At 74.1% G+C, this 56,518-nt stretch carries 47 protein-coding genes (1 of these 47 cut by a window edge); 15 read left to right on the top strand and 32 right to left on the bottom strand.

The window, feature by feature from the left end; all coding sequences use genetic code 11:
- Positions 1-243: 243 nt before the first annotated feature.
- Positions 244-2,019 (bottom strand): serine/threonine-protein kinase, encoded by a 1,776-nt coding sequence (locus ACZ5WK_RS24990; protein WP_465550224.1) that lies wholly within the window; start codon positions 2,017-2,019, stop codon positions 244-246.
- A gap of 220 nt (positions 2,020-2,239) precedes the next feature.
- Entirely contained in the window at positions 2,240-3,139 is a 900-nt protein-coding gene (locus ACZ5WK_RS24995) for a menaquinone biosynthetic enzyme MqnA/MqnD family protein (protein WP_465550226.1), read from the bottom strand.
- A 323-nt stretch (positions 3,140-3,462) separates the two neighbouring features.
- Between ACZ5WK_RS24995 and ACZ5WK_RS25000 the strand changes: the two genes are divergently transcribed.
- On the top strand, positions 3,463-3,666 hold the full coding sequence (locus tag ACZ5WK_RS25000; protein ID WP_057227626.1) for a cold-shock protein: 204 nt from the start codon (positions 3,463-3,465) through the stop codon (positions 3,664-3,666).
- Between the two features lie 181 nt (positions 3,667-3,847).
- Here the strand turns inward: ACZ5WK_RS25000 and ACZ5WK_RS25005 are convergent, their stop codons facing one another.
- The gene (locus tag ACZ5WK_RS25005; RefSeq protein WP_465550228.1) at positions 3,848-4,138 is read right to left on the bottom strand and encodes a hypothetical protein; all 291 of its coding nucleotides are present in this window, start codon (positions 4,136-4,138) and stop codon (positions 3,848-3,850) included.
- 79 nt (positions 4,139-4,217) lie between these two features.
- Positions 4,218-4,538, bottom strand: a complete 321-nt coding sequence (locus tag ACZ5WK_RS25010; RefSeq protein ID WP_465550230.1) for a hypothetical protein — start codon at positions 4,536-4,538, stop codon at positions 4,218-4,220.
- Positions 4,539-4,604: 66 nt separating this feature from the next.
- Between ACZ5WK_RS25010 and ACZ5WK_RS25015 the strand changes: the two genes are divergently transcribed.
- On the top strand, positions 4,605-5,123 hold the full coding sequence (locus ACZ5WK_RS25015) for a GNAT family N-acetyltransferase (RefSeq protein WP_465550232.1): 519 nt from the start codon (positions 4,605-4,607) through the stop codon (positions 5,121-5,123).
- A 154-nt stretch (positions 5,124-5,277) separates the two neighbouring features.
- On the opposite strand, the gene ACZ5WK_RS25020 is transcribed toward ACZ5WK_RS25015, so the two are convergent.
- On the bottom strand, positions 5,278-6,642 hold the full coding sequence (locus ACZ5WK_RS25020) for a dicarboxylate/amino acid:cation symporter (RefSeq protein WP_465550234.1): 1,365 nt from the start codon (positions 6,640-6,642) through the stop codon (positions 5,278-5,280).
- Positions 6,643-7,090: 448 nt separating this feature from the next.
- Here ACZ5WK_RS25020 and ACZ5WK_RS25025 point away from each other — a divergent pair, with 448 nt between their 5' ends.
- On the top strand, positions 7,091-8,305 hold the full coding sequence (locus ACZ5WK_RS25025; RefSeq protein ID WP_465550236.1) for an MFS transporter: 1,215 nt from the start codon (positions 7,091-7,093) through the stop codon (positions 8,303-8,305).
- Between the two features lie 138 nt (positions 8,306-8,443).
- Here the strand turns inward: ACZ5WK_RS25025 and ACZ5WK_RS25030 are convergent, their stop codons facing one another.
- From ACZ5WK_RS25030 to ACZ5WK_RS25050, 5 genes are all read right to left on the bottom strand, one after another.
- A complete protein-coding gene (locus ACZ5WK_RS25030; protein ID WP_465550238.1) occupies positions 8,444-8,671 on the bottom strand; it encodes a hypothetical protein in 228 nt (75 codons plus the stop codon).
- Positions 8,672-8,887: 216 nt separating this feature from the next.
- Positions 8,888-10,135, bottom strand: coding sequence for a LacI family DNA-binding transcriptional regulator (locus ACZ5WK_RS25035; RefSeq protein WP_465550240.1), 1,248 nt, complete (start codon positions 10,133-10,135; stop codon positions 8,888-8,890).
- 14 nt (positions 10,136-10,149) lie between these two features.
- On the bottom strand, positions 10,150-10,491 hold the full coding sequence (locus ACZ5WK_RS25040) for a DUF4229 domain-containing protein (protein WP_396324445.1): 342 nt from the start codon (positions 10,489-10,491) through the stop codon (positions 10,150-10,152).
- Positions 10,492-10,608: 117 nt separating this feature from the next.
- Complete coding sequence (locus ACZ5WK_RS25045; RefSeq protein ID WP_465550242.1) at positions 10,609-11,136, bottom strand: GNAT family N-acetyltransferase; 528 nt, start codon at positions 11,134-11,136, stop codon at positions 10,609-10,611.
- 22 nt (positions 11,137-11,158) lie between these two features.
- Complete coding sequence (locus ACZ5WK_RS25050; RefSeq protein ID WP_465550244.1) at positions 11,159-12,562, bottom strand: MFS transporter; 1,404 nt, start codon at positions 12,560-12,562, stop codon at positions 11,159-11,161.
- Positions 12,563-12,686: 124 nt separating this feature from the next.
- On the opposite strand from ACZ5WK_RS25050, the gene ACZ5WK_RS25055 reads away from it, so the two are divergent.
- A complete protein-coding gene (locus tag ACZ5WK_RS25055) occupies positions 12,687-13,664 on the top strand; it encodes a GlxA family transcriptional regulator (RefSeq protein WP_465550246.1) in 978 nt (325 codons plus the stop codon).
- A 419-nt stretch (positions 13,665-14,083) separates the two neighbouring features.
- On the opposite strand, the gene ACZ5WK_RS25060 is transcribed toward ACZ5WK_RS25055, so the two are convergent.
- The gene (locus ACZ5WK_RS25060; protein WP_465550248.1) at positions 14,084-14,659 is read right to left on the bottom strand and encodes an ATP-binding protein; all 576 of its coding nucleotides are present in this window, start codon (positions 14,657-14,659) and stop codon (positions 14,084-14,086) included.
- Positions 14,660-15,206: 547 nt separating this feature from the next.
- On the opposite strand from ACZ5WK_RS25060, the gene ACZ5WK_RS25065 reads away from it, so the two are divergent.
- Positions 15,207-16,019 (top strand): sigma-70 family RNA polymerase sigma factor, encoded by an 813-nt coding sequence (locus tag ACZ5WK_RS25065; RefSeq protein WP_465550250.1) that lies wholly within the window; start codon positions 15,207-15,209, stop codon positions 16,017-16,019.
- On the top strand, positions 16,016-17,197 hold the full coding sequence (locus ACZ5WK_RS25070; RefSeq protein ID WP_465550252.1) for a zf-HC2 domain-containing protein: 1,182 nt from the start codon (positions 16,016-16,018) through the stop codon (positions 17,195-17,197). Before ACZ5WK_RS25065 ends, ACZ5WK_RS25070 begins: the two co-directional genes overlap by 4 nt.
- A gap of 107 nt (positions 17,198-17,304) precedes the next feature.
- Here the strand turns inward: ACZ5WK_RS25070 and purU are convergent, their stop codons facing one another.
- Both purU and ACZ5WK_RS25080 read right to left on the bottom strand, forming a co-directional pair.
- A complete protein-coding gene (gene purU, locus ACZ5WK_RS25075; protein ID WP_465550254.1) occupies positions 17,305-18,171 on the bottom strand; it encodes a formyltetrahydrofolate deformylase in 867 nt (288 codons plus the stop codon).
- A 253-nt stretch (positions 18,172-18,424) separates the two neighbouring features.
- Complete coding sequence (locus ACZ5WK_RS25080) at positions 18,425-18,868, bottom strand: SCO4402 family protein (RefSeq protein WP_465550256.1); 444 nt, start codon at positions 18,866-18,868, stop codon at positions 18,425-18,427.
- Positions 18,869-19,113: 245 nt separating this feature from the next.
- On the opposite strand from ACZ5WK_RS25080, the gene ACZ5WK_RS25085 reads away from it, so the two are divergent.
- Entirely contained in the window at positions 19,114-20,421 is a 1,308-nt protein-coding gene (locus ACZ5WK_RS25085; protein WP_465550258.1) for an ABC transporter substrate-binding protein, read from the top strand.
- Positions 20,422-20,589: 168 nt separating this feature from the next.
- Here the strand turns inward: ACZ5WK_RS25085 and ACZ5WK_RS25090 are convergent, their stop codons facing one another.
- Together ACZ5WK_RS25090 and ACZ5WK_RS25095 are read right to left on the bottom strand one after the other, a co-directional pair.
- Positions 20,590-21,771 (bottom strand): hypothetical protein, encoded by a 1,182-nt coding sequence (locus tag ACZ5WK_RS25090; RefSeq protein WP_465550260.1) that lies wholly within the window; start codon positions 21,769-21,771, stop codon positions 20,590-20,592.
- 185 nt (positions 21,772-21,956) lie between these two features.
- Entirely contained in the window at positions 21,957-23,333 is a 1,377-nt protein-coding gene (locus ACZ5WK_RS25095; protein WP_148643299.1) for a tetratricopeptide repeat protein, read from the bottom strand.
- Between the two features lie 324 nt (positions 23,334-23,657).
- Here ACZ5WK_RS25095 and ACZ5WK_RS25100 point away from each other — a divergent pair, with 324 nt between their 5' ends.
- The gene (locus tag ACZ5WK_RS25100) at positions 23,658-24,356 is read left to right on the top strand and encodes a bifunctional DNA primase/polymerase (protein WP_465550401.1); all 699 of its coding nucleotides are present in this window, start codon (positions 23,658-23,660) and stop codon (positions 24,354-24,356) included.
- Positions 24,357-24,902: 546 nt separating this feature from the next.
- On the opposite strand, the gene ACZ5WK_RS25105 is transcribed toward ACZ5WK_RS25100, so the two are convergent.
- Positions 24,903-25,595 (bottom strand): metal-dependent transcriptional regulator, encoded by a 693-nt coding sequence (locus ACZ5WK_RS25105; RefSeq protein ID WP_396324435.1) that lies wholly within the window; start codon positions 25,593-25,595, stop codon positions 24,903-24,905.
- A gap of 221 nt (positions 25,596-25,816) precedes the next feature.
- Between ACZ5WK_RS25105 and ACZ5WK_RS25110 the strand changes: the two genes are divergently transcribed.
- The 3 genes from ACZ5WK_RS25110 (at position 25,817) to ACZ5WK_RS25120 (ending at position 28,609) form a co-directional block, all read left to right on the top strand.
- On the top strand, positions 25,817-26,581 hold the full coding sequence (locus ACZ5WK_RS25110; RefSeq protein ID WP_465550263.1) for a sugar isomerase domain-containing protein: 765 nt from the start codon (positions 25,817-25,819) through the stop codon (positions 26,579-26,581).
- Between the two features lie 167 nt (positions 26,582-26,748).
- A complete protein-coding gene (locus ACZ5WK_RS25115; protein ID WP_465550265.1) occupies positions 26,749-27,660 on the top strand; it encodes a DUF4231 domain-containing protein in 912 nt (303 codons plus the stop codon).
- A gap of 61 nt (positions 27,661-27,721) precedes the next feature.
- On the top strand, positions 27,722-28,609 hold the full coding sequence (locus ACZ5WK_RS25120; RefSeq protein WP_396324460.1) for an alpha/beta fold hydrolase: 888 nt from the start codon (positions 27,722-27,724) through the stop codon (positions 28,607-28,609).
- Here ACZ5WK_RS25120 and ACZ5WK_RS25125 read toward each other — a convergent pair.
- From ACZ5WK_RS25125 to pdxH, 11 genes are all read right to left on the bottom strand, one after another.
- Complete coding sequence (locus ACZ5WK_RS25125) at positions 28,599-29,567, bottom strand: 2-hydroxyacid dehydrogenase (RefSeq protein WP_465550267.1); 969 nt, start codon at positions 29,565-29,567, stop codon at positions 28,599-28,601. The two genes, ACZ5WK_RS25120 and ACZ5WK_RS25125, sit on opposite strands and share 11 nt — an antisense overlap.
- A 43-nt stretch (positions 29,568-29,610) precedes the next feature.
- Positions 29,611-33,603, bottom strand: coding sequence for an FxSxx-COOH system tetratricopeptide repeat protein (gene fxsT / locus ACZ5WK_RS25130; RefSeq protein WP_465550269.1), 3,993 nt, complete (start codon positions 33,601-33,603; stop codon positions 29,611-29,613).
- Between the two features lie 141 nt (positions 33,604-33,744).
- The gene (locus tag ACZ5WK_RS25135) at positions 33,745-35,109 is read right to left on the bottom strand and encodes a TIR-like protein FxsC (protein WP_465550271.1); all 1,365 of its coding nucleotides are present in this window, start codon (positions 35,107-35,109) and stop codon (positions 33,745-33,747) included.
- A gap of 147 nt (positions 35,110-35,256) precedes the next feature.
- Positions 35,257-36,096 carry an AAC(3) family N-acetyltransferase gene (locus ACZ5WK_RS25140; RefSeq protein ID WP_465550273.1) on the bottom strand — a complete coding sequence of 280 codons (840 nt, stop codon included), beginning with the start codon at positions 36,094-36,096 and terminating at the stop codon, positions 35,257-35,259.
- A 319-nt stretch (positions 36,097-36,415) separates the two neighbouring features.
- Positions 36,416-37,174: an AAC(3) family N-acetyltransferase gene (locus ACZ5WK_RS25145; protein WP_465550275.1), complete on the bottom strand. Its 759-nt coding sequence runs from the start codon at positions 37,172-37,174 to the stop codon at positions 36,416-36,418.
- 391 nt (positions 37,175-37,565) lie between these two features.
- Entirely contained in the window at positions 37,566-40,010 is a 2,445-nt protein-coding gene (locus tag ACZ5WK_RS25150; protein ID WP_465550277.1) for an FxsB family cyclophane-forming radical SAM/SPASM peptide maturase, read from the bottom strand.
- Positions 40,011-40,051: 41 nt separating this feature from the next.
- Complete coding sequence (locus tag ACZ5WK_RS25155; protein ID WP_465550279.1) at positions 40,052-40,237, bottom strand: hypothetical protein; 186 nt, start codon at positions 40,235-40,237, stop codon at positions 40,052-40,054.
- A gap of 217 nt (positions 40,238-40,454) precedes the next feature.
- Positions 40,455-44,504: an FxSxx-COOH system tetratricopeptide repeat protein gene (fxsT, locus tag ACZ5WK_RS25160; protein WP_465550281.1), complete on the bottom strand. Its 4,050-nt coding sequence runs from the start codon at positions 44,502-44,504 to the stop codon at positions 40,455-40,457.
- A complete protein-coding gene (locus ACZ5WK_RS25165; RefSeq protein WP_465550283.1) occupies positions 44,501-45,895 on the bottom strand; it encodes a TIR-like protein FxsC in 1,395 nt (464 codons plus the stop codon). Before ACZ5WK_RS25165 ends, fxsT (ACZ5WK_RS25160) begins: the two co-directional genes overlap by 4 nt.
- Before the next feature lie 167 nt (positions 45,896-46,062).
- A complete protein-coding gene (locus ACZ5WK_RS25170; protein ID WP_465550285.1) occupies positions 46,063-46,242 on the bottom strand; it encodes a hypothetical protein in 180 nt (59 codons plus the stop codon).
- Between the two features lie 256 nt (positions 46,243-46,498).
- Positions 46,499-47,131: a pyridoxamine 5'-phosphate oxidase gene (gene pdxH / locus ACZ5WK_RS25175; protein WP_396324459.1), complete on the bottom strand. Its 633-nt coding sequence runs from the start codon at positions 47,129-47,131 to the stop codon at positions 46,499-46,501.
- A 417-nt stretch (positions 47,132-47,548) separates the two neighbouring features.
- Between pdxH and ACZ5WK_RS25180 the strand changes: the two genes are divergently transcribed.
- Together ACZ5WK_RS25180 and serC are read left to right on the top strand one after the other, a co-directional pair.
- A complete protein-coding gene (locus ACZ5WK_RS25180; protein ID WP_396324422.1) occupies positions 47,549-48,649 on the top strand; it encodes a citrate synthase 2 in 1,101 nt (366 codons plus the stop codon).
- Between the two features lie 133 nt (positions 48,650-48,782).
- The gene (gene serC / locus ACZ5WK_RS25185; protein ID WP_396324421.1) at positions 48,783-49,901 is read left to right on the top strand and encodes a phosphoserine transaminase; all 1,119 of its coding nucleotides are present in this window, start codon (positions 48,783-48,785) and stop codon (positions 49,899-49,901) included.
- Positions 49,902-50,055: 154 nt separating this feature from the next.
- Here serC and ACZ5WK_RS25190 read toward each other — a convergent pair whose 3' ends face one another.
- Complete coding sequence (locus tag ACZ5WK_RS25190; protein ID WP_465550287.1) at positions 50,056-50,853, bottom strand: SDR family oxidoreductase; 798 nt, start codon at positions 50,851-50,853, stop codon at positions 50,056-50,058.
- Between the two features lie 84 nt (positions 50,854-50,937).
- Here ACZ5WK_RS25190 and ACZ5WK_RS25195 point away from each other — a divergent pair, with 84 nt between their 5' ends.
- The gene (locus ACZ5WK_RS25195) at positions 50,938-51,558 is read left to right on the top strand and encodes a TetR/AcrR family transcriptional regulator (protein WP_465550289.1); all 621 of its coding nucleotides are present in this window, start codon (positions 50,938-50,940) and stop codon (positions 51,556-51,558) included.
- Between the two features lie 19 nt (positions 51,559-51,577).
- On the opposite strand, the gene thpR is transcribed toward ACZ5WK_RS25195, so the two are convergent.
- Positions 51,578-52,165, bottom strand: a complete 588-nt coding sequence (gene thpR, locus ACZ5WK_RS25200) for an RNA 2',3'-cyclic phosphodiesterase (RefSeq protein ID WP_465550291.1) — start codon at positions 52,163-52,165, stop codon at positions 51,578-51,580.
- A 44-nt stretch (positions 52,166-52,209) separates the two neighbouring features.
- Between thpR and ACZ5WK_RS25205 the strand changes: the two genes are divergently transcribed.
- Positions 52,210-52,728 carry a GNAT family N-acetyltransferase gene (locus ACZ5WK_RS25205; RefSeq protein WP_465550293.1) on the top strand — a complete coding sequence of 173 codons (519 nt, stop codon included), beginning with the start codon at positions 52,210-52,212 and terminating at the stop codon, positions 52,726-52,728.
- Positions 52,729-52,776: 48 nt separating this feature from the next.
- On the opposite strand, the gene ACZ5WK_RS25210 is transcribed toward ACZ5WK_RS25205, so the two are convergent.
- From ACZ5WK_RS25210 to ACZ5WK_RS25220, 3 genes are all read right to left on the bottom strand, one after another.
- Positions 52,777-54,333, bottom strand: coding sequence for an MFS transporter (locus ACZ5WK_RS25210; RefSeq protein WP_465550295.1), 1,557 nt, complete (start codon positions 54,331-54,333; stop codon positions 52,777-52,779).
- Positions 54,334-54,457: 124 nt separating this feature from the next.
- A complete protein-coding gene (locus ACZ5WK_RS25215; protein WP_396324415.1) occupies positions 54,458-54,892 on the bottom strand; it encodes a MarR family winged helix-turn-helix transcriptional regulator in 435 nt (144 codons plus the stop codon).
- Positions 54,893-54,977: 85 nt separating this feature from the next.
- A protein-coding gene (locus ACZ5WK_RS25220; protein WP_465550297.1) for a hypothetical protein crosses the window boundary here: on the bottom strand, positions 54,978-56,518 show its 3' portion. It continues 262 nt past the right edge of the window; the window shows 1,541 of its 1,803 coding nt (coding positions 263-1,803); the start codon falls outside the window, past its right edge; it ends in the stop codon at positions 54,978-54,980.

Consider the following 56,518-nt stretch of genomic DNA (forward strand, 5'->3'; position numbering starts at 1 on the left):
CCCAACGCGTGCAACGGCGCCGAGCGGTACAGCTCCAACGCCTCCTCCGGCGTGATCCGGCCACCACCGGCGGCCCGGTCGAGCACGGCCTGCAGGTCGGTGCTGGGCGCATCGAGGGTGGTCGCTGCGAGCTCGGACACCTGGCGGCCTTCTCTCTCTCGGGTACTGCTGCATGTTCCGGTGCTTCCGGAGGCTTCCGGATACGGCCGAACCAGCCTACGCCAGGGCATTGCGGCCGCCGTGTCAGCCCGCTCTCCGCATGGTCCCGGACGGGTTCCCGGCCGGCGGGTCGGCGGAGGTGAAGCGGACGGTGCCGTCCTGCTGCAGGATGAGCGTCTCCGTGTTGGAACCGCCGGTGCACGCGCCGGGGAACGAGGAGCGGACCAGCCGGGAGGTGAACACCAGCTTCTCCGGCGACGCGGAGTCGAGCCTCCAGGCGCCTTCGCAGGCGATGGAGAGCGGGCCGCTGGTGGCGTTGCGGCTGGTGGTGTTCTCCTGCCCGACCGCGGCCTGACCGATCACCAGCGTGGTGGTGCCGGCGGGGAGGCCCTTCTCGGTGGTCATCTCCCCGCTCCAGGTACCGAGGAAGCGTGCCGGGACGACACCGGGACCGGCGGACGGGGTGGTCGCGGGCCCGGAGGAGGCGGATGAGGAGGTGGCGGGCGTGCCCGTCGAGGGCGTACCCGTCGAGGCCGTGGGCGGCGGCTGGGTGACGCCGGTCGCGCCGGCCGGCGCAGAGGTGCTGGCGGTGGTGTCCGTGATCTCCGGGTCCGCGCTCCCCTGCCAGCTGAAGAGCCCGAGCTTGACGGCCACCAGGGCCAGTACGACCGCGGTCACTCCGGCGATCGCGACCGGCCACCGCATCCGCCGCTCCTGTTCCCGGGCCAGCTGCCGCCCGGGCGAGGACCCCGGTGCCCAGGTCGGTCTCGCCCCGGCTCCGGTCGGTACACCGGCGCCGGCCATCGGCGTCCACTCCGGCGGCGCCTCGACCGGCGTGCCCCCGCCGATCGTGGGGGTCCGCAGCGGCAAACCGTCCACCGGAGCACCCGCCGGCCCGGGCACGTCCGCAGGCCCCGGAGCACCCGCCGGCCCCGGCCCGACCACGTGATCCGGCTCCCCCTCCAGGTCCAGCAGCCGGACGGCGCTGCGCCCCACCTCCGCCGCCAGCGCGGGCGGCAGCCAGCCGCCCCTGCCGAGCCGGACGGTGGCGGTGCCGTCGGCGTCCAGCCGGGTCCGCAGCTGATCGGGTGTCGGACGGGCGGCTGGGTCCTTGGCCAGGCAGTCGAGCACGACCGCCCGCAGCGGCCCGTCCAGCCCGGAGAGCTCCGGCTCCTCGTGCAGCACCCGGTAGAGCAGGACCGCGACGCTCACGCCCTCCCCGAACGGCTGGGTTCCGGTGGCCGCGAAGGCGAGCACCGCGCCGAGCGAGAAGACGTCGCTGGCCGGCCCGGCGGGCTGCCCGTTGGCCTGCTCCGGGGACATGAAGCCGGGCGAGCCGACCACGTACCCGGACTGGGTGAACCCGCTGGTCGCGTCCAGCGCGCGGGCGATGCCGAAGTCGATCAGCCGCGGCCCGTCAAGCGTCAGCAGCACATTGGACGGCTTGACGTCCCGGTGGACCAGGCCGAGCCCGTGCACATGGGTGAGCGCCTCTGCCAGCCCGACGCCCATGGTCCGCACTGCCGACTCGGGCAGCGGCCCGAACTCCCGTACGGCGGCGCCGAGCGCGGGCCCGGCCACGTAGCCGGTGGCCACCCAGGGGTGTTCGCCCTCGGTGTCGGCGTCCAGCACGGGCGCCGTCCAGGAGCCGCCGACCCGCCGGGCCGCGGCGACCTCCTGACGGAAGCGCGCGCGGAACTCGGCGTCCTCGGCCAGCTCGCCGCGGACCAGCTTGACGGCAACCGTGCGCCCACCGGCCGTCCGCCCGAGGTAGACCCGGCCCATCCCGCCCGCGCCGAGCCGGCGCAGCAGCCGGTACCCGCCCACCTGGCGCGGATCGTCCGCCCCCAGTGCCTGCATCCCGCATGCTCCCCTCGCCCGCCCGCCCGGCCTCGCCACCGGTCACCGGCCAGCAGCCACCGCCGGCCGCCGCTGTCACGGATCTCGCGTGCAGACGCTACCGGGCCACGGGAGCAGGAAAGGGCACAGCTCGCACCCCTTCCTCTACTTCCTCTGCTTCCTACTTCGGCCGGCGGTCGGCGGTCGGCGGTCGGCGGTCGGCCCACCACCGGCTCTGCGGTCAGACGACCGCGGGCACCGACTCCAGCAGGCGGACCGCGACGTCCGGCGCGAAGCCGCTGTCGCGGGCGACCCGGCTGGCGAACTCGGCCATGCCGGCCAGCTGCCGCTCGCCGAGCGAGAAGTCGAGTGCCTTGCTGAAGTAGCGCTCCAGCACCCCGGCGTCGAACGCCTCCCAGCGGGCCGCGTGCTCGGCCACCTCGCGGGCCTCCACCAGCGAGAGGTCGCGGGACTCCAGGAAGGCCCGGTGGACCGCCGCCGTCAGCTCGGGGCTGCGCTCGGCGAATTCGCGGCGGGCGGCCCAGACGGCGAAGACGAAGGGCAGCCCGGTCCACTCCTTCCACATCTCGCCGAGGTCGTGCACCGCGAGACCCTGCGCGGCCGCCTGGCCCAGGTAGGCGCGGAGCGCCGGGTCGCCGATCAGGACGGCGGCGTCGGCCTCGGCGAGCATCGCGTCCAGGTCGGGCGGGCAGCTGAAGTACTCCGGCTGCACCCCCTCGCGCTCCTCCAGCAGCAGCCGGGCCAGCCGCACCGAGGTCCGGCTGGTGGAGCCGAGGGCGACCTTGCGGCCGTCCAGCTCGGCCAGCGGCAGCTTGCTGACGATCACGCAGGACATCACCGGGCCGTCGCTGCCGACCGCGATGTCGGGCAGGACGAGCAGTTCGTCCGCGTGCCGCAGGTACTCCACGCAAGTGATCGGACCGATGTCCAGCGAGCCGTCGACCAGTTGGTCGCTCAGCTTCTCCGGGGTGTCCTTGGTGAGATCCAGATCGAGCAGATTGCCCGTTCTGGCCAGGCCCCAGTAGAGAGGGACGCAGTTCAGGAACTGAATATGCCCGACCCGCGGCCTGACCGGGGTGTTCTCCCGGGGCTCCTGCGTTTCCGCATCCGGTACCGCCACTGCGCCGCTCCCTTGCTGTTCGTGCGCCTCCCCCGCACCGTACGCCTGCCGCTCCGGAAGGCTCGCACCGGCCTTACGACACGCCCGATCCGGCTCGTAAGTCACCCCTGGTCGTGACAGCGCACGCATGCTAGCGTTGCTGTCAGTTGCAGTTTGATTCCCCTTGCAGTACTTGAAGCCTGCGGAGCATGTAACCGCAGGCTTTTTGTAGTTTTTCAGCAATATCGAAAAACTCCGGACCCGTCCGGAGGCAGGGCGATCAGCGCAGCGGACCGGGTGCCACACGGTGTGGCCCCCAACACGTCCCTCGCAAGGAGAACGGCATGGCTCAGGGAACCGTCAAGTGGTTCAACGCTGAGAAGGGCTTCGGCTTCATCGCCCAGGAGGGCGGCGGCCCCGACGTCTTCGTCCACTACTCCGCCATCAACGCGAACGGTTTCCGCTCGCTGGAGGAGAACCAGGCGGTCAGCTTCGACGTCACCCAGGGTCCGAAGGGCCCGCAGGCGGAGAACGTCACCGCTATCTGATCATCCTCTGATGACCTGATCGCTCGGGACCCCTCGGGTCCGCCGGCGGCCCTGCGGCCGTCACCATGAGCACAAGAGAAGTACCCAAGGGGGCCCGCCCATCGTCGTCGGGCCCCCTGCCTTTTGTCCCGGATCCACCGACCTCTGCTCCGGGCCCCGGCCCCCTGCTCCCCGGGCCTTCCTACGGGGCGGCCGGCAACTCGCCCCCGATCCGGGCCGGCGAGGAGAGACCGAGCGGTACCAGCGCCAGGCAGAGGCCCAGCACCGTCACCAGCACCGTGCCGCGCAGCCCGAGCCCAGCCCCCAGCCGGCCGCCGAGCAGCGCGCCCAGCAGGGCCACCCCCATCGCGACGAAGCGGTTGGTCGCCGCCACCCGCCCCTGGAGCCAGCCGCCGAAAGCCGCTTCCAGGCCGGGTACCTGACCCGCTCCAAGCAGGTCCTCCGGGCCACCGGCCGCCCGTCCGACTGACACTCCCGTCCGGCCACCGGCCACCGCACCGGCACGTCACCCACGTTCACACCATGAGCCCGGACAGCCCTGGCCCCACCGCTCAGGCAGGGGCCTTCTCCTCCCGGAACCAGCTGCCCGCCCGGCCGCAGTCGAGGCAGAAGTCGGTGACCCAGCGCCCCGGTCGGCCGAATCTCTCGGCGGGCGCGTCGGCCTCCTCGTCCACGTAGTTGTCGTCGCCGCACCACGAGCAGAGCGCGTCGCGTCCCTCGTAGCGCTGCAGGGTCCTCAGCCCGGGGTCGGCGCTTCTCCGGCGGCGGCCGATCCAGTCGCAGGCGAGGCAGCGCAGCCAGATCACGTCGGGCCGGCGGCGCAAGGACCCGCACAGGGAGCCGAGTTCGCCTCCGCACACCGGGCATCGCATGGTGTTCTCCCTTCTCCTCGCCCAGCATGCCCGCGGCCCGGCCTGCCGATGTGTCAGGATCCCGGGATGGACGGACTGATGATTCGCCGGCGGGTCGATGACGACATGGAGGGCTGCCTCAAGGCCCTCGCCACGGTCCAGGCGGCGGACCGCTACCCGGTGGACTGGCCCGCCGATCCCGAGGGCTGGCTGACCCCGGCGGACCTGGTCGGTGCCTGGGTGGCCGTGGACGGATCGGAGGTCCTCGGACACATGGCCCTCACCGGCGCCGGACCGGAGCTGGCCGCCGTCGTGGGGCTCCCCGAAGACCGCCTGCTGGCCGTCGCCCGGCTCTTCGTCGGCACCGCGGCCCGGCGGCGCGGGGTGGCCGTGAAGCTGCTGGGCACGGCGGCCGAAGCCGCCGAAGCCCACGGGCTCGGGCTCGTCCTGGAGGTCGAGGAGGGCGCGACGGCGGCCGTCCGGCTCTACGAGCGCGCCCGGTGGCGCTACGCCGGCACCTCCACGGCGGACTGGACGACGGCGGACGGCCGCCTCGCACGGCTGCGGGCGTACCTCGCCCCCGAGGAGGACCGGCGGACCGGTTGAGACGGGCGCCGGCGCCGGCCCACGCCGGGCGGCCGGCGCGCCCGCCGCGGGCCGGCTCCTGCGGCGCATCAGGCCCGTTCCCGTCCGGCGGTGGAAAGGCCTCGCCCCCGCGTCGGGCGGACCGACGCGGGGGCGAGGCCGAACGTGGCCGGAATCAGGCGGTGGCCACGGCCTCCTTGGTGGCCTGGGCCGGGACGACGGCCGCGGGGGCGTCCTCGTAGAGGTCGCCGTGCGGGTTGTTGTAGGCGGCCAGGTCGAGGGTCTTCTCGCGGGCCGCGACCAGGATCGGCACGACCGCCTGACCGGCGACGTTGGTCGCGGTGCGCATCATGTCGAGGATCGGGTCGATGGCGAGCAGCAGGCCGACGCCCTCCAGGGGCAGGCCCAGGGTGGAGAGGGTCAGGGTCAGCATGACGATCGCGCCGGTGAGGCCCGCGGTGGCGGCCGAGCCGACGACCGAGACGAAGGCGATCAGCAGGTAGTCCTTGATGCCGAGGTCGATGCCGTAGACCTGGGCGACGAAGATCGCGGCCAGCGAGGGGTAGATCGCGGCGCAGCCGTCCATCTTGGTGGTGGCGCCGAACGGGACGGCGAACGAGGCGTACTCGCTCGGGACGCCGAGGCGCTCGGTGACGCGCCGGGTGACCGGCAGGGTGCCGACCGAGGAGCGGGAGACGAAGGCCAGCTGGATGGCGGGCCAGGCGCCCTTGAAGAAGTTGACCGGGTTGAGGCCGCCGGCGAACTTCAGCAGCAGGGAGTAGACGACGAACAGCACCAGCGCGCAGCCGATGTAGATGTCGGCGGTCAGGGTGGCGAAGGGCTTCAGCAGGTCCCAGCCGTACTTGGCGACGGACTTGCCGATCAGGCCGAGGGTGCCGAGCGGGGAGAGCCGGATGACCCACCAGAGGGCGGTCTGGACCAGCTCCAGGACGGACTCGCTGAGCTTGAGGACCGGCTCGGCCTTCGCCCCGAGCTTGATGATCGCCGCGCCGACCACGACCGCCAGGAAGACGATCTGGAGCACGTTCACCTGGGTGAAGGCGTCGACGATGTTGGTCGGGAAGATTCCGGTGAGGAAGTCGATCCAGGTGCCGGTGGACTTCGGCGGCTTGAGGCCCTCGGTCGTGAGGTTGGTGCCCTCGCCCGGGTTGGTCAGCAGACCCAGGCCCAGGCCGATCGCGACGGCGATCAGCGAGGTGATCAGGAACCAGAGCAGTGTGCGGCCGGCCAGGCGGGCCGCGTTGGTGACGTTCCGCAGGTTGGCGACGGAGACCACGATCGCGGTGAAGACCAGCGGCGGGACGGCCAGCTTCAGCAGCTGGACGAAGATCCTGCCGATCGTCTCCAAGGTGGTGGCCAGCCAGGAGATGTCGGCCGCGCGGGCCAGGTAGCCGAGGCCGACGCCGAACACGAGGCCGGCGACGATCTGGACCCAGAACGGGGTCCTGCCGAGCTTTGAATTGCGCAGACTGGCGAGCACGGACGGCGACGACGAGGTCGCCTCGGGCGCTGTGGACATGACGGTGCGGCTCCGGGGGAGGGCGTTGCTGACGGTGAGGTGACGCGGGGAAGGCGGCACGGCGCGCGGGCCGGACGGGAATGGGTCGGCCCCCGGTCAGGGGCGTGCCGCCTGGATACAGCTCATGGCGATACAGCTCATGGCGCGACAGCGGCGCGGGCTGCCCACAGCACCCGGCAGGCAGCACCGGCGGGCGGCGCCGGGCATCGAGCCCAGGCCGTTCGTCCGGGGTGCTCCTGAGGTGGTCATGGCCGACACGTTAGCAGTAAAGGTTTGAGATGTTCAAAGTACTTGTTTGAGGTGAGGGCGACCTTCCGATCAAATCCGGACACGAACGAGACTGACGCACCATCAGTTCTTCCGACCATCCCGATTGACCATCGCCGGTTATACGTATAACTTGGAGGCAGCCCCCCGCCCCTCCCTGCCCGGAACCGGAGAACCGTCCATGGGCTATCTCGCCCTGCTCCGAGCCCCGCACGTCAGCCGCCTCCTCTTCGGCACCCTGCTCGGCCGCCTCCCCGCCGGCATGACCGCCCTGGTGATCGCCCTGGCCCTGCGCGAGGCCGGCGCACCGTACAGCCGGATCGGGCTGGCCACCGCCGCCTACGCGATCTCGGCCGCCGTCGGCGGGCCGGTGCTGGGGCGGATCGTGGACCGCACCGGACAGCCGCGAGTGCTGCTCGCCTCGGCCGTGGTCGCCGGCGGCGGCTACGCGCTGCTCGCGCTCGCACCCAGCTCCGCCGTGGCCGCACCGGTCGGCGCCGCGATCGCCGGCCTGGCCATGCCGCCGCTCGAACCCTGCCTGCGCTCGCTCTGGCCGGACGTCGTCGAGGAGAAGCAGCTCGACACCGCGTACGCCTTCGACTCCGCCTCGCAGCAGATCCTCTACGTCGCCGGACCGCTCGCGGTGGCCGGCATCGCGGGCGCGTTCAGCCCGGTCGCGGCGCTCTGGGTGGCCGCGGGCCTGGGCCTGGCCGGGGCACTGATCGTGGCCACCGCCGGACCGGCCCGGGCCTGGCAGGCGCCGCCCCGCGCGCACTCGGCCGGCCTGCTCGGGCCGCTCCGCTCCCCCGGCCTGGTCCTGCTGCTGGTCGGCCTGGCCGGCGCCGGCTGGACGGTCGGCGCGCAGAACGTGCTCTTCATCGCCTACGCCGAGGCCCACGACGGCGGACTGCCCGGCGGCGCGGGGACGCTGCTGGCCCTGGCGGCACTCGGCGGCCTGCTCGGCGCGCTCGCCTACGGCGCGGTGCGGTGGCGCAGCTCCACCGCCAGCCGGACGTGGGTGATGGCGCTCGGGATGGCCGCCAGCTACCTGCCGCTCATGCTGCTCCCCGGGCCGTACGCGATGGCCGGGCTGGCCTTCCTCTCCGGCATCGGGCTGGCGCCGCTGCTCGCCGCCGCGTTCGTGCTGGTCGCCGAGCTGGCGCCGGCCGGCACCGTGACCGAGGCGTTCGCCTGGCTGGTGACGCTGTTCGCGACCGGTAACTCGCTCGGCTACGCCGTCTCCGGCAGCCTCGCGGAGGGCTCGTTGCGCTCGGTGGCGCTCTGCGCGGTGGGCGGGATCGCGCTGGGCGGGCTGCTGCTGTTCGGCGCCCGCCGCTGGTTCCGGCCCGCGCCGGCCGCCGCCACCCCGGTGGCGGCGCCGGTACCGGTGGGCTGAGACCCACCCGCAGAGGTGGGCCGAGACCCGCCCCAGAGACGTGACTGCGCCCGTCGGACCGGGTGGTCTGGCCGACGGGCGCAGTCACTTGCACATGCACCTGCGTTCCTGTGTTCACCGGCCCCCGGCCCGGCTCGATCAGCCGTGGCGGCCGCGGCCTCCCCAGGCGATCAGGGCGAGCAGCAGGGCTGCGCCGAGAACGGCCGCGCCGAGCAGGCCCGCGAGGGTGCCGAGCCCGCCGCCGTGGGCCCCGGCGGGCGGGGCACCCAGGGTGCCGGTGAGCAGGGTGCCGCCGAGGAGCCCGAGGACGGCGGCCAGCCGTACCAGGCGTGGCAGGCGTGGAGGTCTGGATCGGAGCATCCGCATGGCGGAATCTCATCGTCCGTTTATCTGCCCGGCCTCGCGGCGCGAGACGCCCTGACGATATTTCACCTGTTCGCACCAGGGGTTACCCGAACGGCCCTTCCGATGGCGGGGGCCCGGGCGCCGATGGACCGGGCGCCGATGGCCGGGGTCGGCGGACGGGAGCGGGCGGGCGGCGGTGGTCCCGCGGTGTCAGCGGGGTCGGCGGGGTCAGCCGGCTCAGCGGGCGGCGGAGACGGCCGCGGTCGAGGAGCGCAGCACCAGCGAGGTGGCCAGCGGCGGGACCGGGGCGACCGGCTCGCCGCGGAGCAGGTCCGCGAGGGCCGCGACTCCGGCCCGGCCCAGCTCCTCGCCGGGCAGGTCGACGGTGGTGAGCGGCGGAGTGAGCAGGCCGGCCACCGGGATGTTGTCGATGCCGACCACCGAGAGGTCGGCGGGGACGCGCAGCCCGAGTTCGGCGGCGGCCTGGTAGACCCCGGAGGCCACCACGTCGTCGTCGCAGATCACCGCGTGCGGGCGGTCCGGGCGCTCCAGCAGCCGGCGGGCGACGCCGAGGGCGGCGGGCTGGCCCTCGTTGAGGCTGACGCCCAGCTCGATCACGTCCAGGCCGAGCGCCCGGGCCGCCTCCTCGAACGCGGCCTGGCGGACCCGGAAGGTGTACGCGGAGTGGGTGGAGCGCAGCCGGCCGAGGCGGCGGTGGCCGAGCCCGGCCAGGTGCTCGACGGCGGCCCGCATGCCGCCGGCCACGTCCAGCTCGATGGTCGGGCGGGCCCGGTCGGTGCCGGGGTCGGCGTCCAGGAAGACGGCAGGGGTGTCGGCGGGCAGCTCGCCGAGCTGGCTGTCGTCCGGGGAGCAGATCAGCATGCCGTCGAAGCGGCTGGTGGTGGCGGCGTCGGCCAGGGTGGCGCTCCCCCAGCCGGAGCTGACCACGACGGCCAGGCCGTGCTTGCCGGCCTCCTCGTGGACGCCCTCCAGCACCCGGCCGAAGAACGGGCCGAGGATGTTCGGGACGGCCAGCAGGATCATGCCGCTGCGGCCGAGGCGCAGCTGCCGGCCGGCCGCCTGCGGGCGGTAGCCGAGGCTGCGGGCGGCCTCCCGGACGCGCTCGCGGGTGGCGTCGGAGACCCGGCGGCCGGCCTCGGAGCCGGAGAAGACCAGCGAGACGGTGGCCTGGGAGACCCCGGCGAGGCGGGCGACGTCCCTGCCGGTGGGCTTGCGGACCGGCGCCGGCCAGGTGCCGAGAACGCCCTCACCGGGCGCACCGCCGGACGCGGCCGTCCCTCCGGACGCGCCGGACCCACGAGAAGTCGGACCGGCCGCCTTCTCGTGCGCGGGCTCGTCATGCGCGGGCTCGTCATGCGCAGGCTCGTCATGCGCAGGCTCGTCATGCGCAGGCTCGTCATGCGCAGGCTCGTCGTGCGCAGGCTCGTCGTGCTGTGGCGCGGGACCTGGGGCGGGGGCGGGCACGGCGCTGGTGCGGGTCAGCTCTGCAGGGCCGCCGCGCGGGCGGCGTCGTCGGCGGCGTCCTCCTCGGCGTTCTGCGCCGCGATCCGCTCGGCCGTCCGGTTGCGGAGACCGGAGACCTTGTCGGAGATCTGGGCCGACATCTCGTCGCGCTGCTTGCTCAGCAGGACGTAGCTGAGCGGCGCCGAGACCAGTGCGGCCAGCAGGAAGAGGAAGATGACGCCGAGCTCACCCTTGACCGGGATCACCCCGAAGTGGCCGAGCAGCAGGGAGAGCAGCAGGCAGCCGAGGAAGATGCTGACCCGCAGGGAGGTGTAACGGAGCGTGGCGTGCGACTTGCTGCTCACATTGCTGCTCACCGGGAACACATCCTTATCTGCGCGGGGCTCGGCCGGTCTCCCAGTGAAGCATGCCTGACGGACTGCGCGGGGCACGGGTCGCCCGTCCCCCGCGTCCGGGCGGCCGCCGGGCCGCCGTCAGCGCAGGTCGAGCCACATGGTGACGTCGTCGCGATCGTCCCCGGGGGCGACCCGGATCGCGGCCGGGACCCGGCCGGCCTCGGTCCAGCCGCAGCGCCCGTAGAAGGCCTCCAGACCGAGGCCGCCGCGCAGGGTCAGCCGCAGGCTCTCCAGGCCCCAGGCCCGGGCGACCCGTTCGGCCTCGGCCATCAGCCCGGCGCCGTAACCGCGCCCCTGGAAGTCCGGGTGGACCATGACCCGCTTGAGCAGCCGCCAGTGGTCCATCGGCCCGAACCGCATGGACTCGAAGAAGAGCAGGCCGGCGAGCCGGCCGGTCTCCACCTCGTGGGCGACCAGCAGCCGGTCCGGCTCGCCCGGCCCGACACCGGCGAACTGCACGTCGGCGGTCTTCCAGACCTCGTCCTCCGTCACCGGTGCGACGAAGCCGACCGCGCCACCGGCATTGGTGACGTCCGTCCAGAGCCGGACGGCGGCGGCGCGCAGGTCAGGGTCGAGAACCGGGTCGAGGGTGAAGGCGAGCGTCATGGCCGCGGAGCCTACCCGGCCCTTACGACAGTGCCGGGACCGGCCGGGCCGCCCCGCTCCCCCGCAGCGCCAGGCAGAGCACGACGGCGACCGCGCAGAGCCCGCCGGCCGCGTACCAGGCCAGGTCGTAGGTGCCGAGCGCGTCCCTGGCCAGGCCCGCCAGGCCGGCCACCACGGCCGCGCCGATCTGGTGACCGGCAAGCGCCCAGCCGAAGACGATCGACGCGTCCTCGCCGAAGTGCCGGCGGCAGAGCGCGACGGTCGGCGGCACGGTGGCCACCCAGTCCAGGCCGTAGAAGATCACGAAGGCCAGGATCGGCGGCTCCAGCGTGCCGGCGAACAGTTGCGGCAGCAGGACCAGCGAGAGCCCGCGCAGCGCGTAGTAGGCGACCAGCAGGCTCCGGGAGTCGAAGCGGTCGGTGGCCCAGCCGCTGGCGATCGTGCCGACCACGTCGAAGACGCCGACCAGCGCCAGCAGGCCGGCCGCCGTGGTCACGGGCAGGCCGTGGTCGTGGGCGGCGGGGATGAAGTGGGTGCCGACCAGGCCGGCGGTGGTCGCACCGCAGATCGCGAAGGAACCGGCCAGCAGCCAGAACGCCCGGGTGCGGCAGGCCTGGCGGAGCACCCGCAGCGAGCGGGCCACCGCCCGCCCGTCCGCCGCCGGCGCGGGCGGTGCCTCGGTGGCCCCGTAAGGGAGCAGGCCGAGGTCGGCCGGGCGCTCGCGCATCAGCAGCAGCACCGGGACGGCGACCGCGCTGGCCGCCAGCGACACGACCACCACCGCCGAACGCCAGCCGTGCTCCTCGACCAGCCAGGCGCCGAGCGGCAGGAAGACCAGGTTGCCGGCCGCGCCGCCGGCGGTCAGCACGCCGGTGACCAGCCCCTGCCGGGCCCGGAACCAGCGGCCGGTGATCGTGGTGGCGAAGGCACCGGCCATCGAACCGCTGCCTAGGCCGACCAACACTCCCCAGCAGAGGACCAGTTGCCAGGGCTCGCGCATCAGCATGGTGAGGCCGGCGCCGACCGAGATGGTGAGCAGCGCGCAGACCACCACCAGCCGGACGCCGAACCGGTCCATCAGGGCGGCGGCGAAGGGGGCGGTCAGGCCGTAGAGGGTGAGGTTGACCGAGGTGGCGCTGGAGATCGTCCCCGTCGACCAGCCGAACTCGTTGTGCAGCGCGTCCATCATCAGGCTGGGCGTGGAGCGGAACCCGGCCGAGCCGAGCAGGACCAGCAGCGAGACGGCGGCCACCACCCAGGCGTAGTGCGGCCGCGGCTTGCGGGCGCCGCGGGGGGCAGGGGACGCGACGGCGACGGGGGCGCCGGGAGAGGCGACGGGAGCAGGGGACGCGACGGCGACGGGGGCGCCGGGAGAGGCGACGGAGGTGGGGGCGGATGCGGGGGCGAGGACGTCCGGTTCGTTCACCCGGCCGAGTCTCCCGAACAGCCCGAACGCCCACGACTGGCCTGACTGCCAGCTTTCGCAAGGATCGGGCCAGCGACCGGCGTACGCTGAGGCACTGCATCGGGGCACGGGAAGGGAGACCGGGGTGGCGCACAAGGTCGCGGTACTGGCCCTCGACGGGGTGATCGCCTTCGAACTGGGCATCCCCGCAAGGATCTTCGAGTCGGCCAAGGACGCCGACGGCGTCCCGTTCTACCAGGTGGCCACCTGCACCGTGGACGGCCGGCCCGTCGCCACCAGCACCGACTTCCGGGTCGCCGTCGACCACGGGCCCGAACTGCTGGAACGGGCCGACACCGTGGTGATCCCGGCCTCCACCGATCCGGGCCCCAAGGAGGTGGACGCCGAGCTCAGCCCCGCCCTGATCGCCGCACTGGCCCGGATCCGGCCCGGCACCCGGCTGGTCTCGATCTGCACCGCGTCCTTCGTCCTGGCCGCCGCCGGCCTGCTCGACGGCCGCCCGGCCACCACCCACTGGAGCTACACCGGCCGGTTCGCCGCACTCTTCCCGAAGGTCCGGCTCGACCCGGACGTGCTCTTCACGGACGACGGCGACGTGCTCACCTCGGGCGGGGTGGCGGCCGGCGTCGACCTCTGCCTGCACATCGTGCGGCGCGACCACGGCAGCGCGGTGGCCAACACGGTGGCCCGCACCTGCCTGGTCCCGCCGTGGCGCGAGGGCGGGCAGAAGCAGTACGTGACGCTCCCCCGAACGGCCGCCGAGACCGGCCCCGGCACCGCCGCCGTCCGGGCCTGGGTGCTGGAGCACCTGGACGAGCCGCTGCCGCTGCGCCTGCTCGCCGACCGGGCGGGCATGAGCGTACGGACCTTCACCCGGCGGTTCCGCGAGGAGACCGGTGCCAGCCCGGGCCAGTGGCTGACGGTCCAGCGCACCGAACGGGCCCGGCAGTTGCTGGAGCGCACCGACATGACGATCGACCAGGTGGCCCGGGAGTCCGGATTCGGGACGGCCGCCTCACTGCGGCTCCGACTGCGCGGCCGGCTGGACGTCGCGCCGAGCGCGTACCGGCGCACCTTCCGCATGGTCGAGCCCGCCGGCTGACGGCCTGCGGGCGCCGTGGTCCGACGAGCCGGAAAAGTGGTCCCGCCGGTGGCCGAAACACGCCCCCCGGAGTGGACGGATTGGATGGCGACAGGCCGCACGCACCCCGAGCACGGCACGGCAGGCCGCCATCCAACCGCGACGCACGGGCCCTGAACCCGCGCCACCGCCCTCCGCACTCGCCAAGGAGCCACCGCGCGATCGGCAGACCACGGCCCCCCTGCTGACATGATCCCCCTGGACAGCAGCACCGCAGCGGCGTTCGGGTGTTCCCTCGGCGTCCCCTCGCGACGGAGAGCTGCTCCCAAGAGTGATCAGTCGGATACGTCACGTCAATGGCTTGTCCGAAATTCGGAATGGTTGCGTCAGGTTTCGGCCCGATGATCGCCGGGTGATCGCCCGGCGTCCCGCGGGGGTCGTCACTGCGCCAGCGAGGCCCAGTCCACGGTGGTCAGCGGGTCCACCGGCCGGGCGTCCGCGCCGATCTCGCACCAGACCCGCTTGCCCGAACCGTCCGGATACCAACCCCAGCGGTCGCAGAGCAGTTCGACCAGCTCCAGGCCGCGTCCGTTGGTGGCGTCGGTGTCCGGGCCGGCGTGCCGGGGGGCGGGGGCGACCTGGCTGGCGTCCGCGACCTCGACCCGGAGCGGGCCGACGGTCGCCGTCTCACGCACGCCACCGCCGACCGCACCACCACCGACCGCACCGCCACCGACCGCACCGCCACCGCCCACGCCCCCCGCCGCGGAGCCGTGCGCCGGGCCGTAGCCCGCGGTGACGTCGTCCATCGGGAAGCAGAGCCGGAGCACGGCCGGACAGCCGGTGTGCACCACGGCGTTGGTCACCAGCTCGGAGACGACCAGCACCACCGTCTCGGCGATCGGGGCATCCGGATCCACACCGTGGTTGAGCAGCCGTGAGCGCACCCAGCGGCGGGCCCGGCCGACCTCGGCGGGGTCCGCCTGCACCGCCAGCTGTACCTGAAGAACCTGCACCGCTCCACCACCCGCACTCGCAGTTCGGCCGTCGTCTCGATCGGGCCGGGTCGTCCAGCCGGCCGGCCCTGGCGCGCGCCGGGCCACCGCATGCCGGGCCGCGCCGCACGTCAACCCGGTACGTCGCACCCGCGCCACCTCGTCCGTCGCGCACTGGCTGCGACACGAATACGCCTCAGGATGAGTCGGCGGGCGGACCGCAGCAAGCGCTTCGGGCATATTCCAGCGATCGGGGGACAGGGCAGTGCATACTGTCCCGTTCACTCTCGCGAGCCTCGCACCGGCGCTCGTCCGACCGGGGGCCGAACCGGCCGGACACGCAGTGGCGAACCTACCGCCGGACGCCCCCGGTACCCGGCCCGCCACTCGCGAACCACCCGTGCGACATATGTCCAACGGCCTTCGAACAGCGGGATCGGTGGCAGATCCCACGATGTGACGATCCGAAACTGCGGGCTCCGTTCTGCCTGGAATCCACCCGTCCCCGGAAGAGCGCAAGATACCGTTGGGTACGGCAGCGAACCCCATGGCAGGAGGGTGGTTGACGATGGCCACCCCTGGCAGCGCCCCACGCTGGGACGTACAGCTCCAACGCCGGCTCGCCCGGGGCGAGGAGACCGCTCTCGGCGAACTCTACGACCAGCTGGCGCCGATGGTGCACGGGCTGGCCGGGCGGATACTGGCCGACCAGGCCGCCGCCGCCCAGCTCACCCGCGAGATATTCGCCCATGTCTGGGAGCACCCCGAGGCCTTCGACCCGGCCCAGGGCTCACTCCGCTCCTGGATCGGCTCGCTCACCCACCTCCGCGCGGTGGACCGGCTCCGTCTCCGGCGCGCCGCCGAGGCCCCGCTCGCCGGCGGGGACAGCGACGGCAGCGAGGACAGACCGATCGGCAACGACGGCTCCGGCAGCGGCAGTTACGGCGAGGTCTCACCCGTCGAGGAGGAGATCCGGACCGTGGCCACCGCCGCCCGGATCCAGATCGCCGTCGACTCCCTGCCGCAGAGCCTGCGTGAGACGATCACGGTGTCGTACTACGGCGGCCGCACCTATCAGGAGGCGGCCCGGCGCCTCGGCGTCAGCGAGCAGATCGCCAAGCAGCGGATGCGGCTCGGCCTGGAGCTGCTGGCCACCGAACTCGCCGAGGAGCGCGACCGCCAGCGGCGCGCCCGGCACGGCGACGACCGGCACAGCGACGACCGGCACGGCGACGACCGGCGCGGCGGCGGCCGGCAGCACGGCGAGCGGCACCGCGGCAACGGACAGCACGGCGACGGACAGCACGGGCACCAGCACCACGGGGAACAGCAGGACGAACAGCGCGACGACCGGCACCGGAACGAGGACGGGGGCACGTGACGACCACCGAGGAGCAGCACGAGGCCCTGCGCTCGCTGCTCGGCGCCTGGGCCCTGGGCGCCTGCCCGCGCCGCGAGGCCGCCGAGCTGGAACGCCACCTGCGGGCCTGCCCGGACTGCGCCGAGGACGCCGCCCGGCTGCGCGAGGCCGCCGGCTGGCTCGCCGTCGACGAACCGCTCGACCAGCCCGGATCGCTGCGCCAGCAGGTGCTCGACTGGTGCCTGTCCCGGCGCCCCGCCGAACTGCCCGTCCCCGCGTGGGGCGCGCCCTACACCGCCGAGACCGCCAAGCTCGACGCACTGCTGCGCGACCTCGGCCCGGAGGAGTGGCAGGAGGTGGCCGAACTCCCCTGGCACGGCGGCACCGAGTACCTGCGCCCGGCCGAGGTGCTCTGCCATCTCGCCGCCGTGGACGGCTATCTGGCCGTCGCCCTCGGCCTGCCCGACCCCGTCCCGGGCGCCCCCACGCCACCGGCCGGCCGCCGGCTGCCGTCGCAAGAGGCGGCCCCGCCCGCGCCCCGGGTGCCGCCGCAGGGCGGCCCGCCGTTCGCCGGGATCACCGGGCGCACCGCCCGGCTCACCGCCGAACAGGCCGGCCTGCCGCCGCAGACGGTGCGCGCCCGGTGGCGCCGGCACTGCCAGGAGCTGGTCCGCACCGCCGCGTTGGCCCCGCAGGGCAACACGCCCGTCGACTACGGCTTCGCGACCGTCCCGCTGCGCGACGCCTTCGTCGACCGGGCCTTCGAGTGCTACGTCCACGGCGAGGACGTGGCCCGCGCGGTGGCGTACCCGTACGACCCGCCGGCGCCCCAGCACCTGCGGCAGATGGTCGACCTGGCCGTCCGGATGCTCCCGGCGGCGCTGGCCGGGCTGCGTGCCGCACGGCCCGAGCACGCCGGGGCGCCCGCGGCTGCGCCGGGCAGGGACGGCCGGACGGGCCGGCAGGTCCGGCTGGTGATCGACGGCCCCGCGGCCGGTGAGTGGCTGATACCGCTGGACGGCCCGGAGAGCGGCCCGCCCGGAGGGGAACCGGTGGCCGCGATGGTGCTGGACGGGCTGGAGTTCTGCCAGCTGGCCGCCGCACACCGCGACCCGGACCGGCTGCCGGTGGGCGCGCACGGCGACCGGGCCGCGATCCGCGAGGTGCTCCACGCGGCCCCGCTGCTCTCGCGGCCGTAGGGCCGTGGAGCGTCGAGCCGTTCAGCCGCAGGCCTGGAGGCACGCAGGGCTGCAGGCATGCGGGCCCTGGCTCGCGGTCCGCAGCTGCGTGCCTCCGGCCCCGACGGTCAGGCGAAGACCACCGTACGGGTGCCGTTGAGCAGTACCCGGTGCTCGCTGTGCCACTTCACCGCGCGGGCCAGTGCCTGGCACTCGACGTCCCGGCCGAGCGCGACCAGCTGGTCCGGGGTGATGTCGTGGGTCACCCGGGCCACCTCCTGCTCGATGATCGGCCCCTCGTCGAGGGCGGCGGTGACGTAGTGCGCGGTGGCGCCGATCAGCTTCACGCCGCGGGCGTGCGCCTGGTGGTACGGCTTGGCGCCCTTGAAGCTCGGCAGGAAGGAGTGGTGGATGTTGATCACCCTGCCGGAGAGCGCGGTGCAGAGCTCATCCGAGAGCACCTGCATGTAGCGGGCCAGCACGACCAGTTCGACGTTCTCCTTGGCGACCAGGTCCAGCAGCTGCTGCTCCGCCTCGGCCTTGGTGTCCCGGGTCACCGGGATGTGGTGGAACGGGATGCCGTAGCCCTCGGTCAGGTCGCGGAAGTCGGTGTGGTTGGAGACCACCGCGGCGATCTCCACCGGAAGCGCGCCGATCCGGTTGCGGAACAGCAGGTCGTTCAGGCAGTGCCCGAACTTGCTGACCATCAGGACGATCCGCATCCGCTCGTCGGTCGGATGGATCTGCCAGTCCATCCCGAAGGAGGCCCCGATCGCGGCGAAGCTGGCCCGCAGCTTGTCCGCGGTGACGGGCTCGGCGGCGGAGAAGTGCACCCGCATGAAGAACAGCCCGCTGTCGCCGTCACCGAACTGCTGGCTGTCGATGATGTTGCACCCGGTCATGAAGAGGTAGCTCGAGACCGCGTGGACGATGCCCTGCTTGTCGGGGCAGGACAGCGTGAGGACGTACTGGGCGCTGGCCGGCTGCTGTTCCACGGTGGGGGGTTCCCGTCCTGAGGTCGTGCTGTTGGTGAGTGGTCCAGCGTGTCACATCCTGGACAGCCACCGTCCCGCTGCCCGCACTGCGGACGGCCCGGCCCACCCCGCGGCCTCGGGCCCCGACCTGAGCCCTGCGGCACCGGCCTCGGGGCGGAGCGGGACAGGCCGGGACAGCGCCGGCCCGGGACAGCGCCGGAGCGGGGCCGGGCAGCATCAGCGCCGGGCCGGCCCGGGTCGGCCCGGGTCGACGTCAGGACGAGGTCAGGATGCGCAGCACGTCCAGCGAGCGCGGGCGGGCGTCCGGGTCCTCGCCGTCGTTGACCGCCAGCTTGACGTGCGCCTCGCGGGCCGCCCGGACCGCCTCCGGCCAGCCGTGGTGGCCGAGGTACGCGGAGGCCGGGGCGTCCGCGCCGACCTCGTGCAGGATCCGGACCACCCGGAGCACCGCGACGTCCACCACGGTGGCCTCGGCCGAGTCGCGGAAGATCGTGCCGACGTACTTCTCGGCCGACCACCGGTCCAGCCAGGTGTCCTCCACCAGCCGGTAGACGGCGTCGGTCACGTCACCGAAGCCCTCACGGCCGGCCAGCCAGGTCTCCTGCTGGAACCCGGGGTCGGAAAGCATGTGCAGCGCCGAGCGCAGTCGGGCACGCCAGCGCCACCAGGGCAGATCGTTGAGCGGCATGCCGCCCATCGTGCTGGAGCGGTGGCCCGGACGAGAAGGGTTTCGGGCAGACCGATGCGAAGAATCTGTGCTGGCGGACATGGTGGACGATCGTACGTTCCCCTACCGTTCGTGCTCTACTCCGGTTCTACACGCGTCCCTGCCCGGAGTTCGGCCGCCGTTTGCCGTTCGTTCCCTTTTCGGCCCTCTCGGCGTGTGACGCCGGGGCTTGGCTTGTGCCGGTGCGCAGCACAGCGCCCCGGGAGGGAAGACCGATGACCAGCCGAAGGAGCTCGTCCCAGGCTCAGTACCCGATCGCGGTACGGCGTCGCCGCCGCCCGATCGCCGCAGCCGCCACCGTCGTGGCGCTGCTCCCCACCCTCTTCTCGGCCTCCGCGTGCGGCGGACCGGCCGATGCCGCCGCCACCAACGACGCCGGCGACCTGACCGTGATGACCTGGGCGCCGTCCGGTACCGGCGCCGCCGACCGGCCCGGCATGACCACGCTGGCCGACGCCATCGGCCGGGACGTCAACACCAAGGGCGGCCTGAACGGCCGCAAGCTCCGCGTGCTCACCTGCAACGAGCACAACACCGCCGACGGCGCCACGGCCTGTGCCCAGCAGGCGGTGGACGCCAAGGCGGTCGCCGTGATCGGCTCGTACAGCCAGTACGGCGACCGCTTCATGCCGATCCTGGAGCGGGCCGGCATCCCGCTGATCGGCGGGTACGGGCTCTCCCAGCCCGAGTTCAGCAGCCCTCTGTCGTACCCCGTGGCCGGCGGCATGCCGGCGCTGATCGGCGGCAGCGGCCGGCAGCTGGTGGAGGCCGGCTGCAAGACCGTCTCGCTGGTCCGCCCGGACACCCCGGCCGGCGACAACCTGCTCGGCTACCTCGCCAACGCGCTCAAGCCGGCCGGGATCAAGCTGCTGGACGTCAAGGCGCCGGAGCAGTCCCCCGACTACACGCCGGTGGCCCGCAAGGCGATCGGCAAGGACGAGCCGGGCAACTGCCTCACCTCCGCGCTGGGCGCCGAGCCGACCGGCAACCTGCTCGACTCCTACCGCCGGCTGGGCCCGAGGAACACCAAGATCGCCTCGGTGATCGGCAGCGTCCAGCAGTCGGTGGTCGACTCCACCGGCGGCGACAGCGGCCCGCTGGCCGGGGCCTACGTGACCGGCTGGTACCCGCCCGAGTCGGCCAAGACCTGGGACGCGCTGCGCGCCGTGGTCCGCAGCGACGCCGCCGGCGGCCGGGCCATCGACGTCTCCGACCCCGGGGTGCAGACCACCTGGGTCGCCTACGAGGTGTTCCGGCAGGCGGTCGACCGGCTGAACGCGGCCGGCCGGACGGTCACCTCCAAGACGGTGACCGGGCTGCTGGACGGCGGCGAGCAGATCGACGTCGGCCTGACCCCGCCGCTGAACTGGGGCACCACCAACATGCTGCCGAGCACCGAGTCGCCGCGGCTGGTGAACACCTGGGTGACGTACCAGGTGGTCAAGGGCGGGCGGATGACCCTGCAGCAGCCGGGCTTCGTGGACGTGCGCTGGGTGCTCACCGGCGGCAGGCCGCCGGCGTGACCGGGGCCCGCCCGGGAGGAGCCTGAAGGGGAGAGGCCTGAACGGGAGGGGCCTGAACGGCAGAGGCCTGGCCCGCAGGCGCCGTACCGAGAGGGGCCGTACCCGGGCGACCCGGGCGGCCCCTCCGGGGCTCCCAGGGCCGGCCCGCGGCCTCGGGGAGGCTCTCGCCTACAGATCCCCGTCGCCGCGGGTCGGCAGGCCGGTCTGGCCCGCGATGGCGTTCCAGAGGGCGGAGGCCTGCTTCTTCGCGTTGGTGGCCGTGCTGCTGGCCTGGACCGCGTTCTTGTAGTGCTGGTTGTCGGCCTTCTTGGCGTCGCAGGCGGCCTGCATGTCCGTGGCCCAGGCCGCGTACTCGTCGTCGGCGGTCGCCGAGGCCGTCCAGGCCGCGTTGAGCTGTTCGACCAGCTGCGGACCGCCCGGCAGCTTGTCCGTCTTCAGCGCCGCCAGCTTGGTCTGCAGCTCCCGGCGCTTGCCCGCGGCGTCGGCCAGGGCCTGCTGGGACTCGGGCAGCTTGTCGCACTTCTGCACCGCGCCCACCGCGTTGACCACCGCCGTGCGGCTGTCGCTGGCGGTGCCCAGCAGGTCGGAGAGCGGCTGCGCCTGTGCCTTGACCTCCGGGTTGACGGTCGCCGCCGAGCCGCTCGCGGTCGGCGCACCGGTGGAGGCGCTGCTGCCGGTGGCCACGGGGGCGGCCTGCTTCTCCTTGCCGGGGGACTTGTCGTCGCCGCCGCTCATCAGGACGGCCACCAGGATGCCGGCCGCCGCGCAGCCGGCCACCACGCCGCCGATGATCAGCTTGCCGGACGAACGCCCGCCGTTGCCGCCGCCCCGGGCCGGGACCGGGCCGGTCGGGTAGTCCTGCCCGCTGTACTCGGGCTGGGCCGGGTACTCCTGCGGGGCGGGCTGGTAGGCCGGCTGCGCCTGCTGCGGGTAGGCCTGCCCCGGCGCGGGCTGCTGGTAGCCGGGCTGGGGCGGGTAGCCGGCCGCCTGCGGGTCCGCGCTGGGGTAGGGCGGCAGGTACTGGGTGGCCGGGGCCGGGTCGGCCTGCGGCGCGGCGCCGTACCCGGGCTGCGGCGCGCCGCCCCACGGGGCGCCCTGGGCCGGGATGGCCTGGGTCGGCAGCGCGTGCGCGCCCTCGCCGAGGTACTCCGGCTGACCGGCGGGGTGGCCGGCCGGCGGCAGGTGCGGCTGTCCGATCGCGGGACCGGCCTGCTGCCCGGCAGGCGGCTGCTGGCCCGGCGCACCCTGGCCCGGCACACCGCCCTGGCCCTGCGGCTGGCCGGGCTCCGGGCGAAACAGATCGTCCAGGTTGAAGTCACCCGAGTTGGGGTACGAGCGGCGCTGGCTCAACGCGATTCCTCACCTGTGCACGACCGCGCGCTGACGGCGGACCACATCTCGTCGGTTCTTGGGAGCATCACAGTTCCTTGGACGTCGCGCCCACGCTACCGGTTCGCCGAACCGGGTGACCACGTGGGCGGTCCATCCCTCACCGGCCCCTCACGTGCGCGCCGACGACGCGCCCTCCGTCCAGGTCAGGCGGCCTCCGCCTCGGCCCGGGCCTGGAACTCGCGGACCACCCGCTGCTCCCGGAACGGCTCCAGCCGCCGCCGGAACTCGTCCAGGTACTCCACGCCCCGGTTGGACCGCAGCCCGCTCAGCAGCCGCACCGCCTGGGCGCCGGTCTCACAGGCCCGCTCCAGGTCGCGCTGCTGGAGCTGGGCCGTGGCCAGCAGGACGAGGTCGACCGCCCGGCGCCGCACCCTGGTCGGGGGGTGCAGGTCGAGCGCCCGGCGGGCGTAGTGCTCGGCCTGGCCGGCCTGCTCCAAGTCCCGGTGGCAGTGGGCCAGCTCGTCCGCGAGGTAGGCGTCGTCGAAGTGGACGATCCAGTCCGGGTCGTCCTCCGGGCGGCGCTTCTCCATCGCCTCCAGCGCCTTGGCGGCCACCGCCTCGCAGGAGCGGGCGTCGCCGAGCAGGGCGTGGCCGCGCGCCTCGGCCGCGTAGAACATCGCCATCGCCGTCGGGGTGGCCACCGAGCGGGCACCCTCCTGCGCGGCACGGGCGAGTTGGGCGATCTCCCGCGGGTTGCCCAGCGTCGCCGCCAGGTGGCTCATCGAGGCCGCGAGCACGTACCCGCCGTAGCCGCGGTCGTCGGCCGCCTGGGCAAGCCGCAGCGCTTGGATGTAGTAGCGCTGGGCCAGGCCAGGCTGCCCGGTGTCCACCGCCATGTAGCCGGCCAGCTCGGTCAACCGGGCGACCGCCGCGAAGAGTTGCCGCCCGGTCTCCTCCCGGTAGGCGCCGCCCAGCAGGCCGGAGACCACGCTGTTGAGGTAGTGGACGACCACCGGGCGGACGTGCCCGCTGCCGAAGCGGTGGTCGAGGTCGACCAGCATCGCCGTGGTCGCCCGGATCGCCGCGACGTCCGTCGGACCGACCCGCGGGCCGCCGGTACGGGCCACCACCGGGTCGGGCGGGGTGATCAGCCAGTCCCGGCTGGGCTCGACGAGCGCGGAGGCCGCCACCGTCGCCCCGGTCAGGAAGTCCCGCCGGCCGACGTCGCTGCGCCACAGCTCGCAGACCTGTTCCAGCGCGGCGTTCAGCGTCGGCGCGAACTGCAGCCCGATCCCGGAGCTGAGGTTCTTGCCGTCGGCCATGCCGATCTCCTCGACCGACACGCTCCGCCCCAGCTTGCGGCCGAGCGCCTCGGCGATGACCGCCGGGGCCTGCCCGCGCGGCTGCTGGCCGCGGAGCCAGCGCGCGACGGACGTCTTGTCGTACCGAAGGTCCAGGCCGTGCTCCGCGCCGCACAGGTTGACTCTCCGCGCCAGGCCGGCATTGGAGCAGCTGGCCTCCTGAATGAGCTGCTGCAGACGCTCGTTGGGCTGTCGTGCGACAAGTGGTCTCGCGGCCATTGGGCTTCGCCTCCCCACACCCTCCGGTCCCGGCCGGCGGGCGACGATTCTGCTGATCTGTTGCCGACTGTCCGACCGTCCAAGGAATCTGACACCAGGTTAGCGATCAGCAACGCCACCGGGATACCCACGGTGACGATCCCCACCCCCCGCGCGCCCTGGGAAATGCTCCCGTGCGCCCCCACTGCGCCCACCCCGGTCCACCCCGGTCGCGCCAACTCGGTTGCCTCACCGGTTCGGGTGACATTGCCACCACGCGCAAGACCCGCCCACGCCCGGCCGTAACCAGCCTCACGCACGGTAGTTGTGCACCGCGTGGAAGACATCCCAGACTCCCCCGACCAGGGCGGCACCGCCGGACTGCCCCCGCTGCTCATCGAAGCCGTCAGCTACGCCGAGAGCCGGCACTGGGAGGTCGCGCCGGGCGCCTGGCTGATCGACGGCGACGGGCCGGCCCGCTGCTCCTGCGGCGACGCCCGCTGCCCGCTGCCCGGCGCGCACCCGATCGACTCGGACTGGGCGCGCAAGGCGAGCGCCGGCCCGGGCGCGGCGCGGCGCTGGTGGACCGAACGCCCGGACGCCTCGATCCTGCTGCCCACCGGCCGCTCCTTCGACGTCCTGGACGTGCCGGAGGTGGCCGGCTGCCTGGCGCTGGCCCGGATGGAGCGGATGGACCTCCAGCTCGGCCCGGTGGTGGCCGTCCCGGCGGCCCCCGGACGCTCCGGCCGGCGGCTGCACTTCCTGGTGCTGCCCGGAGTGGCCGCCAAGCTGCCGGAGATGCTGCGCAAGCTCGGCTGGCCGCCCGGCCGGCTGGACCTGGTGGCCCGCGGCGAGGGCGACTGGACGGTGGCCCCGCCGTCCCGGGTCGGCCCGTCCGGCTTCGCCCAGTGGGCCCGCTCGCCCTCCGCGCTGAACCGCTGGCTGCCGGACGCCGCCGAGCTGATCAGCCCGCTCGCCTACGCCTGCGGTCGCGAGGCCCCGTCGGCGCACACCCAGCCGGCCCAGCCGGCGGCGGTGCGCTGAGCCACCCGGGCCCGTGCTGGGCCGGACGGTCTCCGGGCCCGGCCCGGAAATTCACCGTCCCGTGAACGGCCGCCCTACGCCTATCGGGTGAGGGTGCGCAACGCGCGACACCCCGCGCGCGACTGACGGGCCTTGCCTCCCACCGGAGGCGGGGCCCGTCACACGCATGTGCGGATAAGGCTTCGGTGTACCCGCTGGTCAACGGCGAAAGCCCCTCGTACGAGTGACAACGCTCAAGGATTGCCATGATCTGCCGAGGGGAGAAATTCCACCGTGAGGGGACGCCGGAAGGGACGCTCGGACGGGGAAGCCGGGCGGGGCGGTCGGGAGGGACCGGAGGGGACGGGAGGGGAACGGAGGGGACGGGAGGGAACGGAGGGGACGGGAGGGGAACGGAGGGGCCGTGACACCGGCCGGGTTCGGGGAGGCCGGTGTCACGGAAGCACCGTGGGACGGGGAGGGACGGGGAGGACGAGCAGGGCCCGGTGCACGGGGATGCACCGGGCCCTGCTCACTGCACTGTCGTCGCTGCGCTGTCGGGGAGGGTCAGGCCTGCGCGACGAAGACGTGCGCGGCGATCTCCTTGCCCAGCTCGGCCGCGGTGTCGCCGGTGCCGACCAGCACCCCGCCGACCCCGGCGGTGACCCGCACCGTCGAGCCCGGCCGGATCCCGGCCCGGCGCAGCGTGCGCATCAGCTCGCCGTCCGTCTGGATCGGCTCGCCGATCCGGCGGACCACGACGTCCGCCCCGGCGTCGCCCGGGCGGACCGTGTCCAGCGGGACGAGCGCGGCGTCGAAGCCCTCACCCTCCGCCTTGGCGTCGCCCAGCTCGTCCAGGCCCGGGATCGGGTTCCCGTACGGGGACTGGGTCGGGTGGCCGAGCATGGCGAGCACCTTGCGCTCGACCGTCTCGCTCATCACGTGCTCCCAGCGGCAGGCCTCCTCGTGGACCTGCTCCCACTCCAGGCCGATCACGTCGACCAGCAGGCACTCGGCGATGCGGTGCTTGCGCATCACGCGCACCGCGAGCCGGCGGCCCTCCTCGGTGAGTTCGAGGTGACGGTCGCCCGCTACCCGGAGCAGCCCGTCGCGCTCCATCCGGCCGACCGTCTGGCTGACCGTGGGGCCGCTCTGCTCCAGACGCTCGGCGATCCGGGCGCGCATCGGGGTGATGCCCTCCTCCTCCAGCTCCAGGATGGTGCGAAGGTACATCTCAGTGGTGTCGATCAGCCCAGACATCGCCGCTGGCTCCGTTCTTCGGTGTCCTCACCGCCAATTCTGACGTACGGCAACGACAACCGGGCCCGCGCAGGGGCCCCGGGGGCCGCATTTCGTTCCTGTTGACAGCGGCACCGGTGAGGCAGCACGGTGCTCGCCGTAGCTTTCTCCATCGGCGGTCTGGACCACCCAGGCCTCCCCACCCGGCCGGCTCCCCCGCCGGCAGAGAGCGAAGGCAACCGATGAGTGACCTGGTCGGCCGGTACTTCGACGCCGCGATCGCCCACCTCCAGCGGGTCCGCGCCGAGGAGGCCGACACCATCGACGCGGCCGGCGCGCTGCTGGCCGAGGCGGTGACCGAAGGACGCCGAATCTTCACCTTCGGCTCCGGCCACTCCTCGCTGGCCGCCCAGGACGTGGTCTACCGGGCCGGGGGGCTCGTCCCGGTCAACCTGCTGGACGTCCCCGGGATGGCCGGGGTGACGGTGATGCCGGCCCCGCTCGCCAGCGCGCTGGAGCGCGTCTCCGGCCTGGCCACCACCACCCTGGACCTCACCCCGGCCACCGCGGGGGACCTCCTCTTCGTCATCTCGCTCTCCGGCCGCCAGGTCATGCCGGTCGAGCTGGCCCAGTACGCCCGGAACCGCGGGCTGAAGGTGATCGGGGTGACCTCGCTGGCGTACCCGGAGGAGGTGCCCTCGGCGCACCCCTCCGGCACGTACCTGAAGGACCACTGCGACGTCGTCCTGGACAGCAAGATCGCGGTCGGCGACGGCGAGCTGACCCACCCGGCCGCCGAGACCTCCTTCGGCCCGGTCTCCACCATCGTGACCAGCGCGCTGATGCAGGCCGTGGTCGCCACGGCGGTCGGCCGGCTGGCGGACGCGGCGGCGGCCGGCGCCGGAGCCGCCCCGCCGCTGTTCCGCTCCGGCAACGTGCCCGGCGGCACCGAGTGGAACGCCAAGCAGATGGCCGACAACGCGGACCGGATCTTCTACACGTACTGAGGGGCGGGTGCCCGGGTACCGGACAACCTGCGGCGGCATCCCGGCCAATGCGGCCGGAGCCGGCCCGGGCCAGGCGTACCGGCACCGCGGGCGGGGCAGGACAGCGGAGCGACCGGAGCGACGGGTGGGGGCCGAGGATGGCGTCGGGTGGGGGTCCGATGGGAAGAGTGCGCGAGCAGGAGCTGATGCCCGCGCTGTTCTGGTCCGCCGACTCTGCCTCCCTGCAGGGCCAGCGGCGGTCGGTGCTGCTCTCCGCGTGGGAGCTGGTGCTGCTGGTCGCCGCCGCCGCGTTCGGCTCGGCCGACGGCACGCCCTGGGCCTGGCCGGCCGCCGTGGCCTACCTCGGTGCGATCGCCCTCGCCGTGGTGATCAGCCGGCAGAACCCGCAGGGCCTCTGGTACGAGGGCCGGGCGGCCGCCGAGTCGGTGAAGACGCTGGCCTGGAAGTTCAGCGTCCGGGCCGATGCGTACCAGCCGCCGCCGCGGAGCCTGCCGGACGCCGAGGGGCTGTACAGCTTCCAGCTCGGCCGGGTGCTGAACGCCTTCCGGGGCAGCCGGGCGATCGGCGCCGCCGGGACGGAGGACGGCGGGGCGCGGATCACCGACGCGATGCGCGGCCTGCGCGACCAGCCGCTGGCGGTGCGCCGCGAGGTGTACCTGCGGGAACGGATCCAGGTGCAGCACGACTGGTACCGCTCGAAGGCGCGGTACTGCGCCCGGGCCGGCTTCTGGACCGGCGTCCTGGGCGTGGTGCTGCCGCTGCTCGGCCTGGTGCTGGCGGTGCTGCGGGCGATGGGCGAGTTCGGCTACGACGCGCTCGGCACCGTGTCGGCGGTGGCCGCCTCGGTCGCCGCCTGGGCGCAGCTGCGCCAGTACCGGCCGCTGGCCGCCGCGTACGGGCTGGCCGCCGACGAGCTGGAGCTGATCCGCAGCCAGCTGGCCCAGCTGGACGTGACGTCGTCCGACGCCGAGGAGATCTGGGCCCGGCTGGCCCGGGACGCCGAGGACGCGGTCTCCCGGGAGCACACCACCTGGCAGGCCCGCCGTGAGGTCCGTGGCACCACCGACCGGGACCACTGAGCGGACCGGGACCACCGAACAGCAGTACCCCGTACCGAGGAGGCCGCGCGTGTCATTACGGATGGTCAAGGCGCCGGACGGCCGTGCCATCGCCGTCGAGACCCTGGGCGACCCACGCGGCCGGCCGGTGTTCCTGCTGCACGGCATGCCCGGCAGCCGGATCGGCCCGCACCCGCGCAACACCGTGCTGTACCGCCTGGGCATCCGGCTGATCTCCTTCGACCGGCCCGGCTACGGCGACTCCACCCGGCTGCCCGGCCGCCGGGTCAGTGCGGCCGCGGCCGACGTGCGGACCATCGCGGACGAGCTGGGGCTGAGCGGCTTCGCGGTGCTCGGCCGCTCCGGCGGCGGCCCGCACGCGCTGGCCTGTGCGGCGCTGCTGCCCGACCGGGTCGGCCGGGTCGCCGTGCTGGTGGGCCTGGCGCCCCGGAACGCGGCCGGGCTGGACTGGTACGGCGGGATGACCCCGTCCAACGTCCGCGCGTACCGGGAGGCCGAGCGCGGGCACGACCGGATCGCCGACGCGATGCGGTTCCGCTCCGAACAGATCAAGGCCGACCCGGTCCGGCTGCTCAAGGGCCTGCGGCCGGAGCTGCCGGCCACCGACCGCGAGGTGGTCGCCGACACCGGGCTGCGGCGGATGCTGCAGAGCAACTACCGCGAGGCGTTCCGGCACGGCGCCGACGGCTGGATCGACGACGTGCTCGCGTTCACCGCCGACTGGGGCTTCAAGGTGCAGGACATCACGGTGCCCACCTGGCTCTGGCACGGCGCCGACGACCAGTTCTCGCCGGTCGACCACTCGCGCTGGCTGGCCGACCACATCCCCGGCGCCGAACTCTTCCTGGAGCCCGGCGCCGCGCACTTCGGGGCGTTCCGGGTGATGACCACCGCGCTGGCCTGGGCGGCCGGCCACACCTCGGCGGGCGGTCGGGCCCTCAGGCCTTGACCGGGGTGACCGGCTCGCCGCCGGACAGCACCGCGAGGACGTTCTCCACCGCGAGCCCGCCCATCGCCTGCCGGGTCCGGACGGTGGCACTGCCCAGGTGCGGGGCCAGCACGGCGCGTTCCTGGGCGAGCAGGGCGGACGGCACGGCCGGCTCGTGCTCGAAGTTGTCCACGGCGGCGGCGAACAGCGCGCCCGACTCCAGCGCGGCGGCGAGCGCCTCCTCGTCCACCACCCCGGCGGTCATCGAGACCACGACCGCACCGGGCGGGAGCAGGGCCAGCCGGCGGGCGTCCAGCAGGTGCCGGGTGGCGGCGCTCAGCGGGCAGGTCACCACCAGCACGGTGGAGGTGGCGAGCAGTTCCTCCAGCGGGAGCCACCGCGCGCCCTCGGCCTGCTCGGGCGGGAGTTCGGAGCGGTTGTGGTAGCCGACCGGCATGTCGAAGGCGCGGGCCCGGCGGGCCACCGCCTGCCCGATCCGGCCCATGCCGAGGACGCCCAGCGGGGTGCCGGTCAGCTCCAGGCCGAGCAGGAAGTCCGGCGCCCAGGCCCACGGACGCCCGGAGCGCAGCCACCGTTCGCCCTCGCCGAGGCGCCGGGTGGCGGCCAGCAGCAGCGCCCAGGCCATGTCGGCGGTGGCGGCGGTGAGCACGCCGGGGGTGTTGGAGACCAGCACGCCGCGCTCGGCGCAGGCGGCGAGATCGACGTTGTGATGGCCGACCGCGTGGTTGGCGACGATGAGCAGGCCCGGGCCGGCCGCGTCCAGGAACGCGCCGTCCACCACGTCGTCCAGCGTGGTGACCACCGCCGACCGGCCGCGGACGGCGGCCAGGAGCTCGGCGCGCGGCATCGGTACGTCCGAGTCGTGGTGGGTCACCGCGTGGTGCGCGGTGAGCCGCTCGATCACCCCGGGCGCGAGGCGGCGGGTGACCAGGACCGGGGGCAGTGGCTGCTCGCTCATAAGTCCCGCAGCGTACCCCCGGGCCCCGGCCGGTGTGTTCCCGTCAGACCGGCTGCGGCTCCAGGTCGCGGTTGATCCGCTTCCAGCCGCGGGCCGAGACGGTGTTGGGGTGCTCCTCGCCGAACTGCCGGATCAGCTCGGCGATCGCCTTGGCCCGGTGCTCGGCCGCCTGGGTGTGCCGGCCGGCCGCGCGCAGGGTGACGGCCAGGTTGGCCTCGCAGGCCACCGCGTCCGGGTGCCGGGGCGTGTAACGCTCGCACAGCCCCGCGTACGCGAGGCGGCCGAGCTCCTCGGCCCTGCTGATCTGGCCGTCCTCGCCGTACGCGTTGGCCAGGTTGATCATCGCGTTGAGGGTGTACGGGTGCTCCGCGCCGACCGATTCGGTCAGCCCTTCGACGGTGGCCACCCCGCGGGCGATGGCGCCCCGGATGTCGCCGCTGCCCCGCAGGTAGATGCCGAGGTTGTTGGCGCAGGCCAGGGTGAACGGGTGCTCGTCGCCGAACAGCCGCCGGTGGCCGTCGTACACGGTGGTGCAGAGGTCGCGGGCGGCCTCCTTGTCGCCGGAGGCGCTGTGGTCGGCGGCCAGGTTGAGCGCACAGGCCAGCGCGTCGGGCGCGTCGGCGCCGTACCGCTCCAGGTAGCGCTCGTACGTCTCCTTGGTGATCCGGCGGGCCTCGGCGAGCTGGCCGGTGCGGCGCAGCGAGACCGCCAGCGACTTGGCGTTGCGCAGGTTCTCCGGCAGGTCGGGGTCGAGCACGTCGCCGAGGTCGTTGGTGACCTCCTGGAGCAGGTCCACCGAACCCCGGTAGTCGCCGAGTTCGCGCAGGTCGCGGGCGAGGTTGGACTTGGTGGAGAGGGTGTACGGGTGGCGCGGGCCGAGCACGGCGGTGCGCCGGTCCAGCGTCTCCTGGTCGAGCTCGCGGGCGGCCTCGCTGTCGCCGACGAGCCGGTAGTCGATCGCCAGGTTGTTGGCCATGGAGAGCGTGCGCGGGTTGTCGTCGCCGAACAACTCGCGGAACTGGTCGAGGATTTCGCGGTCGAGGTCGAGCGCGGCCTGGAACCGGCCGAGCGCCCGCCGGTCGGCGCCGAGCGAGCCGGCGGTCATCAGGGTGTACGGGTGGTGCTCGCCGAGCAGGGCCCGCTGGCGCTCCAGGGTGGCTTCGTCGAGGGACAGCGCCTCGGCGTAGTTGCCCTGCGAGCGCAGGACGTTGGCGAGCTGGAAGCGGAGCAGCAGGGTCTGCCGGTCGTCCTCGCCGAGCTTGCCGGTCCACTCGGCGTCCAGGGCGTGGCCGAGGTCCCGGGCGCGGTCCAGTTCGCCGCGCTTCCACAGGTAGCGGACGCGGTCGATGAGCAGCTGCCGGGTGTCGGCCTCGTCGCAGTTGTGCGCCTTGGACGGCGACAGGTGCGGCCAGATCTCGTCGAAGGCCGGCCAGTTGGCCGGGTCGTCGGTGTCGCCGAGGACGGGGCGGGCGCCGGTGAGGATGCGGTGCACCTCGTGGACGGCGACCTCCTGCTCGTCCTCGGTCATCTCGGCCCGGATGACCGCCTGGACCAGCCGGTGCACCTGGAAGCTGTTGGTGCCGGCGTCGACCTTGGCCAGCGCGTACCGGCCGATCGCCTGGATGACCTTGCCCAGCATGAACTTGTCGCTGAGGTCGGCGTCGTACTGGACGAGCGCGCGGATCATCTGGTCGCTGTAGAAGAGGTTCATCGAGATCGGCTCGGGCGCGAAGAACGCGCAGAGCTGGAGCAGCCGCACCGCCGCCGGGGACTGGGTGCGCAGCCGGCCGATCGAGACGTTCCAGGTCGCGCCGACGGGCGTCGGGTAGTCGGCCGGCCGGGCGCCGGCCAGGGCGCGGGCGGCCTCGGCCTGGAGCTGGGCGACGTAGGTGTCGACCGGGGTGCCGGTGGTGTCCAGCCAGGCGGCGGCGACCTCGACGGCGAGCGGCAGGTCGCCGACCGCCTCGGCGACCCGGTCGGCGTCGGGGCGGGAGAGGCCGCGGGCGCGCCGGCAGAGGTGCTCGACGCTCTCGCCACGGGTGAAGACGTCCACCTCCAGCGCCTCCGCGTGCCCGGACCAGGCCTGGTTGCGGGAGGTGACCAGGATGTGGCCGGAGCCGCCGGGGAAGAACCGGCGGATCTCGGAGGGCTCGTCGGCGTTGTCGAAGATCAGCAGCCAGCGCGAGGTGGGCACGCCGCGGCGCAGCGCCTCGCGGGCGGCCTCGGCGGCCTCGGTGACGGAGTCGCCGACCCGCAGGCCGAGCCGGCGGGCGAGGTCGGCCAGGGCCGGGGCGACCAGCTCGGTCTGCTCGGCGTCGATCCACCAGACCAGGTCGTAGTCGGACATGAAACGGTGCGCGTACTCCAGCGCGACCTGGGTCTTGCCGACGCCGCCGAGCCCGTACAGGGTCTGCGGGGTGGGCAGGACGGCGGCCATGCCGCCGCGCAGCTGGTTGCGCAGCTGCTCCAGGACGGCGGCGCGGCCGGTGAAGGACGGGTTGCGCGGCGGCACGTCCCAGACCTGCGGCTTGCTGCCGGGGAACCGCGGGCCGGTGCCGGTGGTCTCGGCGAGCGGCACGTCGCCGCGGCCCAGCGCGCGCAGCAGGGTCAGCACGGACTGCGTCTCGTCCCGGCCGACCAGGTCGACCGGGTTGCGGTTGCTGAACGGCGCGGTGAGCCGGACGTCGCCGACCCGGACGGGGACGAGCTGGCGGCGGGTGCCGGACGGGTCGGAGCTGACGACGGACTCCCAGAGCGCGCGGGCCTGCGGCGAGCGCTGGTAGGCGGGCGAGAGCACGGCGACCGTCCGGTAGGCGGCGTCGATGCCGCGCTCGGTCTCGTGGCGCGGGTCCGAGCCGGCGCTCAGGTCCCTCGGCAGCACGCGGAAGCCGGCCCTGGTCAGGATGGACTCGATCCAGTCCGCCCACATCCGGTCCTCGGGCACGTACGAGAGGTAGAGGTCGGCCGGCACGGAGGGGCGGCGCCGGGTGAAGGCGTCCACGTAGCGCAGCCGGACCTCCTCGTCGACCGCGGGCAGCGAGGTGACCCGGCCCTCGGTGATCACGCCGGTCAGCCGCTCGCAGGCGGCGAGCATCGACGTCTGGGTGCCGCCCTGGTCGCCGAAGGTGGCGAGGATCTCCTCGTAGGCGTAGAACGGCCGGTACGGGATCTCCACCGAGCCCCAGTAGTGGGCGAGGTCCTCGCCGTGCACGCCGGCCGGGAGTCCGTCGAAGCGGATCCGGGCCAGCGCCCGCCCGGCGTCGGCCTTCTCCTTCTCGCCCTCGTCGATGCGCATCGGCACCGGCAGGATGCGGATGCCGCGCTCGCGGTAGCGGTCGTGGATGTGCTGGGCGATCCGGGAGGCGCCGTCGATCGACTGGTCGCTGAGGGTGAAGCAGACCACCAGGTCGTCGGGCATCTGGACGGTGCAGATCTCGGCGATGTCGGAGAGGCCGGTCCGGGAGTCGATCAGCACGTAGTCGTAGCGCTTGCTCATGTCGGCGCGGAGCGCGTCGAAGAACTGCCCGCCGTCGAAGCGGTCGTAGAAGATGTCCCAGTCGAGGTGGGTGACGGCCTCGGAGTAGTCCCGGTTGAACTGGCCGGCGGAGAGGAAGTCCAGGCTGCCGCCGTCGGGGAACAGCGGCCAGGAGAGCGAGAGCGCGTGCGGGTGGACACGGGCGAAGTCGAGGTGCCAGCCCTCGGCGTGCTCGACCGGCCGCAGCGCCTCCTCCCGGTACTCGGCGATCAGGTCCATCATGCCGGTGGTGCCGGCCAGGACCGCCGGGTCGAGGAACGGGTGGAAGAACTTGGCCAGGCCGGGCGCCTCGAGGTCCCAGTCGACGGTGAGCACCCGGAAGCCGTTGGCCGCCAGGATCCAGGCGGTGTTGGCGAGCGCCATGGTGCGCCCGGTGCCGCCCTTGTACGAGTAGAAGGTGATGATCCGGCCCTGGCGGTCCTGCTCCGCCTCGCGCTGGGCGGCGAGTTCGGCCGCGGTCAGGCCGCCGATGCGCAGGTTCCTGGTGCGGTCCTCGCTCATGCGCCCACCTCGCTGCACTCGGAGGCCGCTTCGCGAAACGCGCAGCCCTCAATGAATCGCTCGCTCATGCGCCCACCTCGCTGCACTCGGAGGCCGCTTCGCGAAACGCGCAGCCCTCGGTGATTCGCTCGCTCCGCTCGCTCATGTGGTTCCTCCCCCGGGCGGCGTCCCGTCGTCCGGGCGGTCGCCTAAGTCGCGTGCTGGCTGGTCGTCGTCGTAGGCGAAGGGTTCGGGCCCGTCCCGGCCGCGTCCGTACCGGAAAGCGTCCCGCAGATTGGGGCGCGGCGCCGGTGGTTCCTCCGGTTCGGTCCTGGTGCGGCCCTCGAAGGCGTACTTGGCCTTCATGGCGGCCCGGGGAAGTGCGTCGTCGAACTCCTCCAGGCTGCCCAGCCCGGGCGGCCCGCCGGTGGCGCCGAGGAAGCTCGGCCGGACCGACCGGTGGGTGAACCGCAGGACACGGTCGCTGAGTTCGCCCATCTCACGGTGCTTCTCCACGCAGTCCGGATCGTCCAGGTTCCACGGTTCCAGGACGCTCACCCAGGAGCAGTCGGAGCTGTCGAAGCGCCGGACCAGCTCGCTCCACCGCTCGTCCTGGAGTACCCAGCGGTCCAGCAGCAGCAGACCGGGCGCGACCGGTTCGCCGCCGGAGATGATCGCCTCGGCCTCGCCGTCGAACTCGTGCACGGTGGCCTGGAAGCCCAACTGCCGGGCGAGCCGCACCGCGTGCTCGGCCAGCGGGCGGGCGGCGGCCGGCCGGTACGGGTGCCAGTCGGTGCGCCGGGCGCCGTAGTAGTCGGGGTTGCGGTCCTGCGGCACCTCGCCCCGGCGGTAGGCGAGGACGGAGATCCGCAGCTGCTTGGTCGGCGCGGTGACGTTGAAGGCGCTGGGCTGGGCGTTGAAGTCGAGCCGGCGCCCGACCGGGATCACCGTCTCCTCGGCCACCTCGACGATCCGCCGGGCCAGCCGGTGCACGGCCAGCTCGTAGGCGGAGCGGAAGTAGCTGAGCTTCATCAGCGCGTAGAGGCCCTCGGTGGCGTAGTCCGGGCCGAAACTGGCGTGGTTGAACTGGAGTTCGCTCGCCACCCCGGGCAGCCTGTAGCGGCTCATCGGCGCCCAGAGCACCGGCACGATGCCGCTGGTCCGCTCCGAGTCGAGATTGGCCGGGTAGACCGGCCGCTGGGTGAAGGAGTGCCACTCCTGCCCGCACGGCAGGCTGTTGAAGTACCGCGGCGAGTACAGCGGCACGAAGACCCGGCAGGTGGCCAGCTCCTCGGAGAGCCGCTCGGCCCACAACTCCCCCTGGTGCATGGACTCGTCCATGAACCCGACCGGCACGCCCGCAGGCACGGTGGTCAGTTGCAGCACCGCTTCGCAGAGGTCGCGGTACAGCTGCCGCACCCAGTGGTTGGGATCACCGGCGCCGCGCGCGCCGGCCTTCGGGGTGTGGGCGTAACTGAGGAAGAAGTACGGCCGGGCGGAGTCCTCGTCCCAGCCATGATCGTTCACACGCGCCTCCCCCTGGCCCGCCGGCAACGTCATTCCCGCGAGTCCCCGTACGCGGGGCTTCAGTGTAGGAACGACTGAGGGTCCAATGGAATAGCACAGTGGGCCACACGAGTTGACATGACCGAAACGACTGCCCCCGCACGGCCCCTACGCGCCACGGCCGGAGGCGCGGCGCGCCCGCATGATGCCCACCGCGAGATCGACCGCCTCGCGCATCGGGACCAGGTGGCAGCGGGCGCCGCCCACCCGGCCCTCGGTTATCCCGGTGGCACTCCTCAGGACCTCCTCCCCCAGCCCGGCGAAGTGCACGTCGTCCAGGTCGGGTGCCTTGAAGGCAACCCAGCCCTCCTGGACCCGGCAGTAGTACTCGCGGTGCCGTATGTCGGGCATCCGCAGATCCGCCAGGTGGAAGGAGGTGAACCGGGACATCGGGACGCCGAGCAGCAGGACCTTCGCGTCGAGGTCGTAGAGCCGGCCCAGGGCGGAACGTTCCCCCAGGTGACAGTCGAGGGGGTGGTCCGCGGTGATCTCCCGCGCCCGTGGGCCGAGGGCGGCGAAGGAGGTCTGGGGGTGGGAGCTGCGCAGTGCCCCGGCGCGGGTGCGGATCTTCTCGGACACCACCCCCATGGTCGCCGAGGAGGGGGTCGTGGCCGGGTCGAAGGGCGGCATCCGGTCCCGGTAGTCGGCGATCCCCTCGGCCGAGAGCCCGGCCGTGGCCGCGATGTACAGGCGCGAGGTCGCGGAGTTCTCGGGGGTGGCGGTGTACGCGACCAGGGTGCCCCGGTCCGGCGCGTCCACGGCCTCCATCAGTGCGTCGACCACGGTGGCGGCCCCGCCGCACACCGGGCCGAGGTTGCGCAGCGAGGCCTGGACGAACAGGACCCCGCCCGGCCGGACGCCGAGTGAGGCGAGTTCGCGGGCCAGGTCCGATGCGGTGAGTTCGGGTTCTTCGCCACGGGGGGCGACGGGACGGTGGGCAGCGGCCATGACAATTCCCTGGGGGGCAACCCCCGGCGAGGGTGTCCGGGGGACGGAACGACATGAGGGCGCGGCGCGGGCCGCGGCGGAGCCCGCCACGGGGCGGGCACCGCAGAGGTGGTGAACGGTACAACCGGGCGGGCACCGCAGAGGCGGTGAACCGTATGCCGGGGCGGGCGGGGTGGGACGGGCCCGCCCCGGAGAGCAGTGTGTCGCGGCCGTCCGCAACGCTGCGGACCGCCGGGGTGGCGTTGCCACGGGGCCGGGCCCAGGGCTTGTCCGACGAATCCCGCCGCGCACTGGCGCGACGCGAACGGTCGGACAAGCCCTAGCCGAGCTGCGGTGCGCCGGGCCGGAGTTCGGGGCGCTCGTGCAGGATACCGACGGCCAGGTCGACCGCCTCGCGCATCGGGATCAGCCGGCAGTCGGCGGCCCCGACCCGCCCGGTCACCACGCCGGCGGCGCGCCGCAGCACCTCCTCGCCCAGGGTCTGGAAGTGCAGGTCGTCCAGGAGCGGGCCGTCGAAGCGGATCCAGTGGCTGCGGCCGCCGTCCCTGACCACACAGCCGTAGTGCCGGACGGGCAGGTTCGGCATCCGCAGGTCGGCCAGGTGGAAGGCGGTGAACTTGGCCAGCTCGACGCCGATGCTCAGCACCCGGGTGCCGATCTCGTACATCCGCCCGAGCGGGGACTCCGGGCCGAGGTGGCACTCCAGCGGGTGCAGTTCGGTGATCTCCTTGGCGCGGGCCCCGACGGCCGCGAAGGAGGATTGCGGATGGGTGCTGCGGACCGCCTCGGGGTGGGTGCGGACCAGTTCGGAGAGCATGCCCATGGTCCGCGAGGAGGGCGTCTCGGCCGGGTCGAACGGGGGCATGGCCGCACGCCACCGCGCCACCTGCCCGGGTGTCCAGCCCGCCATCATGGTGGTGACGAGCCGGGAGGTGTCCGAGTTCTCCGGGGTGGCGGTGTAGGCGACCAGGGTGCCGCGCTCGGGCCCTCCGAGCGCGTCCAGCAGCGCTTCGCGGACCGTGGCGCTGCCGCCCTCCACCGGGCCGATCGCCCGCAGTGAGGCCTGCACGAGGAGCACGTCCCCCGGCCGCACACCGAGATGGGTGAGCTGACGGGTGAGCTCGGCCCGGGTCAGCTTATTTTCGGATATGTCCCGCTGGGGAGGCGCGGGACTCGGTTCGTGAGGGATGGCGGTTCCCGAGGGTGAAGGGCCCGGAGAGGGGTCTCCGGAGCCGGCTGGGGTAGGGGCGAGCGTACCTCCGAGGCGGCGCGCCGGGTGGCAGGGCGCCCGGCAACCGCCGCTCGTGTTCGGCCAGTTGCGACCGGCCTGGAGTGGCCGGCCGGTGGTCGTGGCCAGCCGGTGGTGGTCGGTGGCCGTCCCGGCCGGTCGTGGTCGGCCGATGGTGGTGGTCGGCCGGTCGTGGTGGTCGGCCCGGCCGCCTCCCGCCGACCGGCTCCCGCCGGTGCGGTCAGCCGGTGGGCACCGTCGGCCTGCGGTCCTGCCGGGCCTGCCGGGCGGCGTCCTCGGCCGCCTTCGGCAGCCGCACGTCCAGCCAGGGCCCGACCGTCTCCCGCATGCCGTCCGCGAAGCGCAGGCCGACCGGGGTCAGCGAGCCGGAGCCGGCCAGCCGTTCGACCGCCTCGGCGGTGTACCGGCGCCAGAGCGCGAACTGCGCCCGGGCGTGCTCGGCGGCGGTGCCGGGCAGGCCGTCGTAAATGGCGGTCCGGGTGCCCCAGAAGGCGGTCACCGCGAGGTGGGCGTAGGTGCCCTGGAGCAGGCCCTCGATCGGGCGCGGGTCGGGCCGCCAGGGCGCGTCGTACAGCCCGCCGTCGTCGGGGTCGTAGAGGTCCACCAGGTCCAGCACGGCGCCCAGTTTGACGTGCTGGAACTCGTGCGCGAGCAGCAGCGCGAGGATCGGCGCGGTGGCCGGGCGGGCGATCCCGACCGCGCCGAAGGCCTGCCGGGCGGCGGCGCTGACGTCCCGCCCGGCCGGGCCGGGGCACAGCGGGGTGACGGTGGTCAGGCCGGTGCGCAGGCCCTGGGCGTAGGCCGGCATGTCGCGGTCGAGCAGTTCCACGGCCTCGCGCAACGCCCCGGTCCAGGCGTGCAGTTCGGCCTCGTCGAGGCGGTCGCCGACCGGCCACTGGTAGCTGTCGCGCTGCGGGTCGGTGTCCTCCAGGGCGAGCGTCCAGCCGCCGGCCAGCCAGACCTGCCGGACCGGCTCCCAGCGCGGGTCGCCGTGGCCCGCGCCGATGGTGAGCACCTCGCCGTCGGCGGTGCGGACGGTGAAGCCGCCGCCGGTGCCGGTGACCACCGCCTCGCCGCCCGGGAGGGCGAGCCGGCCCAGCGTCGGCAGGTGCAGGGCGCCGGCCCGGACCGGGACGGCCACGGCGTCGCCCCGCCCCGCCCGGACGGCCGCGGCGCCGGCCAGCTCGGCCAGCCGGCCGAGCCCCGCGCCGGGGTCCCCGCCGAGCCGCCGGGCCGCCCAGGCCCGGGCGTACGGGTGCCCGAGCACCGTGTCCAGCGCGGCCGGTGCGGCGGAGTCGAGGTCGGCGAGCAGCTCCCAGGCGGCCGAGGAGCGCAGCCCGGAGGTGCCCCAGACGGCTGCCAGCATCGCGCGGGTGAGCGCGAGTTGGGAGCGGACGAGGGCCCGGACGGTGTCCGCGCCGCCGTGGCCGCGGGCCAGCTCGTCGAGCCGGCGGTCGGTGAGGCCCGCGGGCACGGCCGGCTCACCGGCCTGCGCGGGAACTGCCTGGACGGCCGCCGGCCGCGCGGCCGCGCCGGGCCCGGGGGCCGGCTCGCCGCGGTCGGCGATGCCGTTGATGAGTGTCATGAGATCCCCGCAGTAGACGGAGGGGTGGTCGAAACCACCATCGGCCCGGTAGCGGTGGGCGTACAGACCGCCACCGCAGGAGCGGACGACGGGGCAGGCCCGGCAGGTGGCGCTGAGGTCGGCCAGCCCGGACTGCCGGGCGACCATGCCGGGGTGCCGGGCGACCTCGTCCAGGCTGTGCGTGAAGACGTCGAGACCGGTGGCGGGCGCGCCGTCGTACGCGGTCTTCAGGCTGTCGGCCTGCTCGAAGGTGCCGTCGGTCTCCAGCACGACCAGCGCGGCGGGTTCCAGGCCGAGCGACTCGGTGAGGCTGGAGAGCCCGTGCAGGGTGCGGTGGACCGAGTCGAAGGTGCGGACGGCGAACGGCCGGCCGGCCGCCTCCCAGCGGTCGTAGACGGCCAGCAGCCACGCGGCGTAGGGGTTCTCCCCCCGGCCGGCGGGGCGCTTCGGCGGCTGGTCCCAGGTGGCGTGCGGGAGCAGGAAGTCGACGGCCGGGGGGTCGAGTTCGGCCAGCGCGTCGTAGACGGCGACCGGGTCGTTGTCGACGTCGACGGTGCAGAGCAGGCCGGCGTAGAGGTGGCGGTACCCGGGCCGCCGGAGCAGGGCCACCGCCCTCAGCACCTGCGGGTGGCTGCTGCGGCCGTCGGCGAAGCGCCGGTGCCGGTCGTTGGCCGCGCGGTCGCCGTCCAGCGAGATGCCGACCTTGATGTCCTGCCGGTCGAAGAGCTCGCAGAAGGCGGGGCTCAGCAGCACGCCGTTGGTGTGGATCCGCAGGTCGAGCGCGCAGCCGGGCGGGAGTGCGGACCTGAACTCCTCGGCGGCGCGGCGCAGTCGGTCCGGGCCGGCCAGCAGGGGTTCTCCCCCGTGCAGGACGACCCGGACGACGGTGAGGCCGTGGGCGGCCGCGTGCTCGCCGATCCGTTCGGCGGCCTTGGCCAGGACCTCGTCGCCGATGACCTTGGGCCGGGCGCGCCAACTGGTGTCGGCGTGCTCGTAGACGTAGCAGTGGTCACAGGCGAGATCGCACCGGCTGTGGACCTTCACAACGAACTGCGTGAACGGAAGCAGGGATCGCGTCATGGTCAGTCGGTTTCAGCCGGAGCCGATGGTCGATCGGCTGGTCAGATGGAGGAGTTGAAGGCCGCGACCGGCACCAGACCGGTATCGGAGCCGGGCAGGGCACGTCGGAGTCGCGCGGCCAGCTCGTCCGACCCGAGTGCGGCGAGACCGGTCAGAGTGAGCCGGTCCACATCGCCCTGAGGCTCCGTCAGTTCGCTGGTGGGCCTGGTGTCCAGTGCGGGTGTCATGTTCGATTCTCTTCCGCGATGGGGGTTAGAGAGAGCAGATACCGGGTATAAGGCCCGGCTCCAATCATCAATGTAGTGGCAGCGGGACAGCAGCGCCGTACTGTTCCGTGCACGTCTGTGCCCACTACCCCCGCCGGGCTGCGACGTCACGCGGAAAGTTCACCCACTCGGCGGTCGCATCGGGGCGTCGCACGCCACACGAGTGGCCGTGCCGGGATCACACCGGGGGCTGCTCGATGTCGCGGTCCAGCCGCACCCCCTCCCGGATCGCCACCGTGACCGGGTGGCCCTCGCCCAGCGCCTCCCGGGCCCGGGCGAGGGCGTCGGCCGCCGTCCGGGCCGCCCGGTCGTGGTCACCGGTCGCGGCGAGGGTGAGCGCGAGGTTGGACGCGGCCGCCAGGGCGTCCGGGTGGTCCGCGCCGAGCCGCCCGGCCAGCAGCGCGAGGGCCTCCTCCTCCAGCGGGAGCGCCGCCGCCGGACCGCCGTCTAGGGCAAGCCCGTTGGCGTGGTTGAGCAGGGCGATCCCGACGTACGGATGGTGGTCGCCGAGGGCCGCGCGCAGGCCGGACAGGGCCTCGCGGGAGAGCTGCCGGGCCTCGGCGGTGCGGCCGCCGCGGCGCAGCAGCACGGCGAGGTTCCCGGCCGTGGTCAGCGTGGTGGGGTGCTCCGCGCCGAGGTGGGTCCGGCAGTGCCGGTAGGCGTCCTCGCCCGGCGGGACGGCCCGCCCGGTGTCACCCAGCGCGGCCAGCGAGCCGGCCAGGTTGGCGGCGGCGGCCGCGGTGCCCGGATGGTCGGCGCCGTGCCGGTCGAGCAGCCGCCGGTGGACGTCCTCGTCGTTGGCGAGCGCCTCCTCGTACCGGCCGAGCCGGCGCAGTGCGGCGCCGAGGTAGCCGCGGGCCCGCAGCAGGCCGTGGTGGTCCTCGCCGTACAGCCCCGCGTAGCCGCGCACGGTTGCCTCCAGGAGGTCCAGTGCCTCCTGGGGCCGGCCGGCATCGCCCAGGTCGCGGGCGAGGTTGGCGGCCGAGAAGAGCGTGTAGGGGCTGTCGGCGCCGAGCGTCGCGCGCTGGCGCCGCAGGACCTCCCGGTGCCCGTGGACCGCCTCCGCGAAGTCCCCGCAGAGGAACTGGGACACGGCGAGGTTGTTGCCGCTCATCAGGGTGCGCGGGTGATCCGGCCCGAGCACCCGCACCGCGGTGGCGAGGGTCTCCCGGTCGAGCGCCCGGGCCTCCTCGTAGCGGCCGAGGTGGCGCAGGTCGCCGCCGAGGCTGTTGGCGACGGCGATGGTGTTCGGGTGGTCCGGCCCGAGGGCGGCGGTGAGCCGGGCCAGCACGTCCCGGTCGGTCTCGTACGCCTCCCCCGCGAGGCCCTGGAGCCGCTGGACGTTGCCGAGTTCGACGCGCAGCAGCAGGGTCGGGACGTCGTTCCCGCCGTCGTGCCCGGGCCCGGCCGGGCCCGCCTCGTGCCAGCGGGCGAGGACCCGCTCGGCGAGGTCGCGCGCGGCGCCGTGCAGGCTGCGCTGCCACAGGTAGCGGACCGAGCCGACGATCCACCGCCGGACGGCCGGGTCGGCGGACCCGGCGGCACCGGACGGCCAGAGGTGGGGCAGCAGTTCGGCGTAGCGCGGCCAGTTCGCCGGGACGTCCGGGTCGCCCGGGTCGGCGAGGGTGAGCGCGCGGTGCACGACGGCCCGCACCCGGGCCCGGTCGGCCTCGGCGACCTGGTCGCGCAGCAGCGCCTGGGTGATCCGGTGCACGCTCAGCGTCCCGCCGGCCTGGTCGTAGCGGGCCAGGTTGAACTGGTTGACGGTGCGCAGGATCTCGCCCGTCGCGAGCCGGGCGTCCGGGGTGTCCGGGGGCAGCCCGACGGCCTCGATCACGGGCGCGCTGTAGAGCAGCCGGATCGGGATGGCGTCCGGCCCGAGGAAGCCGCAGACCTCCAGCAGCCGGGCGGCGGGGGCGTTGATCCGGCGCAGGTCGGCGCCGGCGATCCGCCAGGTGGCCGCGGTGACGGTCGAGTACTCCGCGTCCGCCTGCACCGGCAGGTCGAGGATGTCGGTGAGTGTCTCGTCCAGCAGTTCGGCGTAGGTGGCGGCCGGCATCGGGGTCTCGTGCAGCCAGGCCGCCGCCTGGCCGACGGCGAGCGGCAGGTCGCCGAGGAGTTCGGCGATCCGGTCGGCGTCGGCGGCCCCGACACCGGTGTTGAAGCGGCGGACCAGCTCGACGCTCTCCGCCCGGTCGAACACCTCGACCTCGGTGCATCCGCGGTGCCGGGCCCAGCGCCGGTCGCGCGAGGTGACCAGGACGTGCCCGCCGGCGGAGCCGGCCGGCAGCCACGGGGCGAGCTGCTCCGGATCCTCCGCGTTGTCGAAGACCAGGAGCCAGTGCCGGTACGGGCGGCCCCGGCCGAGCGCGTCCAGCACGGCCCGGGCCGTCAGGGCCACGTCGTCGCCGCTCTCCAGGCCGAGTGCGGGGGCGAGTTCGGCGAGCCGCTGCGGGATGCCGGCCGGCTCCTCGGCCGGCACCCACCAGACCACCTCGTACGCGGGCGCGAAGCGGTGGGCGTACTCGACCACGGTCTGCGACTTGCCGACCCCGCCCATGCCGTACAGGACCTGCACCGGCTCGGCCGCCGGGCCGAGGGTGAAGCCGTCGCGCAGGGTCTCCAGCAGCCGGCCGCGGCCGGTGAAGGCGGGCAGCCGCGGCGGCGGGTTCGCCACGTCGGGCCGGCCCGACGGGAAGCGGGCGGGGGCGGGCGGGGCCTCCTCGTCGGCCTCCAGCCAGCGGCCGGCGCCGGGCGGCGGGCCGAGCAGTTCGAAGAGCTGGGTCTCGGCCGGCTCGGCGGAGCCGCGGGCCAGCTCGGGCACCCGGTGGCCGGCGAACGGCCCGGACAGCCACTCGCCGGGCGCCGCCAGGGCCAGCGCCAGCAGGCCGGCCGATCCGCCGTCCTGCTCGGCGGAGGTGAGGCGGCGCCAGATCTCCCGGCCGCGGGGCAGCGCCGCGTACTCGGGCGAGAGCAGCACCAGCACCCGGCCGTCGCCGTCCAGCGGCCCGGCGGCTTCGGGCAGGGCGCTGTCACCAGGTGGTCCGGCGTCCAGCGCCGCCGCGGCGCCGTGCAGTGAGGCGAGGTAGCCGAAGCCGGCCAGGGCGGCGGCGGCCCACTCGGCCCACATCCGGTCCCCGGGCGCGTAGCTGACGTACACCTGGCGGGAACGGCTGCGGCCGGTGCGCAGGTACGCCGCGTACAGCCGGCGGCGGGCCCGGTCGGGGACCGGCCGCAGCGTGCGGACCCGGCCGTCGGTGAGCCAGGCCGCCAGCCGTTCGAACGCGCCGAGCAGGCTGCGGCCCTGCTGCGGCCGGTCGACGACGGTGGCCGGCACCTCCTCGTACGCGTAGAACGGCTTGTACGGGACTTCGACGTCCCGCCAGTAGTCGGCCCGGCGTTCGGCGCTCAGCCAGCGGTCCAGGTACGGGGCGAAGGCGTCGTGGGCGAGGTCGCGCCCGGCGGCCAGGCCGGCCCGCTCGGCGTCCTCGACCCGCATCGGGACGGGCAGCACCCGGATGTCGCGCTCGTCGGCGTCCACGATGGCGTGGGCCGCGTCCACGCCGCCGCGGATGCTCTGGGCGCCGAGGGTGAAGCAGTCCACCACGGTGTCGGGCATGAGCACGGTGCAGATGCCGGAGGTGTCGCTGACCCCGGTGCGGCTGTCGATCAGCACGTAGTCGTACGCGGCGGTCCACTGCTCGCGCAGCGCGTACAGGAACTCGGCGCCCCGGATGTCGCCGCGGGTGTAGAAGCTGCGCCAGTTGAAGCTGGTCACGGCGGCGGAGTAGGCGGCGTTCTGCCGGCCGGCCGGCATCAGGTCGAGCCGCCCGCCGGCGGGCAGGTCGAGTGCGAGGCCGCAGAGGTAGCGGTCGAGCCGGCCGGGCGCGGCCAGCCACTGCCGGGGGGCCGCCGCGGCGGCGTCGCCGGGGCCGGGCAGGGCCTGTTCGACGTAGGCCCGCAGCAGGTCGATCAGGCCGTCGGTGGCGTGGAGTTCGGGGTCGATCAGCAGCGGGTGGTAGTACCGGTGCAGGCCGGGCGCCTCCAGGTCCCAGTCGACCACCAGGACGCGCAGGCCCTGGCTGGCGAGGATCCAGCCGACGTTGGCCAGCGCCATGGTGCGGCCGGTGCCGCCCTTGTAGGAGTAGAACGTGACGACCGATCCGGTCCCGGGCGTCGACAGGACGGCGGACTCGGCGTCCGCCAGGGCCACCTGGTCGGCGGTCATCGTACGGAGTCTCCTTCGCGGGGCCCCCGGGGAGCGGGGGGCAGGACTGCATCAGGGGACACGGCCGGCGGCCAGGCCGGGATGGTCAGTCCGGGCATGGCCGCGGCTCCGGGGCCGAGGCCGAACGTGGCCCTGGCCAGAACCGGATCGGCCTCGTCCGCCTCGTCTAACAGTTTGTTCTGGGCGACCGTAACGGTACGTAGCAGTTCACTTTCGAAGCGTTCCCGCTGGACGCGGACCCTAAAGAGCGGCTCCGGCCCCGACCTGTGCAGCCAGTTGCGCGGGAACACGTCCCGCACTCCCCCCCAGAGCCGGGTGCGCGCCGGTCCCTCGGGCGGGTCGTCGGTACCGGCCGGCACCAGGACGCCGGTGACGGGGTGGTTCCGGTCGTCGAAATCGCGCAGCGCCTGCCGGTAGTGCTCGGCGCCGGCCGCCCACGGGTCCACCAGCAGGACGCTGACCTCGTTGTTCTCGCGGGCGCGGTCCAGGTCGGCGGACAGACCGGGGCCGACCTCGTCCAGCGTGGTGCTGTGCCCGGCCCGGGTGATCGCCTGCTGGGCCTGCACGACCAGCGAGGGCAGCCGCGGCGGGTGGTAGGGCGCCCAGTCCCTGGGCCGGTCCCCGTACCACCCACCCCGGTACCGGCCTTCGTCCTGCGCCGGCGCCGGGGCTCCCTCGTCCCCCGCCGGCACCGGGGCGGCCGCCGGCCGGTCCTCGGCGGTGGCGGCGGGGCGGGCCGCCACGCTGCCGGCGGCGACGAAGATCCGGACCATGCCGCTGCGCCCCGGCGGCGGTGCGGCGTCCGGCACCGGGAAGCAGCCGTCCACCCGGCCCAGGTCGAGGTGGGGCAGCTCGGTCAACGGCAGGCAGGCCGCCTCCCGCACCCGCTCGGCGATGGCCCGGACCACGCGGCGGTAGTCGGGCCCGTGCGGGTCGGCCCGCAGCAGGTCGCGCAGCCCACCGGTGACGTACGCCGCGCCCAGGTCGTGCTGGCTGTACTGGATCCGCAGCACCTCGGCCGGCAGGTCGGCCGGAGGCGGCTCCCAGACCACCGGGATCAGGGCCGGCACCGCCTCGCCGGTCAGCTCCTGGTGCCGGCGCATCCGGCCGTCGAAGGCCGTCCACTCCTTGCCGCAGTACGGGCTCGCGAAGTAGGCCGGGGAGTAGAGCGCCACCAGGGTGCGGCTGACCGCGAGCATCCGGGAGAGCTGCCGCTCCCAGTCGTCGCCGACGCGCAGCCGTTCGGTGTCCCGGTAGGCGAGTTCGCCCGGGCCCGCCGCGGGCTCGATCCGGGCCAGCTCGTCCCGGAGGTCGCTGAAGAACTGGTCGACGAAGGCACCGCCGGCCTGGTGGTCCCGCCGCGCGTAGCTGAAGAAGAAGTACGGCCGCACTTGCAGCACCCCCCGGGCCGGTCGGCGAACTCGGCCTACGCTACCGGGGAGTTGGGTCGAGGGAGCCGGGACTGGGGAAGATCCCGGCTCGGCTTTCACTCGGTTCCGTCACGGGGCGGTCACGCCGCAGGGTGGCGCCCCCGGGGGGCGGTGCGCGGACCGGCCGGTCAGACCGCGGACTGGAAACGGGCCACCGGCAGGGCGCCGGGCCGGTCCTCGTCCACGCCTGCCCGGCGCACCAGTTCACCGACGTAGGCGGTTGCCTGTTCGGCGAGTCGGCCGAGCGTCGGGCGCTCGGCGCCGTCGCCCGGATCGAGTGCCGCGGTGGGGGTGGCGGTGTCACTCATCGATTGCCTCACCCTCTCGGGAGGAGTGGTGGCTCCGGCCCGCGGCCGGGGCCTTTGCTCCACGCTACCGTCGCTGATGACGCGGAGTCAGATCGCGCCGGAGGGCGGCCGGTTCACGCGGGAGCGCACGGCGGGGCGCACGGCCCCGCCCGACCCGGCCGCACCCCTGGGCACCGCACTCACGGGCACCGCACCCCTGGAGGCCGAACTCACCGACGCCGAACTCACGGTCGCCGCCGCTCACCGACGCCGCCGCTCACGGGCAGAGGCGCTCCACCCGCCAGCCGGCCGGGGCGGACGGGTCGGCCAGGTAACGCAGCCGGTCGTGCAGCCGGTTCTCCCGGCCCTGCCAGAACTCCACGCTCTCCGGGATCACCCGGTACCCGCCCCAGAACGGCGGCACCGGCACCCCCTCGCCCTCCGGGTAGCGCCGCTCCAGCTCCGCGTACCGCTGCTCCAGCACGTCCCGGCCGCCGACCGGGCTGGACTGCTCGCTGGCCCAGGCGCCGAGCTGCGAGCCGTGCGGGCGGGTGCGGAAGTAGGCGGCGGTCTCGTCCCGGCCGACCTTCTCCACCCGGCCCTGGACGATCACCTGGCGGGCCAGCGCGATCCACGGGAAGAGCAGCGCCGCATGGGGGTTGGCCGCCAGCTCGGTGCCCTTGCGCGAGCCGTAGTTGGTGAAGAAGACGAAGCCGCGCGCGTCGAAGCCCTTCAGCAGGACGGTCCGCGAGCTCGGCCGCCCCTGGGCGTCGGCGGTGGAGAGCACCATCGCGTTGGGCTCCGCCAGCCCGGCGTCGTCCGCCTCGTGGAACCAGCGGGTGAACTGCGCGACCGGTTCGGCCGCGAGCTGCTCCTCGACCAGGCCCTCCTGCGTGTAGTGCTTGCGCATCACGGTGAGGTCCGGCCCGGGCCGGGCCTCGTCGGCCAGGATCCGGGTGGCGGGGCTCAGGGGCGTCGGCTGGGCGCGTTCCGGGGTCTGCACGTCAACATCATCCCGTACGACAAGCAACCGGCACCGCTACCTCCGGACAAACCCCGGTGGGAGATAAGGTGACTCGCCACCGCTTGACCGCCCGGACTACGGTGAATTGTCCGGAACCTGGGGTTTGGTTCCGGAGATTTCCCTGGCACGACCGGCCTCCGGGCGAAAAGTCAAGCGGGCCCACGGGCAACATCACCACGGTGGTGTATGGCGCAATGCACTCTGTGCCTGTGAGTATGGCACCGAGTGCCAACCACCATTCGGTCACTGGCGTACCGCCCCACCACGGCGGACCGCCGATCGCAGAACTGAAGGAGCCGTCGCATGTCCGACTTCGTACCCGGGCTTGAGGGAGTCGTCGCGTTCGAGAGCGAGATCGCCGAACCCGACCGTGAAGGCGGCGCCCTGCGGTACCGAGGCGTCGACATCGACGACCTGGTCGGCCACGTCTCCTTCGGCCACGTCTGGGGCCTGCTGGTGGACGGCAAGTTCAACCCGGGCCTCCCGGCCGCCGAGCCGTTCCCGATCCCGGTCCACTCCGGTGACATCCGCGTCGACGTGCAGTCCGCCCTCGCCATGCTCGCCCCGGTCTGGGGCCTCAAGCCGCTGCTGGACATCTCCGCCGAGCAGGCCCGCGACGACCTCGCCCGCGCCGCCGTGATGGCGCTCTCCTACGTGGCCCAGTCCGCCCGCGGCCAGGGCCTGCCGATGGTCCCGCAGAGCGAGATCGACAAGGCCGAGACCGTCGTCGAGCGCTTCATGATCCGCTGGCGGGGCGAGCCGGACCCGAAGCACGTCAAGGCCATCGACGCCTACTGGACGTCCGCCGCCGAGCACGGCATGAACGCCTCCACCTTCACCGCCCGCGTCATCGCCTCCACCGGCGCCGACGTCGCGGCCGCGCTCTCCGGCGCCGTCGGCGCGATGTCCGGCCCGCTGCACGGCGGCGCGCCGTCCCGCGTGCTCGGCATGATCGAGGAGATCGAGCGCACCGGCGACGCCACCGCCTGGGTGAAGAACGCCCTCGACAAGGGCGAGCGCCTGATGGGCTTCGGCCACCGCGTCTACCGCGCCGAGGACCCGCGCGCCCGCGTGCTTCGCCGCACCGCCAAGGAGCTCGGCGCGCCGCGCTTCGAGGTCGCCGAGGCGCTGGAGAAGGCCGCGCTGGAGGAGCTGCACAACCGCCGCCCCGACCGCGTGCTGGCCACCAACGTCGAGTTCTGGGCCGCCATCATGCTGGACTTCGCCGAGGTCCCCGCGCACATGTTCACCTCGATGTTCACCTGCGCCCGGACCGCCGGCTGGTCGGCGCACATCCTGGAGCAGAAGCGCACGGGCCGGCTCGTGCGCCCCGCCGCGCGCTACATCGGCCCCGGCCCGCGCAGCCCGCGCGACATCGAGGGCTACGCGGCCATCGCGCGCTGACGAAACCCCTGCTGAACAGCGGGTCAGGCCTCGTGCCGGGCCCGCTGTTTCCGCAGCTCCGGGCCGCGAAGATCACATCTCAGCGGGCGGACCGACCGCACACCGCGGCGGGCCCGGCCGGTAGGCTGCGCGCGTGGCTCAGATCCAGATCCCCGCTGACATCAAGCCCGCAGACGGCCGTTTCGGCTGCGGCCCGTCCAAGGTGCGCCCCGAGGCCCTGAGTGCCCTCGCCGCGACCGAGACCTCCCTGCTCGGCACCTCCCACCGCCAGGCCCCGGTGAAGAACCTGGTCAAGCGCGTGCGCGAGGGCGTGAGCAGCCTCTTCTCCCTCCCCGAGGGGTACGAGGTGGTGCTCGGCAACGGCGGCTCCACCGCCTTCTGGGACATCGCGGCCTTCGGCCTGGTGCGGGAGAAGTCCCAGCACCTCGACTTCGGCGAGTTCTCGTCCAAGTTCGCCTCCTCGGTGAAGGCCGCCCCGTGGCTGGCCGAGCCGACCGTGATCAAGACCGCCCCGGGCACCCACCCGCTGCCGGTCGCCGAGGCCGGCGTGGACGTCTACGGACTCACCCACAACGAGACCTCCACCGGCGTCGCGATGCCGATCAGGCGCCCGGCCGGCGCCGACCAGGGCTCGCTCGTCCTGGTGGACGCCACCTCGGGCGCCGGCGGCCTGCCGGTCGACATCACCGAGACGGACGTCTACTACTTCGCCCCGCAGAAGTCGTTCGCCTCCGAGGGCGGGCTCTGGCTGGCGTCCTTCTCCCCGGCCGCCCTGGAGCGCGCCGCCGAGATCGCCGGCTCCGGCCGCTACATCCCGCCGTTCTTCGACCTGCCGACGGCCATCGACAACTCGTCGAAGGACCAGACGTACAACACCCCGTCGATCGCCACCCTGTTCCTCCTCGCCGACCAGCTGGAGTGGCTGAACGGCAACGGCGGGCTCGACTGGGCCGTCGCCCGTACGGCTGATTCCTCGTCCCGCCTGTACGGCTGGGCCGAGAAGTCCGCGTTCGCCAACCCGTTCGTGGCGAACCCGGCCGAGCGCTCGCAGGTGGTCGGCACGATCGACTTCGACGACTCCGTGGACGCCGCCGCCGTCGCCAAGGCACTGCGTGCCAACGGCATCGTCGACACCGAGCCGTACCGCAAGCTCGGCCGCAACCAGCTGCGCGTCGCGATGTTCCCGGCGATCGACCCGGCGGACATCGAGGCGCTCACCGCCTGCATCGACTACGTGGTCGAGCAGCTCTGACCGGCTGACGCACGCGGAAAGGGCCACCGCCCACGGGCGGTGGCCCTTTCCGCTGTCCGGAGCTACCTGCTGACCAGCGAGCTGATCACCACGACGGCCAGCAGCAGCACCAGGGCGCCGGTCACGATACGCATACGAGTCTTGGGATCCACGGTCAACGAGCGTACCCGGACCCCGGCCGGGTCAGGACGCCGAGGTTGGACCCGCCGCTGGCATCGAGGTTCTGCCCGGTGACCCAGCGGGAGTCGTCGGAGGCCAGGAAGGCCACGATGTCCGCCACGTCGGCCGCCTCGCCGACCCGGTCGAAGGCCGAGTAGGCGGCCACCCGGGCGCGCGCCACCGGATCCTCCAGCCAGGGGTTGATGTCGGTGGCGACGACGCCCGGCAGCACCGCGTTGACGGTGATCCCGCGCGGGCCGAGCTCCTCGGCCAGGGTCAGCGTCAGGGTGTTCAGCGCACCCTTCGTCATCGCGTACGAAACCGCCGTCGGGAACGCCACCCGGGTGACGCCGGAGGACACGTTGACGATCCGGCCGCCGTCCCGCAGCCGGCCCAGGCCCTGCTGGACGACGAAGAACGGCGCCCTGGCGTTCACCGCGAAGACCCGGTCGAAGTCGGCCTCGGTCACCTCGTGGATCCCCTTGAACACGCCGATCCCGGCGTTGTTCACCACGATGTCCAGGCCCTCGCCGCCGCCGGCCGCCGCGAGGCCCGCGTCGAATGCCGCCCAGAGCGCCTGCGCGTCGCCGGGGACACCCAGCTCGGCGCCGACCGCGAAGGCCCGCCCGCCGGCCTGCTCGATCACCTTGACGACCTCCTCAGCCGCAGCCGCGTTGGTGGCGTAGTGGACGCCGACCAGCGCGCCGTCCCGCCCCAGCCGCTCGGCGATGCCCCGCCCGATCCCCCGGCTGCCGCCCGTCACCAGTGCCGTCTTCCCCGCAAGCGTGCTCATGGCCACGCCCCCTCATTTATGTAGCGGTCGCTAGTGAAAGGAACCGTAGCACGTGTTCTGTAGTGCTCGATATAGAATCTCCGCATGGCGACGACCCCGGCGACCACGCCCACGACGAGCACCCCCCGGCGCGGGCGCCCGCGCTCCTTCGACCGCGAGGCCGCCCTGGAGCAGGCACTGCGGCTCTTCTGGGAGCACGGCTACGAGGCGACCTCGGTCGCCGACCTCACCGCCGCCATGGGCATCCGCCCGCCGAGCCTCTACGCGGCCTTCGGCGACAAGCGGGCGCTCTTCGAGGAGGTCGTCACCCGCTACCGCAGGACCCACGGCGCGTACGCGCCCCGCGCGCTGGCCGAGGAGCCCACCGCCCGGGCCGGCGTCGCCCGGATGCTGCACGAGGCCGCGGCCCAGGGCACCGACCCGGACCACCCCTGGGGGTGCCTGGTGATCAGCTCGACGGTGAACTGCACCTCGCCCGAGGTCACCGGCGCCGTACGGGAGCTGCGCAACGCCAACGTCCGGGCGCTGGAGTCCCTGATCCGCGCCGACATCGCGGCCGGCCACGAGCCCGCCGACGCCGACCCGGCGGCATTGGCCGCGTTCACCGCCACCGTGCTGCAGGGCATGTCCCAGCGCGCCCGTGACGGCGCGAGCCGGGCCGAGCTGGAACTGGTCGCCGCCACCGCGATGCGGATCTGGCCCTGACGACCGGACGCCCCCGGCCCTAGCTCCAGTCGGCCAGCGGCCAGGAGCGGACCGTCTCGTAGTGCGCGAAGCCGCCGTCCAGCTCGCTCTTCATCAGGTGCAGTTCGGCGGCCTCCCACTCCGGCCCCCGGTACTCGCCGAGCGCCAGCGCCAGGGAGTCGAGCTCCGCCGCGGCCACCCGCTGCACCGCCCGCCGCCGGCCGTGCGAGGAGCCGGCCCGGGCCAGGGTCAGGTGCGGGTGGAAGGTGAAGGCGTCCACCTCGCCGATCACGTCGGCGGTGGCCTCGTTCACCGCCTCGGCGAGCCGCCGCAGTGCCCAGGTCTGACCCTCCACCCCGGCCCAGAGCACCCGGTCGCCGAACCGCCCGGCCCCGGCGAGCCGCAGCCGGTGCACGGCGTGCACCTCCGCCACCCCGGCCAGCCCGGCCTCCAGCTCCGGCAGCCGCTCGACCGGCACCTCGCCGAGAAAGGCCAGGGTCAGGTGCCAGCCCTCCACCGTCGTCCAGCGCAGCCGGTCCGCCCCCGGCAGGCCACGCACCGGCGCCACCGCGTCGGAGAGCCCCTGCAACGCCTCGACCGGCGGCAGCACCGCCACAAAGAGCCTCATGAGGTCATCTTCCCGCGCACGGCTCTTTGGGCTAGAACATTTTCATGAAGATCCGTACCGGCGGCCCCGACGACGTCGCCGACATCCTCTCCCTGCTCGACGGCGCGGTCGCCTGGCTGGCCGCCCGGGGGCGCACCGGCCAGTGGGGCGACCAGCCCTTCAGCGGCAACCCGGCCAGGGTCGACCACATCCGGAAGTACGCCGACGAGCCGTTCCTGATCCGGCTCGCGGTGGACGACGAGGGCCGCACCGTCGGCTGCTGCGTCGTGTCCGAGGAACGCGGTCAGTACATCCCGGCCGTCGAGGAGCGGGAGCTGTACATCCGCAACCTGGTCACCGACCGGTCCCGCAAGGGCTCGGGCATCGGCGCCGCGCTGATCGCCGACGCCCTGGACGAGGCCCGCCGCCGCGGCATCGGCCTGGTCCGGGTGGACTGCTACGCGGGCGACGACCGCCGGCTGGTCGGCCAGTACCGGGCGCTCGGATTCACCGAGACCGAACCCTTCGAGGTCGAGCAGCCGAACGGCCTCTGGCCCGGCCAGATCCTGGAGATCCGGCTCTGACCACCGGCCCCGGGCGGGCCACCGCGCCCGCCCGGGTGTGACCGGCCGTCAGCAGGCGGCGGCCAGCTCCGACTTGACGGTGGTCCGGGTGCGCGGCACGAAGGCCACCACCCGTCCGCCGCGGCCCGGGTGCAGGTCGACCCGGACCTTGAGGTCGGCACTGCGGGCCAGCACCAGGCCGACCGTGCCGGCGGCCAGCGCCGAGACCAACCCGCAGGCCAGCAGCCCGAGTCGGGGCCCGTACGAGGCCGTCACCCAGCCCACGACCGGCGCACCGATCGGCGTGCCGCCGGTGAAGACCAGCACCAGCAGGCCCATCACGCGGCCCCGCATCTCCGGGTCGGTGGCCAGCTGCAGCGTGGAGTTGACCGAGGTGTTGAAGCTCAGCCCGAACACCCCGATCAGGGTCAGCAGCGCCGCGAAGGTCCAGTAGCCGGGCGCGAACGCGGCCACCACCTCCAGCGTGCCGAAGGCCAGCGCCGCCCCCACCAGCCTGCGCAGTCTGGGCGCGCCGCGGCGGGCCGCGAGCAGGGCGCCGGCCAGCGAGCCGACCGCCATCGCGGTGTTCAGCAGGCCGTACTGCCCGGCGCCCACCTTGAAGGTGTCGCGGGCGAAACCGGAGAGCAGCGTCGGGAAGTTGAACCCGAAGGTGCCGATGAAGCCGGCCAGCACCATCGGCCAGAGCAGCTCGGGCCGCTCCTTCACGTACCGCAGCCCCTCCCTCAACTGCCCCTTCTCACGGGCGATCGGCGCGGTCGGGCGCAGTTCGCTCTGCCGCATGGCGAGCAGTCCGCCGATCACGGCGGCGAAGGAGAGCGCGTTCACCGCGAACGCCCAGCCGCTGCCGACCGCGGCGATCAGCAGGCCCGCGACGGCGGGGCCGACCAGCCGGGCGGTCTGGAAGTTGGCGGCGTTCAGGCTGACCGCGTTGGCGAGGTCCTTCGGGCCGACCATCTCGGAGACGAAGGCCTGCCGGGTCGGGTTGTCGACCACGGTGACCAGGCCGAGCAGCAGCGCGAACGCGTACACGTAGTACGGCGTGACCACCCCGCCGATGGTCAGCACGGCCAGGCCGGCGGCCAGCAGGCCCATCGCGCCCTGGGTGTAGATCAGCAGCCGGCGCTTGGGCATCCGGTCGGCGAGCACGCCGCCGAACAGGCCGAGCAGCAGCATCGGCAGGAACTGCATGGCGGTGGTGATGCCGACGGCCAACGGGCTGCCGGTGAGGCTGAGGACCAGCCAGTCCTGCGCGATCCGCTGCATCCAGGTGCCGGTGTTGGACACCACCTGGCCGGCGAAGTAGTAGCGGTAGTTGCGGACGCGCAGCGAGGAGAACATCCCCCCGGGCCGGGTGAAGCGGGCGCCTGTGGGGGATGCGGCCGCCGAGAGGGGCCGCGCGGTGGTGGCGGGCGACGGGCGGGCGCTGCCTTGAGCGGCGGGGTCTACCGCCGCGGTGCGTTCGTCGGGGTCGTCGTCGCCGTTGCCCGGCAGCCCCGTGGGGGCGGGTGCCTGGGCGTCGGCGGCCGCCGCGGAGGCGGCGGCGGGGTCGGTGGTCGGCTCGTCGGTACGGATGGCGGCGGCGCTGGCTGCGGCCGGCGGTGTCACGGTGGTCTCCCCTCGCGGCGCGACGACCCGTCGGGGGGCCGTCGCGCTCCTGGTGTCTGTGCTCGGTCCTGCGGTGATGCGGTTCTCCTTCGTCCTCCGGCGGCTGACCGGAAACAGGTGTGCCTCAGAGATGTGCGAGCTTGTACAGCACGGGCGCGGCCTCCCGGAGGACGGCCCACTCCTCCTCGTCGAGCCCTTCGGCGAGCTCGGCGAGCCAGGCGTTGCGCCGGCGGCGGCTCTCCGCGAGGATCACCTCCGCCTGCTCGGTACTGCTGACGACCACCTGCCGGCGGTCCTCCGGGTGCGGCTCCCGCCGCACCAGGCCCTTCTCCTCCAGCATCGCGACGATCCTGGTCATGGAGGGCGGCTGGACGTGCTCCTTCCGGGCGAGCTCACCCGGCGTGGCCTTCCCGCAGCGTGCGAGGGTGCCCAGCACCCCCATCTCGGTAGGGCTGAGCGACTCCTCGACCCGCTGGTGACGCAGGCGACGGGAGAGGCGCATGGTGGACGACCGCAGCTGGCTGACGGCTGCGAGGTCCTGCTCGGACATCTCGGGCATGTCCTTAGCCTACGTCATTACTCTCGCTAAGGAAAATTGCTTTCCGATCACCCGGCCGACCGCCGGTGCCCCGGTGCCGGCGCCGTCAGCGCCGGGTGTCCACCGCGACGAGGCCGTCCGGCATACCCACCACCAACAGCGTCCCGGCCAGGGCGAGCGACCAGACCTCCGAGCCCGTCCGCAGGTCCAGCACCCCGCCGCCGCCCAGGTAGCGCACCCGGACCAGCCCGTCGGACCAGGCCGCCGCCACCACCGGGCCGGCCGCCGTCGCCCCGGCGGCCACCGCCGTCACCGGGCAGCCGCGCCGGTCGGACGGCTCGGGCATCGGCGCCGAGCGCGGACCCCAGATCCGGACGGCGCCGTCGAAACCGCCGCTCACCAGCAGCGGGATCTCCGGATCGGACAACGGCCCGCCCCCCAGGGCGGTACCGGCCAGCGCGGTGACCGGCCCGTGGTGCAGCCGCTCGCTGACCACCTTGCCGTCCTCGTACCAGTGCACGGCGCCGGCCTCGTCGCCGAACGCCGGCGCGGAACCGGCCAGCCCGCCGATCGCCGCCACCGCGCTCAGCCCGCCCGGGCCGCCGGCCGGCGTCGTGCCGCCGGCCACCGAGCCGACCGCGTCCAACGCCGTCATCAGCCCGTACGGCTCCAGGCCCGGCCGCGGTTCGGCCGGGACCACCAGCTCCGCCCGGCCCCAGGCGTCGAGCAGCACCACGGAACCGCCCGCCGTCGCCGCCAGCCCCCGCAGCGGGCGCGGGGACGGCACCACCACGGCGCCGACCCGGCGGCCGGTGGCGGCGTCGAAGGTCCGCACCGCGCCGGTCGGATCGCTCACCAGCACCTGCGACAGGTACGGCCCCGCCCCGGCGGTGATCGCGACGGCCGGCCCCGGCCAGTCCCGGTCGGCGCCCTCCCAGCGCGCCCAGCGCCCGGACCAGGGCACGGGCAGCTGCGCGAGGACGGACGCCGCGGCTGCGGCGGAGGCGTCCCCGCCGAGCAGCCGGGTCCGCAGCACGGCGGCCCGGACGGCCGGATCGGGCTCCTCGATCAGGGCCGGACCGGCGGCGCGCCAGGCCCGGGCGAGCGCGTCGTCCCGCCGCTCGACGGCCGCCGTCACCGGGACGGGGCGGGCCAGCGCGTAGAGCAGCGGGTCCGCGACCAGCGGGCCGGGGTCGCCGCCCGCCGCGGCCGCCGTCCAGAGCGCGGACAGCGTCTCCTCGCCGGACGCCCGCAGGTCGGCACCGGCCGGGACCGCCGGCGGCACCGGAGCCGACGGGGCGGCCGGTGTCCCGAGGGCCGGGCCGGGCAGCGGGTAGGCGGCCGCGTCGCCGCCCCGGGCCGCCGCCCACTGCGCGAACCGCGCGCGGTCCGTCCACTGCGGATCGCCGAGGTCCAGCACCGCCGGCGCGGGCACCGCGGTGAACGCCCCGGCCGCCGCGCCCCCGGTCGTCGCCTCGACCACCAGTCGCACGCCGGGCAGCCGGAGCAGCGGGTCGAGCAGTCCGGTCACCAGGCCGGCCGGGTCCTCGGCCGCGTCCAGCTCGGGGACGCAGACCAGGGTCGGCCGGGCGTCCGCCGCGATCGCCTCGATCAGCGGGCCCGGGGCGTGCGCGACCAGGTCGAGCT

This window comes from Kitasatospora sp. NPDC032757, assembly GCF_055579305.1.

Bases quoted from the DNA above. Each gene is read 5' to 3' on its own strand.
- pdxH (WP_396324459.1), bottom strand. From the start codon at position 47,131: ATGCGCAAGCACTACACGCAGGAGGGCCTGGTCGAGGAGCAGCTCGCG.
- ACZ5WK_RS25170 (WP_465550285.1), bottom strand. From the start codon at position 46,242: ATGAGTGACACCGCCACCCCCACCGCGGCACTCGATCCGGGCGACGGC.
- ACZ5WK_RS25180 (WP_396324422.1), top strand. From the start codon at position 47,549: ATGTCCGACTTCGTACCCGGGCTTGAGGGAGTCGTCGCGTTCGAGAGC.
- ACZ5WK_RS25195 (WP_465550289.1), top strand. From the start codon at position 50,938: ATGGCGACGACCCCGGCGACCACGCCCACGACGAGCACCCCCCGGCGC.
- ACZ5WK_RS25150 (WP_465550277.1), bottom strand. From the start codon at position 40,010: ATGACGCGATCCCTGCTTCCGTTCACGCAGTTCGTTGTGAAGGTCCAC.
- thpR (WP_465550291.1), bottom strand. From the start codon at position 52,165: ATGAGGCTCTTTGTGGCGGTGCTGCCGCCGGTCGAGGCGTTGCAGGGG.
- ACZ5WK_RS25105 (WP_396324435.1), bottom strand. From the start codon at position 25,595: ATGTCTGGGCTGATCGACACCACTGAGATGTACCTTCGCACCATCCTG.
- ACZ5WK_RS25045 (WP_465550242.1), bottom strand. From the start codon at position 11,136: ATGACGCTCGCCTTCACCCTCGACCCGGTTCTCGACCCTGACCTGCGC.
- ACZ5WK_RS25140 (WP_465550273.1), bottom strand. From the start codon at position 36,096: ATGGCCGCTGCCCACCGTCCCGTCGCCCCCCGTGGCGAAGAACCCGAA.
- fxsT (WP_465550281.1), bottom strand. From the start codon at position 44,504: ATGACCGCCGACCAGGTGGCCCTGGCGGACGCCGAGTCCGCCGTCCTG.
- ACZ5WK_RS25095 (WP_148643299.1), bottom strand. From the start codon at position 23,333: ATGGCCGCGAGACCACTTGTCGCACGACAGCCCAACGAGCGTCTGCAG.
- ACZ5WK_RS25085 (WP_465550258.1), top strand. From the start codon at position 19,114: ATGACCAGCCGAAGGAGCTCGTCCCAGGCTCAGTACCCGATCGCGGTA.
- ACZ5WK_RS25020 (WP_465550234.1), bottom strand. From the start codon at position 6,642: ATGTCCACAGCGCCCGAGGCGACCTCGTCGTCGCCGTCCGTGCTCGCC.
- ACZ5WK_RS25025 (WP_465550236.1), top strand. From the start codon at position 7,091: ATGGGCTATCTCGCCCTGCTCCGAGCCCCGCACGTCAGCCGCCTCCTC.
- ACZ5WK_RS25010 (WP_465550230.1), bottom strand. From the start codon at position 4,538: ATGCGATGCCCGGTGTGCGGAGGCGAACTCGGCTCCCTGTGCGGGTCC.
- ACZ5WK_RS25065 (WP_465550250.1), top strand. From the start codon at position 15,207: ATGGCCACCCCTGGCAGCGCCCCACGCTGGGACGTACAGCTCCAACGC.
- ACZ5WK_RS25030 (WP_465550238.1), bottom strand. From the start codon at position 8,671: ATGCGGATGCTCCGATCCAGACCTCCACGCCTGCCACGCCTGGTACGG.
- ACZ5WK_RS25110 (WP_465550263.1), top strand. From the start codon at position 25,817: ATGAGTGACCTGGTCGGCCGGTACTTCGACGCCGCGATCGCCCACCTC.
- ACZ5WK_RS25015 (WP_465550232.1), top strand. From the start codon at position 4,605: ATGGACGGACTGATGATTCGCCGGCGGGTCGATGACGACATGGAGGGC.
- ACZ5WK_RS24990 (WP_465550224.1), bottom strand. From the start codon at position 2,019: ATGCAGGCACTGGGGGCGGACGATCCGCGCCAGGTGGGCGGGTACCGG.
- ACZ5WK_RS25120 (WP_396324460.1), top strand. From the start codon at position 27,722: ATGGTCAAGGCGCCGGACGGCCGTGCCATCGCCGTCGAGACCCTGGGC.
- fxsT (WP_465550269.1), bottom strand. From the start codon at position 33,603: ATGAGCGAGGACCGCACCAGGAACCTGCGCATCGGCGGCCTGACCGCG.
- ACZ5WK_RS25215 (WP_396324415.1), bottom strand. From the start codon at position 54,892: ATGCCCGAGATGTCCGAGCAGGACCTCGCAGCCGTCAGCCAGCTGCGG.
- ACZ5WK_RS25190 (WP_465550287.1), bottom strand. From the start codon at position 50,853: ATGAGCACGCTTGCGGGGAAGACGGCACTGGTGACGGGCGGCAGCCGG.
- ACZ5WK_RS25125 (WP_465550267.1), bottom strand. From the start codon at position 29,567: ATGAGCGAGCAGCCACTGCCCCCGGTCCTGGTCACCCGCCGCCTCGCG.
- ACZ5WK_RS25080 (WP_465550256.1), bottom strand. From the start codon at position 18,868: ATGGGCGGCATGCCGCTCAACGATCTGCCCTGGTGGCGCTGGCGTGCC.
- ACZ5WK_RS25000 (WP_057227626.1), top strand. From the start codon at position 3,463: ATGGCTCAGGGAACCGTCAAGTGGTTCAACGCTGAGAAGGGCTTCGGC.
- ACZ5WK_RS25155 (WP_465550279.1), bottom strand. From the start codon at position 40,237: ATGACACCCGCACTGGACACCAGGCCCACCAGCGAACTGACGGAGCCT.
- ACZ5WK_RS25205 (WP_465550293.1), top strand. From the start codon at position 52,210: ATGAAGATCCGTACCGGCGGCCCCGACGACGTCGCCGACATCCTCTCC.